Source organism: Pseudomonas sp. 30_B, from assembly GCF_017491605.1.
GTDB lineage: Bacteria > Pseudomonadota > Gammaproteobacteria > Pseudomonadales > Pseudomonadaceae > Pseudomonas.
This window is the reverse complement of the sequence record NZ_JAFGYY010000021.1, coordinates 1-46,236: the sequence shown is the minus strand read 5'-3', so window position 1 is coordinate 46,236 and position 46,236 is coordinate 1. Positions and strand designations below refer to the sequence as shown.

Annotated in this window: 42 protein-coding genes; 21 read left to right on the top strand and 21 right to left on the bottom strand. The window is 65.7% G+C overall.

The window, feature by feature from the left end; genetic code table 11:
* Nucleotides 1–3,849 (bottom strand): retention module-containing protein (locus tag J5M67_RS20885; protein ID WP_207887232.1); only part of this gene is annotated, 3,849 nt, incomplete at its 3' end.
* Between the two features lie 343 nt (nt 3,850–4,192).
* Between J5M67_RS20885 and J5M67_RS20880 the strand changes: the two genes are divergently transcribed.
* The 3 genes from J5M67_RS20880 to J5M67_RS20870 are packed head-to-tail and all read left to right on the top strand — an operon-like array spanning nt 4,193 to nt 9,111.
* Entirely contained in the window at nt 4,193–5,545 is a 1,353-nt protein-coding gene (locus J5M67_RS20880; RefSeq protein WP_207887231.1) for a TolC family outer membrane protein, read from the top strand.
* Between the two features lie 49 nt (nt 5,546–5,594).
* Entirely contained in the window at nt 5,595–7,751 is a 2,157-nt protein-coding gene (locus J5M67_RS20875) for a type I secretion system permease/ATPase (protein WP_207887230.1), read from the top strand.
* Nucleotides 7,741–9,111 (top strand): HlyD family type I secretion periplasmic adaptor subunit, encoded by a 1,371-nt coding sequence (locus J5M67_RS20870; RefSeq protein ID WP_368735944.1) that lies wholly within the window; start codon nt 7,741–7,743, stop codon nt 9,109–9,111. Before J5M67_RS20875 ends, J5M67_RS20870 begins: the two co-directional genes overlap by 11 nt.
* 1,003 nt (nt 9,112–10,114) lie before the next feature.
* Here the strand turns inward: J5M67_RS20870 and J5M67_RS20865 are convergent.
* The 6 genes from J5M67_RS20865 to J5M67_RS20840 all read right to left on the bottom strand — a co-directional run bounded on the left by J5M67_RS20865 (nt 10,115) and on the right by J5M67_RS20840 (nt 15,817).
* The gene (locus J5M67_RS20865) at nt 10,115–10,756 is read right to left on the bottom strand and encodes an NAD(P)-dependent oxidoreductase (RefSeq protein ID WP_207887229.1); all 642 of its coding nucleotides are present in this window, start codon (nt 10,754–10,756) and stop codon (nt 10,115–10,117) included.
* Nucleotides 10,757–10,872: 116 nt separating this feature from the next.
* Entirely contained in the window at nt 10,873–11,505 is a 633-nt protein-coding gene (locus J5M67_RS20860; RefSeq protein WP_207887228.1) for a potassium channel family protein, read from the bottom strand.
* A 71-nt stretch (nt 11,506–11,576) separates the two neighbouring features.
* Nucleotides 11,577–12,461, bottom strand: a complete 885-nt coding sequence (gene mmsB / locus J5M67_RS20855; RefSeq protein ID WP_207887227.1) for a 3-hydroxyisobutyrate dehydrogenase — start codon at nt 12,459–12,461, stop codon at nt 11,577–11,579.
* 117 nt (nt 12,462–12,578) lie between these two features.
* Nucleotides 12,579–13,682, bottom strand: a complete 1,104-nt coding sequence (locus J5M67_RS20850; protein ID WP_207887226.1) for an enoyl-CoA hydratase/isomerase family protein — start codon at nt 13,680–13,682, stop codon at nt 12,579–12,581.
* Nucleotides 13,683–13,692: 10 nt separating this feature from the next.
* Nucleotides 13,693–14,511, bottom strand: a complete 819-nt coding sequence (locus J5M67_RS20845; protein WP_207887225.1) for an enoyl-CoA hydratase — start codon at nt 14,509–14,511, stop codon at nt 13,693–13,695.
* 142 nt (nt 14,512–14,653) lie between these two features.
* Nucleotides 14,654–15,817: an isobutyryl-CoA dehydrogenase gene (locus J5M67_RS20840; protein WP_207887224.1), complete on the bottom strand. Its 1,164-nt coding sequence runs from the start codon at nt 15,815–15,817 to the stop codon at nt 14,654–14,656.
* Between the two features lie 148 nt (nt 15,818–15,965).
* Here J5M67_RS20840 and J5M67_RS20835 point away from each other — a divergent pair, with 148 nt between their 5' ends.
* Both J5M67_RS20835 and ung read left to right on the top strand, forming a co-directional pair.
* Nucleotides 15,966–16,844, top strand: a complete 879-nt coding sequence (locus J5M67_RS20835; RefSeq protein WP_207887223.1) for an AraC family transcriptional regulator — start codon at nt 15,966–15,968, stop codon at nt 16,842–16,844.
* Nucleotides 16,845–16,909: 65 nt separating this feature from the next.
* Nucleotides 16,910–17,602 carry a uracil-DNA glycosylase gene (gene ung, locus J5M67_RS20830; RefSeq protein ID WP_207887222.1) on the top strand — a complete coding sequence of 231 codons (693 nt, stop codon included), beginning with the start codon at nt 16,910–16,912 and terminating at the stop codon, nt 17,600–17,602.
* 75 nt (nt 17,603–17,677) lie between these two features.
* Here the strand turns inward: ung and J5M67_RS20825 are convergent, their stop codons facing one another.
* The 5 genes from J5M67_RS20825 to J5M67_RS20805 all read right to left on the bottom strand — a co-directional run bounded on the left by J5M67_RS20825 (nt 17,678) and on the right by J5M67_RS20805 (nt 23,174).
* Nucleotides 17,678–18,721 carry an AbrB family transcriptional regulator gene (locus J5M67_RS20825; RefSeq protein WP_207887221.1) on the bottom strand — a complete coding sequence of 348 codons (1,044 nt, stop codon included), beginning with the start codon at nt 18,719–18,721 and terminating at the stop codon, nt 17,678–17,680.
* Nucleotides 18,714–20,231 (bottom strand): tripartite tricarboxylate transporter permease, encoded by a 1,518-nt coding sequence (locus J5M67_RS20820; RefSeq protein WP_207887220.1) that lies wholly within the window; start codon nt 20,229–20,231, stop codon nt 18,714–18,716. The genes J5M67_RS20825 and J5M67_RS20820 overlap by 8 nt, the downstream gene beginning before the upstream one ends.
* A 10-nt stretch (nt 20,232–20,241) precedes the next feature.
* The gene (locus tag J5M67_RS20815) at nt 20,242–20,712 is read right to left on the bottom strand and encodes a tripartite tricarboxylate transporter TctB family protein (RefSeq protein WP_207887219.1); all 471 of its coding nucleotides are present in this window, start codon (nt 20,710–20,712) and stop codon (nt 20,242–20,244) included.
* 152 nt (nt 20,713–20,864) lie between these two features.
* A complete protein-coding gene (locus tag J5M67_RS20810) occupies nt 20,865–21,842 on the bottom strand; it encodes a tripartite tricarboxylate transporter substrate binding protein (RefSeq protein ID WP_207887218.1) in 978 nt (325 codons plus the stop codon).
* A gap of 30 nt (nt 21,843–21,872) precedes the next feature.
* Complete coding sequence (locus J5M67_RS20805; RefSeq protein WP_207887217.1) at nt 21,873–23,174, bottom strand: OprD family porin; 1,302 nt, start codon at nt 23,172–23,174, stop codon at nt 21,873–21,875.
* Nucleotides 23,175–23,389: 215 nt separating this feature from the next.
* Between J5M67_RS20805 and J5M67_RS20800 the strand changes: the two genes are divergently transcribed.
* A complete protein-coding gene (locus tag J5M67_RS20800) occupies nt 23,390–24,061 on the top strand; it encodes a response regulator (protein WP_207887216.1) in 672 nt (223 codons plus the stop codon).
* Nucleotides 24,054–25,463, top strand: coding sequence for a sensor histidine kinase (locus J5M67_RS20795; RefSeq protein ID WP_207887215.1), 1,410 nt, complete (start codon nt 24,054–24,056; stop codon nt 25,461–25,463). Before J5M67_RS20800 ends, J5M67_RS20795 begins: the two co-directional genes overlap by 8 nt.
* A 147-nt stretch (nt 25,464–25,610) precedes the next feature.
* On the opposite strand, the gene J5M67_RS20790 is transcribed toward J5M67_RS20795, so the two are convergent.
* Both J5M67_RS20790 and J5M67_RS20785 read right to left on the bottom strand, forming a co-directional pair.
* Nucleotides 25,611–26,447, bottom strand: a complete 837-nt coding sequence (locus tag J5M67_RS20790) for an HDOD domain-containing protein (RefSeq protein WP_207887214.1) — start codon at nt 26,445–26,447, stop codon at nt 25,611–25,613.
* 168 nt (nt 26,448–26,615) lie between these two features.
* The gene (locus tag J5M67_RS20785; protein ID WP_207887213.1) at nt 26,616–27,557 is read right to left on the bottom strand and encodes a folate-binding protein YgfZ; all 942 of its coding nucleotides are present in this window, start codon (nt 27,555–27,557) and stop codon (nt 26,616–26,618) included.
* A 170-nt stretch (nt 27,558–27,727) separates the two neighbouring features.
* On the opposite strand from J5M67_RS20785, the gene J5M67_RS20780 reads away from it, so the two are divergent.
* Both J5M67_RS20780 and J5M67_RS20775 read left to right on the top strand, forming a co-directional pair.
* Entirely contained in the window at nt 27,728–27,982 is a 255-nt protein-coding gene (locus tag J5M67_RS20780; protein ID WP_207887212.1) for a succinate dehydrogenase assembly factor 2, read from the top strand.
* Nucleotides 27,966–28,418 carry a protein YgfX gene (locus tag J5M67_RS20775; protein WP_207887211.1) on the top strand — a complete coding sequence of 151 codons (453 nt, stop codon included), beginning with the start codon at nt 27,966–27,968 and terminating at the stop codon, nt 28,416–28,418. The genes J5M67_RS20780 and J5M67_RS20775 overlap by 17 nt, the downstream gene beginning before the upstream one ends.
* On the opposite strand, the gene nadB is transcribed toward J5M67_RS20775, so the two are convergent.
* Nucleotides 28,387–30,003: an L-aspartate oxidase gene (nadB, locus tag J5M67_RS20770; protein WP_207887210.1), complete on the bottom strand. Its 1,617-nt coding sequence runs from the start codon at nt 30,001–30,003 to the stop codon at nt 28,387–28,389. The genes J5M67_RS20775 and nadB overlap by 32 nt on opposite strands.
* Before the next feature lie 460 nt (nt 30,004–30,463).
* On the opposite strand from nadB, the gene rpoE reads away from it, so the two are divergent.
* From rpoE to pdxJ, 12 genes are all read left to right on the top strand, one after another.
* Entirely contained in the window at nt 30,464–31,048 is a 585-nt protein-coding gene (gene rpoE, locus J5M67_RS20765; protein WP_015476086.1) for an RNA polymerase sigma factor RpoE, read from the top strand.
* Between the two features lie 31 nt (nt 31,049–31,079).
* A complete protein-coding gene (locus J5M67_RS20760; RefSeq protein WP_207887209.1) occupies nt 31,080–31,670 on the top strand; it encodes a sigma-E factor negative regulatory protein in 591 nt (196 codons plus the stop codon).
* 22 nt (nt 31,671–31,692) lie between these two features.
* Nucleotides 31,693–32,637, top strand: a complete 945-nt coding sequence (locus J5M67_RS20755; RefSeq protein ID WP_207887208.1) for a MucB/RseB C-terminal domain-containing protein — start codon at nt 31,693–31,695, stop codon at nt 32,635–32,637.
* Complete coding sequence (locus J5M67_RS20750; RefSeq protein WP_207887207.1) at nt 32,634–33,089, top strand: SoxR reducing system RseC family protein; 456 nt, start codon at nt 32,634–32,636, stop codon at nt 33,087–33,089. Before J5M67_RS20755 ends, J5M67_RS20750 begins: the two co-directional genes overlap by 4 nt.
* A 36-nt stretch (nt 33,090–33,125) precedes the next feature.
* Complete coding sequence (locus tag J5M67_RS20745; protein ID WP_207887206.1) at nt 33,126–34,556, top strand: DegQ family serine endoprotease; 1,431 nt, start codon at nt 33,126–33,128, stop codon at nt 34,554–34,556.
* Nucleotides 34,557–34,703: 147 nt separating this feature from the next.
* Nucleotides 34,704–36,503: a translation elongation factor 4 gene (gene lepA / locus J5M67_RS20740; RefSeq protein WP_207887205.1), complete on the top strand. Its 1,800-nt coding sequence runs from the start codon at nt 34,704–34,706 to the stop codon at nt 36,501–36,503.
* A gap of 5 nt (nt 36,504–36,508) precedes the next feature.
* The gene (gene lepB, locus J5M67_RS20735) at nt 36,509–37,363 is read left to right on the top strand and encodes a signal peptidase I (protein WP_207887204.1); all 855 of its coding nucleotides are present in this window, start codon (nt 36,509–36,511) and stop codon (nt 37,361–37,363) included.
* A 144-nt stretch (nt 37,364–37,507) separates the two neighbouring features.
* Complete coding sequence (locus tag J5M67_RS20730; protein WP_207887203.1) at nt 37,508–37,885, top strand: DUF4845 domain-containing protein; 378 nt, start codon at nt 37,508–37,510, stop codon at nt 37,883–37,885.
* A complete protein-coding gene (rnc, locus tag J5M67_RS20725; protein ID WP_207887202.1) occupies nt 37,882–38,571 on the top strand; it encodes a ribonuclease III in 690 nt (229 codons plus the stop codon). The genes J5M67_RS20730 and rnc overlap by 4 nt, the downstream gene beginning before the upstream one ends.
* Complete coding sequence (gene era, locus J5M67_RS20720) at nt 38,564–39,505, top strand: GTPase Era (RefSeq protein WP_138520659.1); 942 nt, start codon at nt 38,564–38,566, stop codon at nt 39,503–39,505. Before rnc ends, era begins: the two co-directional genes overlap by 8 nt.
* An 88-nt stretch (nt 39,506–39,593) precedes the next feature.
* The gene (gene recO / locus J5M67_RS20715; protein ID WP_207887201.1) at nt 39,594–40,298 is read left to right on the top strand and encodes a DNA repair protein RecO; all 705 of its coding nucleotides are present in this window, start codon (nt 39,594–39,596) and stop codon (nt 40,296–40,298) included.
* Nucleotides 40,291–41,034: a pyridoxine 5'-phosphate synthase gene (pdxJ, locus tag J5M67_RS20710; protein WP_207887200.1), complete on the top strand. Its 744-nt coding sequence runs from the start codon at nt 40,291–40,293 to the stop codon at nt 41,032–41,034. Before recO ends, pdxJ begins: the two co-directional genes overlap by 8 nt.
* A 243-nt stretch (nt 41,035–41,277) precedes the next feature.
* Here the strand turns inward: pdxJ and cmoB are convergent, their stop codons facing one another.
* The 6 genes from cmoB to J5M67_RS20680 all read right to left on the bottom strand — a co-directional run bounded on the left by cmoB (nt 41,278) and on the right by J5M67_RS20680 (nt 45,688).
* Nucleotides 41,278–42,246 carry a tRNA 5-methoxyuridine(34)/uridine 5-oxyacetic acid(34) synthase CmoB gene (gene cmoB / locus J5M67_RS20705; protein ID WP_207887199.1) on the bottom strand — a complete coding sequence of 323 codons (969 nt, stop codon included), beginning with the start codon at nt 42,244–42,246 and terminating at the stop codon, nt 41,278–41,280.
* Nucleotides 42,243–42,983 carry a carboxy-S-adenosyl-L-methionine synthase CmoA gene (gene cmoA / locus J5M67_RS20700; RefSeq protein WP_207887198.1) on the bottom strand — a complete coding sequence of 247 codons (741 nt, stop codon included), beginning with the start codon at nt 42,981–42,983 and terminating at the stop codon, nt 42,243–42,245. Before cmoA ends, cmoB begins: the two co-directional genes overlap by 4 nt.
* Before the next feature lie 113 nt (nt 42,984–43,096).
* Nucleotides 43,097–43,669, bottom strand: a complete 573-nt coding sequence (locus tag J5M67_RS20695) for a hypothetical protein (protein ID WP_207887197.1) — start codon at nt 43,667–43,669, stop codon at nt 43,097–43,099.
* Between the two features lie 86 nt (nt 43,670–43,755).
* Nucleotides 43,756–44,505, bottom strand: coding sequence for an ABC transporter substrate-binding protein (locus J5M67_RS20690; RefSeq protein ID WP_207887196.1), 750 nt, complete (start codon nt 44,503–44,505; stop codon nt 43,756–43,758).
* A gap of 1 nt (nt 44,506) precedes the next feature.
* On the bottom strand, nt 44,507–45,181 hold the full coding sequence (locus J5M67_RS20685) for a lysoplasmalogenase (protein WP_207887195.1): 675 nt from the start codon (nt 45,179–45,181) through the stop codon (nt 44,507–44,509).
* A 111-nt stretch (nt 45,182–45,292) separates the two neighbouring features.
* Nucleotides 45,293–45,688, bottom strand: coding sequence for a protease inhibitor I42 family protein (locus tag J5M67_RS20680; protein WP_207887194.1), 396 nt, complete (start codon nt 45,686–45,688; stop codon nt 45,293–45,295).
* Between the last annotated feature and the right edge of the window lie 548 nt (nt 45,689–46,236).

Below are 46,236 nucleotides of genomic sequence, written 5' to 3'. Positions count from 1 at the left end.
GTGCTTCGGTTCGGAACCGGATTTCAGGGTGAAGGTGAGGCTGTCCTGGTCGACGTCGGTGCCCACGATCTGGCCGTTGACCGCGGTGTCCTCGGTGGTGGTCTTGGACTGGTCTTCAGTGACCGGCACATCGTTCACCGGGGTGACGTTGATGCTGACGACCGACTCCACGGAACCGCCGTGGCCATCGCTGACCACGACGGTGAAGCTGTCGTTGCCGTTGTAATCCTTGGCCGGGGTATAGGTGTACTCGCCAGTGGCCGAGTCTAGCGTCAGGGTGCCGTGCTTCGGCTCGGAACCGGATTTCAGGGTGAAGGTGAGGCTGTCCTGATCCACGTCGGTGGCGACGATCTTGTCGCTGATCGCAGTGTCTTCGGCGGTGGTTTTGGACTGGTCGGCGGTAACCGGTGCGTCGTTGACCGGAGTGACGCTGATGTTCAGTGTCGAGCTGCTGCCGGTGTTGGTGGTATAGGTGATTTCCGGCACCGCGCCGTTGTAGTCCTGCGCCGGGGTGAAGGTGTAGGAACCATTGGCGTTGATCACCAGCGAACCGACACCTGCGATGGTTGCGGTGCTGCCGGCGGTGAAACTGCCCTGCACGCCAGTGATGCTGAAGCTGTCGACGCTGAGCGTGTTATCCACATCGCTGTCGTTGCTCAGCACATTGCCGGTGGCCGGGGTGTCCTCGGCGACGCTGTTGCTGTCTGCGACCAGCACCGATGCGTCGTCCACCGGGGTGACGTCGGCGAAGTTCAGTTGCGCGGTGTCGGTGGCGCTACCGTCGCTGACGGTGTAGGTCGCGCTCGGCACCGGGCCGTTGTAGTCCTTGGCCGGGGTGAAGGTGAAGCTGCCGTCGCTGTTGATGACGAGGCTGCCGATGCCCTGGAGGGTGGCGGTCTGGCCAGCGGCGTAGCTGCTTTCGCCGAAGGTGAAGCCAGTGACGGTCAGCTTGTCGCCATCGACGTCGTGGTCGTTGGTCAGCACATTGCCGGTGGCTGCGGTGTCTTCGGTAACGGCGAACGGGCCGTCGTTTGCAGCTACCGGCGCGTCGTTCACCGGGGTGACGTTGAGATTGACGACTGACTCGACCGAGCCGCCTTTGCCGTCGCTGACGACCACGGTGAAGGAGTCAGTACCGTTGTAATCCTTGCTCGGCGTGTAGGTGTATTCGCCAGTGGCCGGGTTCAGCTCCAAGGTGCCGTGTTTCGGCTCGGAGCCGGACTTCAGGGCGTAGCTGAGCGTGTCCTGGTCGACGTCGGTGGCAGCAATCTTGCCGCTGACCGGGGTGTCCTCGGCAGTGGTCTTGGACTGATCGGCGGTTTCCGGCGCGTCGTTGACCGGGGTGACGTTGATGCTGACCACCGACTCCACGGAGCCGCCCTGGCCGTCACTGACCACGACGGTGAAGCTGTCGTTGCCGTTGTAGTCCTTGGCTGGGGTGTAGGTGTACTCGCCAGTGGCGGAGTCCAGCGTCAGGGTGCCGTGCTTCGGTTCGTTGCCGGACTTCAGGGTGAAGGTGAGGCTGTCCTGGTCGGCGTCGGTGCCCACGATCTGACCGCTGACTGCAGTGTCTTCGGGAGTGGTCTTGGACTGATCGGCAGTTTCCGGCGCGTCGTTGACCGGGGTGACAGTGATGCTGACGACCGATTCGACTGAGCCACCGTTGCCGTCACTGACGACCACGGTGAAGCTATCGTTGCCGTTGTAATCCTTGGCCGGCGTATAGGTGTACTCGCCGGTGGTCGAGTCCAGCGTCAGGGTGCCGTGCTTAGGCTCGGAACCGGATTTCAGGGTGAAGGTGAGGCTGTCTTGATCGACGTCGGAGCCCACGATCTGACCGTTGACCGCAGTGTCTTCGGCAGTGGTCTTGGACTGGTCGGCGGTGACCGGTGCATCGTTGACCGGGGTGACGTTGAGGTTGACGACCGACTCGACCGAGCCGCCTTTGCCGTCACTCACCACCACGGTGAAGGAGTCAGTACCGTTGTAATCCTTGGCCGGGGTATAGGTGTATTCGCCGGTGGCAGGGTTCAACACCAGGGTGCCGTGGGTCGGCTCGGCGCCAGGCTTCAGGGTGAAGCTGAGGCTGTCCTGATCGACATCGGTGCCCGCGATCTTGCCGCTGACCGGGGTGTCTTCGGCGGTGGTCTTGGACTGGTCTTCGGTGACCGGCGCATCGTTCACCGGAGTGACATTGAGAGTCACCACCGACTCGACGGAGCCGCCATGACCGTCGCTGACGACCACGGTGAAGGAGTCAGTACCGTTGTAATCCTTGCTCGGTGTGTAGGTGTATTCGCCGGTGGCCGGGTTCAACACCAAGGTGCCGTGGGTCGGTTCGGCGCCAGGCTTCAGGGTGAAGCTGAGGCTGTCCTGATCGACATCGGTGGCAGCAATCTGGCCGCTGACCGCAGTGTCTTCGGCAGTGGTCTTGGACTGGTCCGCAGTCTCCGGTGCATCGTTAACCGGAGTGACGTTGAGATTGACGACCGACTCGACCGAGCCGCCTTTGCCGTCGCTCACCACCACGGTGAAGGAGTCAGTACCGTTGTAATCCTTGCCCGGGGTGTAGGTGTATTCGCCGGTGGTCGGGTTCAGCACCAGGGTGCCGTGAGTCGGCTCGGCGCCCGGTTTCAGGGTGAAGGTGAGGCTGTCCTGATCGACGTCGGTGCCCACGATCTTGCCGCTGACCGGGGTGTCTTCGGTGGTGGTCCGGGACTGGTCGGCACTGACCGGCGCATCGTTCGCCGGGCTGACGTTGCCGAAGTTCAGCTGCGCGGTATCGCTCAGCCGGCCGTCACTGACGGTATAGGTCGCGCCCGGCACCGGGCCGTTGTAGTTCGGCGCCGGGGTGAAGGTGAAGCTGCCATCCGCGTTGATCACCAGCGAGCCAACGCCACTGAGGGTGGCGGTCTGGCCGGCGGCATAGCTCTTGCCGTCGAAGGTGAAGCCGGTGACGGTCAGCGCATCGCCGTCCGCGTCGCGGTCGTTGGTCAGCACATTGCCGGTGGCCGGGGTGTCTTCGGTCACGGCGACCGGGCCGTCGTTTGCGGCAACCGGCGCATCGTTCACCGGGTTCACGCCTACGGTGACGGTGATGGTGTCGCGGCCGCCCTGGCCGTCATTGACCACCACGGTGAAGCTGTCGCTGCCGTTGAAGTTCTGCCCGGGGGTGTAGGTGTAGGTGCCGTCGGCGTTGACCACCACGGTGCCGTTGCGCGGGGCGTCGCCCAGGTCGAAGCGCAGCGGGTTGCCGTCCGGGTCGTTGGCGCGCAGGCGGCCGCTGACCGGGGTGTCTTCATCGGTGCGAATGCTGGCGTCCTGGCCACGCGGGTCGTGGTTCGGTCCGCGCTGGTTCTGCGCGTTGTTGCCTTGTTCCTGCTGTTGCCGGCCGACGGCCTGGCCATTGTTTGCCGTGCCGAAGCCGATGTTCGGGTCGACCCGGCCGCCCGTCTCGCCAAGCATCACGAAGCTGTGGCCGCCGCCCGCGGCGCCGGAGCCCCCGGTGGACGCCGCAGGACCGGCCGCGGTGGGCGCCAGGGCCTGGGTCGGGTCGAGGCCGGCGGCGATGGCTTTCTGCAGGTCCTCGGTGCTCGGTACGGAGAGTTGTGCTTGCGCATGTGCAGGTGTCGCGTGCGGCAGGCCGGCGCCGCTCCACTGGCTGTCGCGCCCCAGGTCGACCACGCGACCGTTGCCGGTGTCCAGGGTCACGGCACCGGCGGCGCCCGTGACCAGCTGCTCACCCTGGTAGATGCGGTCACCTTCGACCAGGACGCGCTGGGCGCCTTCGGGGGATACCGCAACCACTTGGCCGATGATGCTTTTGACGACGGCGACGACGTTGCTCATGCACTTCTCCTGATGAGGCTTACCTGGTGTGCCAGCTGGCCCGCCGTGTTCCATGTCGGCGCCAGGGGCATTCCCTTGTCATTCAGAGCGAAATAGTTGGCGTCAATAACTTGGCTTTATGGCAAATCGAAATTAGGCATATGCCAATGTATTGACCATTCGCGAGCCATCCTAAACAATTGGCAAATCGATGTCACTTTGATATCGAAGCGCCGCCAAAAATATTTTTCGCGAAACTGGTCACGTTTCTCGAACGATCCTTGCAGCGTATTCGCCGGTCTTTTGACGCTCTTTGCGGCAATCGAATCGCTGCCGCACATCTCATTGATAAGGATGTTTCTTCATGCGTCTGCGATTCGCTTCCGTTGTGCCCTTTGCCCTCTCGTTCGTGCTTCCCGCCCATGCCGACACGCTCAACCAGGCGATGCAGAAGGCCATCGATTACCACCCGGAAATTCAGGCCGGCGTGAACAGCCGACTGGCCGCCGACAAGCAGTTGCGCGCCGCCCAGGGCGGCTACCTGCCGTCGGTCGACCTGCTCGGTGGCTACGGTCGCGAAGGCACCGACTCGCCCTCCACCCGCGCCGACGGCGACAACCACTGGGACACCATGAACCGTGGCGAGTCCAGCCTGCGCCTGCAACAGATGGTGTTCGACGGCTTCGCAACCTCCAGCGAAGTGGGCCGTCAGCAGGCGACCGTGAACTCCCGCGCCTATGCGCTGCTCGGCACCTCCGAGCGCACCGCGCTGGAAGTGGCGCAGGTCTATACCGATGTGCTGCGTCGCCAGGAAATGGTCCGTCTGGCCGAGGCGAACCTGAAGCGCCACCAGCAGGTGTATGACCAGATCAGCCTGCGCAGCGCGCGTGGCGTCGGCCGCCTGGCCGACCAGGACCAGGCCGAGGCGCGTCTGGCCCAGGCGCAGAACAACCTGTTCACCGAAAAGACCAACCTGGCCGATGCCCGCACCAATTACTTCAGCGTGGTGGGCAGCGAGCCGGCGGACCTCGCCGAGCCCACCGGCCTGAACGGCCAACTGCCGGCGGACCTGCAGGCGGCGCGTCGCCAACTGCTGGAAAACAGCCCGATCCTGCGCTCGGCGGAGTCCGACGTGGCGGCGGCCGAGAAGCAGTACGAAGCGGCGAAGTCGACCTTCTATCCGCGATTCGATGCAGAACTTTCCACGGGTGCCGATAACAACATCGACGGCGATCCGGGCCACAACAACGAATGGCAGGCCATGCTGCGCATGCGCTACAACCTGTTCGCCGGCGGCAGCAACAAGGCCGAGCTGGAAGCCAAGTCGTACCAGGCCACCCAGGCTCTGGATATCCGCAACAACGCCCTGCGCCAGTTGAACGAGGAGCTCGGATTGTCCTGGAACGCCCTGGAAAACGCCCGTGAGCAGCTGCCGATCGCCCGCCAGTACGTGGACTACAGCACCCGCGTGCGCGAGGCCTACCAGCAGCAGTTCACCATCGGCGAGCGCACCCTGCTCGACCTGCTGGACAGCGAGAACGAACTGTTCAACGCTTCGCGCCGCGCGGTCGACCTGAAGTACACCGAGCTGTTCACCCAGTACCGCATCAAGGCGACCCTGGGCGAGCTGCTCAAGAGCCAGGGCGTAGTGGCTCCGATGGCGACCGTGGTGAGCAACGACGTCAAACCGCAGGTGCAGCTGCCCGGCCTGAACTGAGCCGGACTTCTGCCTCAACCCAGATCGTCCCAACCAAGAGTGTCCGCGCGTGGATCAAGAAGTCAGTCGAGTTTCCTCACGTCACGATCCACGCGGTCTGCTCGATGACCCGCTGCTGGACAGCCTGCTGACGCTCTGCCAGCTGCACCAGAAGCCGGCCAGCCGCGCCATGCTCACCAGCGGCCTGCCGCTGCCCGAGCAGCGCCTGACCGCCGAGCTGCTGCCGCGCGCAGCAGCTCGCGCGGGCTTGCAGGGGCGGCTGTTGCAGCGGCGCCTGGAGCAGATTCCGGCGCTCGCGCTGCCGGCCGTGCTGCTGCTGCGCGAGGGCCGCTGCGCGGTGCTGCTGGGTTGGGAAGACGATGGCCAAGCGCGCCTGCTGCTCAGCGAAAGCGACGGCGGTGAGGTGCGCGTGTCCCGCGAGCTGCTGCTCGAGGACTACAGCGGCCAGGCGTTCTTCGCCCAGCCGCAGCACAAGTTCGATCTGCAGCATGGCGAACTCATCCCGCGCGCCAAAAGCTGGTTCCGCGACACGCTCAAGCGCTCGCGCTGGCTGTACGTCGACGCGGTGGCCGCGAGCCTGGTGATCAACCTGATCGCCCTGGCCGCGCCGCTGTTCGTGATGAACGTCTACGACCGCGTGGTGCCCAACCAGGCCGCCGCCACCCTCTGGGTGCTGGCCGTCGGCATCAGCGGCGCCTACCTGTTCGACCTGCTGCTCAAGACCATGCGTGGCCTGTGCCTGGACCTGGCCGGCAAGAAGACCGACCTGATCATCTCGGCGACGCTGTTCGAGCGCATCGTCGGCATGAGCATGAAGTACCGCCCGGCGCGGGTCGGCTCGTTCGCGCAGAACATCCATGAGTTCCAGACGCTGCGCGACTTCTTGAACTCACTGACGCTGACCACCCTGATCGACCTGCCGTTCACCCTGCTGATCCTGCTGGTGATCGGCATCATCGGTGGGCCGCTGGTGTTCGTCCCGCTGGTAGCCTTCCCGCTGGCCGCGGGCCTGGGCTGGATGCTGCAGAAGCCGCTGGTGGAAACCATGAACCGCACCATGGCGCTGTCCGCCGAGCGCCAGTCGAGCCTGATCGAAACCCTGGCCAGCCTCGACGCGGTGAAGGTGAACAACGCCGAAAGCGAGCGCCAGTACCTCTGGGAACAGACCATTGGCACCCTCAGCCGCCTGGAGCTGCGGGTGAAGCTGCTGTCGTCCCTGGCGATGAACATCACCGTGCTGATCCAGGCGCTGGCCGGGGTGGCGATGATCATCGGCGGGGTCTACCTGATCATTGCCGGCGACCTCTCCATGGGCGGCCTGATCGCCTGCTACATGCTCAACGGCCGCGCCCTCGGCCCGCTGACCCAGCTCTCCGGGCTGATCCAGCGCTACCAGCAGGCGCGCCTGTCGATGGCCACCACCAACCAGATGATGGAACTGCCGCAGGAGCGCAGCGCGGAGGAGCGTCCGCTGACCCGTTCGCAACTGCGCGGCGGCATCGAGATGCGCGAGCTGGACTTCGTCTACCCGAACCAGCAGGTGGCGGCGCTGCACGGCATCAACCTGCAGTTCCGCCCTGGCGAGAAGGTCGGCATCGTCGGCCGCAGCGGCTCGGGCAAGAGCTCCCTGGCCAAGCTGATCGTCGGCCTCTACCAGCCGAACAAGGGCAACCTGCTGGTGGATGGCGCCGACGTGCGCCAGCTGGACATCAGCGAGCTGCGCCACAACATCGGCTACGTGCCGCAGGACATCAGCCTGTTCAGCGGCACCCTGCGCGACAACCTGGTCTCCGGAGCGCGCTACGTCGACGACGAGCGCGTGCTGGAGGTAGCCGAACTGACCGGGGTGAACGAGTTCGTCCGCCTGCACCCGCAGGGCTATGAGCTGCAGGTCGGCGAGCGTGGCCAGAACCTTTCCGGCGGGCAGCGGCAGAACGTCGCCCTGGCCCGCGCGTTGCTGCTCGACCCGCCGATCCTGCTGCTGGACGAACCCACCAGCGCCATGGACAACGCCGGCGAAGAACGGCTGAAACAGCGCCTGCATTCGATCATCGGCGACAAGACGCTGCTGCTGGTCACCCACCGCGCCTCCATGCTCAGCCTGGTGGATCGCCTGGTGATCATCGACAAGGGCCGCATCCTCGCCGACGGTCCGAAGGACGTGGTGATGGACGCATTGAAGAAGGGGCAGATCAGTGTCGCTTGATCCCAAAGGCAGCATCCGCCACGGCATCGGCGGCTATTTCAAGGGCGGCGACAACCTCTCCGGCCAGCCGCTTCCCGAAGTCAGCAAGGCGCTGGTGGAAGACGCGCCGCGCGTGGTGCGCCTGACCATCTGGGTGCTGATCGGCTTCGTCCTGTTCCTCGGCCTGTGGGCGCACTTCGCCAAGATCGACGAAGTCACCCGCGGCGAAGGCAAGGCCATTCCCTCGTCCAAGGTGCAGAAGATCCAGAACCTGGAAGGCGGCATCGTCTCGCAGATCTTCGTCCATGAGGGCGAGGTGGTGCAGGCCGGCCAGTCGCTGATGCGCCTGGACCCGACCCGCTTCCAGTCCAACGTCGGCGAGACCGAGGCCGACCGCCTGGCGATGTTCCTGCGCGTGGAGCGGCTCTCCGCCGAAGTGGAAGACCGCCCGCTGAACATCCCCGACGACGTGCGCGCCAAGGTGCCCGGCCAGGCCAGCAGCGAAGAGGCGCTGTTCCACAGCCGCCAGCAGCAGCTCAACGACGAGGTTGCCGGCCTTGAGCAGCAACTGGTGCAGAAGCAGCAGGAACTGCGTGAATTCGTTTCCAAGCAGGCGCAATACCGCAACAGCCTGGAACTGCTGCGCCAGGAAATCTCCATGTCCTCGCCGCTGGTGGCGCAGGGCGCCATGTCCCAGGTGGAACTGCTGCGTCTGAAGCGCTCGGAAGTGGAAAACCGTGGCCAGCTGGACGCCACCACCCTGGCGATTCCCCGCGCCGAGGCGGCGGTGAAGGAAGTCGAGCGCAAGGTCGCCGAGACCCGTTCGCGCTTCCGCAGCGAGGCACTGAAGGAACTCAACGAGGCACGCACCGAACTGAGCAAGGCCGAGGCCACCGGCAAGGCCCTGGAAGACCGGGTCAGCCGCACCCTGGTCACCTCGCCGGTGCGCGGCATCGTCAAGCAGCTGTTGGTCAACACCATCGGCGGCGTGATCCAGCCGGGCAGCGACCTGGTGGAAATCGTCCCGCTGGACGACACCCTGCTGGTGGAAGCGCGCATCCGTCCCCAGGACATCGCCTTCCTGCGGCCGGGACAGCATGCGATGGTCAAGTTCACTGCCTATGACTACACCATCTACGGCGGGCTGGAGGCGGACCTGGAGCAGATCGGCGCGGACACCGTCACCGACGACGACGGCAACAGCTTCTACCTGATCAAGCTGCGCACCCGCAAAAGCCACCTGGGCAGCGATGACAAGCCGCTGCTGATCATTCCCGGCATGGTCGCCACGGTGGACATCATCACCGGCAAGAAGAGCATCCTGAGCTACCTGCTCAAGCCGATTCTGCGGGCCAAGGCGGAGGCGTTGCGGGAGCGGTGATTGGTGAGGGCTATCTGGTGGGATGGCCCGGGTTACCCTTGTAGGAGCGGACCTTGTCCGCGAAATCCCTCGCGGATGGCCCGGTATCCCGGGTGAACATCGGTATCGTGCGCCCGCGTAGGAGCGGACTCCGTCCGCGATGCTTTTTATCTCGGTGTTCTGCGCCGCTTCGGCGTGCGCTGGGACAGCTTGTTTCGCCCCCTCGGGCGACCTTCTTTGGCAAACGACCCAAAGAAGGCAAAGGTCTTGCCCCTGTCATCCGGTTTTTCGCTTAGGCGAAAAATACCCTCGTTGAATCGAAGTTTCAGGGGCACGCCACGAAGGGCCGTCCCTGGCCCATCGTGGCTCTCGCGGCATCCATGCCGCTCAACCCCTGAAACTCCGATTCCACTCGGCCTCCTGAAGGGGCACTCCGGAGTGCGCGGATGTTTCTCTGGAAATCTTTTTCGAGCCAGAGCCAGAGCCAGAGCCAGAGCCACAGCCACAGCCACAGCCAAAGCCGGAGCGGAGGGCGCGCTTCCGTAGGAGGGACGGGGCGCCTAGCCCTTGTCCGCGAAGACTGCACCCACGTAACAGGATGAACACCCGTAGGGCGAATAACGCGCAGCGTTATCCGCCGTGATGGGTATCGCTTCGCTCCACGCCATCCTACGAAGAGCAATCCAGCATGAAGCAGCCAAAGTCCCAGGCGCGCGCAGAGTCCCGTCAGAAGGCCGAGTGGAGGTATTGCGCAGAGGGGCGAGCGGCATGGATGCCGCGAGAGGCGTAAAGGGCCAGGGACGGCCCTTGTACGCCGACCCTCGGAGCGATACCGGAGCGAGGGGAGTCCGGCGAAGCCGGACCCGGATGCCGGGACGAGCCCTTTTGGTTCCTTTTGGGGCTCCAAAAGGGACTCGCCCGAGGGGGCGAAACAAGAAGTCTCAGCACACGCCGAAGCGGCGCATGAACATTGAACAAGACGCGCAATTGGTGGTGACTCAGCCCATCAAAAAGCGCTAGGCCATCAATACGCCACGGTAAACCGCTGCTGATGATGGTTGGCCTGCTCGGCCTCGTCGATCATCGCCACCGCCAGGTCCGGCAGGGAAATGCGGCTTTCGCCCTTGGCGTCGAACAGCACCTGGTCTCCGCCAATGCGGAAGCTGCCGGTACGGGTTTCGCCATCGAGCAGCATCGCCGGGCTGAGGAAGGCCCAGTCCAGTTCCTTCTCCGCCCGCAACTGGTCCAGGGCATCGGCCGCGCCCAGCGCGCCTTGCTTCCACTGCTCGGGAAATTCCGGGCTGTCCACCAGACGCTGGCCGGGGGCGATCTCCAGGCTGCCGGCGCCGCCAAGCACCAGCAGGCGCTTCACGCCGGAGGCCTTCACCCCGTCGAGAATGGCGCGGCTGCCCCTGGCATGGGCGCCACGGATGTCCGGATTGCTCCAGCCTGAGTTGAAAGCGCTGATCACCGCATCCTGACCGGCGACGGCACGGGCGACCTGGGACGGATCGTAGACGTCGGCCTGGACCACCTTCAGGTTCTCCCGTGCCGGCAGTTTCGCCGGGTCGCGGACCAGTGCGGTCACCTGGTGGCCGCGACGCAGGGCTTCTTCGAGGAAGTAATGGCCGACGTGGCCGGTGGCGCCGATCAGGGCAATGTTCATGAAATCACCTCTTGTGGGAGAGGCCGCGAAGTCGCGGCGGGTGACTCATGTTCGGCGCATGGGCGCTCGCGATAAAGCCAGGCTGTAGGCATGCACTCGTTAGCCTGGCTTAACAATCAATCCTTGATGTCTTCGTTCATCAGGCTCAGTCCCCGTGCCACGGCCAGGGCGATGAACAGCGCGCCCATGATCGCTTCGCTGCCAGCCAGCAGGCGCGCCAGCGGGTGCACCGGCACGATGTCGCCGTAACCGATGGTGGTCAGGGTGATCATGCTGAAGTAGACGAAGCTGGCCATGTCCAGCGGGCCGTTGGCGGTCTGGAAACTGTTCGGATGAAGGTGTTCGATCAGGTTGTAGGCAAGCGCGAAGGACAGCACGAAGTTCAGGTACAGCGCGCAAAGCCCGTAGAGCAATTCGCGGGTGACCGGGCGCTGCTGGGTGACCCGGTGAAAGATGCTGACCGCCAGCAGCAGAATGAAGGCGATCTGCGGGATGCCCCGTTTGAGGAAGGGATATACATGCCAGCTGTCGGGTACGAACGACATGCACAGGCTGAGAATGCCCATGCCGCAGATCAGCTCGAACCACTTGCTGTGGCTGCGCACGGTATTGATCCCGGCCAGGACCATCAGCAGCAGGCTGCCCAGTTCCAGCAGCAGGGGCGGGGAGGGGATCGACAGCACCAGCAGCAGGAGCAGGACGCTGTTGAGCAGCAGGCGGAAACGATAGTGCGACAGGAACTGCTTCAAGTCGGTAGCCAGATGTGTAACTGAGGGCTGGCCAGTCTGGTCCAGCCCCTTGTCGGACTGCCACGCCCGGACTAGGAATCGAAGAGCTTCTGTATGACAGAAAAGTCCTGTTCTCCATGTCCCTGTTTCACCAGCAGTCGGTACAACGCCAGGGCCAGGCTGCCCATCGGTGTGCTGTTGCCGCTGACCTGCGCGGTTTCCTGGGCCAGGCCCAGGTCCTTGGTCATCAACGCGGCCATGAAACCGCCCGTGTAGCCGCGCGAGGCGGGGGCGTTCTCCATCACGCCGGGCCAGGGGTTGTAGACCTCCAGCGCCCAGTTGCCGCCGGAGCTGCGGCGCATGATCTCCGACAGGACCACCGGGTCGAGCCCATTGGCAGCGCCCAGGGCCAGGGACTCGGCGGTACCGATCATCAGCACGGCGAGCAGCTGGTTGTTGCACACCTTGGCCACCTGGCCTGCGCCGTCGCCGCCGGCGTGGAAGATGTTGCGGCCCATGGCGGAGAACACCGGCCGGGCGCGTTCGAGCACCTCGGCATCGCCGCCGACCATGAAGGTCAGGGTGCCGGCGATGGCGCCGCCGGTTCCGCCGGAGACGGGGGCGTCGAGCATGGGAATCTTCCGCTCGGCGGCGGCTTGATGCACCTTGCGCGCCGAGGCCGGGGCAATGGTGGAGCATTCCAGCACCAGGGTGCCGGGGGCGATGTGCGTCAGCAGGCCGTCGGCGCCCAGGTAGAGTCCTTCGACGTGCTGGCTGGCCGGCAGCATGGTGATCACCAGATCGGCGCCGTCGACCGCGTCATGGGCGCTGCGCGCCGCGCTGGCGCCCTGGGCGACCAGGCCGTCGATGGCGCTCTGCACCAGGTCGAACACGCGCAGCAGGTAGCCGGCCTTGATCAGGTTGGCGGCCATGGGGGCGCCCATGTGGCCGAGGCCGATGAAGGCGATGGTTTGCATGCTGGTTTCCTCCTGTTCAACGACAGAGGCACTCCAGCGCAGGTGCTCCCTGTAGGAGCGCCCCATGGGCGCGATCGCGGGCATGGCCCGCTCCTACAGGGAAAGCAGGGGAGGGACCTATAGATCCGCCAGCGGATGCTCGCCCTCCCAGGTCGCGTCGAAGTGCGCATTCACCACAGCATCAGGTATGGCAGCGATATCCGGCCAGTGCCAGTGCGGGGTGTTGTCCTTGTCGATCAACCGGGCCCGCACGCCTTCCGGGAATTCCGGGTGGCGGCAGCAGTTCAGGCTCATCGCGTACTCCATGCGGAACACCTCGGCCGTCGACAGATGGCGGGCGCGGCGGATCTGTTCCCAGACCAGGCGGGCGGTCAACGGGCTGCCGGAAACCAGGGTCCTGGCACCTTTGGCGATCAGCGCATCGCTGTCCTCGGTGAGCGGGGCCAGCGCGTGCCAGGCCTCCACCACGTTGGCGCAATCCAGCAGGGCGTCGATGCGCTCGCGCCGTGGCAGCAGCTGGGCTTGCGGCAGTTCCCCGCGTACCTCGTGCTCCAGCGCGCGCAGCAGGCTGTGCAGTTGCACCTCGGCCTGTTCGCGCCAGTTCAGTTGCACCAGGCCTTCGATCAGGTCGTCCTGCTGGGTATCGAGCAGGAAGCGGTCGGCCAGGTCCAGGTCCAGTGCGTCGCGGGCGTTCATCTGCGTGGCGGTGAGGCCGAGGAACAGTCCGAGGCGGCCGGGCAGGCGGGCGAGGAACCAGCTGGCGCCGACGTCCGGGTACAGGCCGATGCTGATTTCCGGCATGGCCAGGCGGGTGGACGGGGTGACGATGCGCACCCCGGCGCCCTGCATCAGGCCCATGCCGCCGCCCATCACGTAGCCGTGGGCCCAGCAGATCAGCGGTTTGCCGTAGCTGTGGATGAGATAGTCCAGGCGGTATTCGTCGGCGAAGAAGCGGCGGGCGAGGGTAGGGACTTCACCGGGCTGCTCGCGGCAGGCGTCCACCAGCTTGCGCACGTCGCCGCCGGCGCAGAAGGCCTTGCCGCCGTTGCCGCGCAATACCACGCAGGCGATCTGCGGGTCGTTCTTCCAGACGCCCAACTGGTGGTTGAGCGCCTCGATCATTGGCAGGCTCAGGGCGTTCAGGCTCTTCTCGGCGTCGAGTGTGGCGATGCCGATACGGAAACCGTGCAGGCCGGGGCGTTCTTCGAACATCACGTTCATGGTCGGTCCCTTACTGGTTGCGCCAATGCGGCTCGCGTTTCTCCAGGAAGGCGTTGACGCCTTCGCGGGTGTCATCGGCGTCGAACAGGTCGACGAAGCGCTCGCGCTCTTCCGGCAGCCAGGTGCTCGGGCCGCGCTCGCGGGCGCCCTGGATCAGCGGCTTGATGGTGCGCACCGCCACCGGGCTCTGGCGGGCGACCTTGGCCGCCAGCAGCAGGGCGGTGCCACGGGCTTCGCCGGTGTCCACGACCTGCTCGACCAGGCCGATGCGCAGCGCGGTGTCGGCGTCGACGCGCTCGCCGCAGAGGATCATGCGCTTGGCCCAGCCTTCGCCCACCAGCCACGGCAGTGCCTGGGTGCCGCCGGCGCAGGGCAGCAGGCCCACGGCGGCTTCCGGCAGGGCCATCTGCGCCTGGCGCTCGGCGATGCGGATGTCGCAGGCCAGGGCACATTCCAGGCCGCCGCCCATGGCGTAGCCGTTGATCGCGGCGATAGACACGCCACGGAAGTCGCGCAGCGCCTCGAAGGCTTCGCCGAAGCGGCGGGCCATCTCGCGGGCGCGGGCCTTGTCGCCGTCGGCGAACATGTTCAGGTCGGCGCCGGCGGAGAAGAATTTCGGGCCCTGGCCGGTCACCACCAGGGCGTAGATGTCGTCGTCGCGGTTGAGATGCGTGATCAGCTGACGCAGGCCGATCAGGGAGTCGCGGTCCCAGGTGTTGGCCGGCGGATGGTTGATGGTGATCAGCGCGGTGTGCCCGTGCTTCTCCACGGTCAGCTTGTGGGTCAGGTCGAAGACTCCGGGCTTGTAGGGCTCGAGGGCGTTGCTCATGGGCATCTCCTTGTCGGTGCCGCCGGCGGGCGGACGTATGGACATGGACTCTAGGCGCGCGCGGCGCGGTGCGTCCATGTCCGATCTGTTCGATTGCACCCGCATGGGCGGGCGGTTTTTCCAGTGATTCGTCGTGGGCGCGTCAGAGCAGGCGATCCAACATCCCACCCTGTTCCAGCAGGCGGCGGGCGACGATCACCCGCATGATCTCGTTGGTGCCCTCCAGGATCTGGTGCACGCGGCTGTCGCGCACCCAGCGTTCCAGCGGGTAGTCGTTCAGGTAGCCATAGCCGCCGTGCAGCTGCAGCGCCTCGTTGCACAGGGAGAAGCAGCGGTCGGTGGCGAAACGCTTGGCCATGGCGCAATACAGGGTCGCCTCGCCGTCCTTGTGGTCCAGCTTGTGGGCGGCCAGGCGCACCATCTGGCGGCTGGCGGTGAGGTCGGTGAGCATGTCGGCGAGCTTGAACTGCAGCGCCTGGAACTCGGCCAGCGCCTTGCCGAACTGCTTGCGCTCCTCGACGTAACGCAGCGATTGCTCCAGCGCCGCCTGGGCCGCGCCCAGGGAGCAGCTGGCGATGTTCAGGCGGCCGCCGTCCAGGCCCTTCATCGCATAGACGAAGCCCTGGCCTTCCGGACCGATGCGGTTGCCCGCCGGGATGCGCACGCCCTCGAAGGTGATGGTGCGGGTCGGTTGCGCCTTCCAGCCCATCTTGTCCTCGTTGCGGCCGTAGCGGATGCCCTCGGCGTTGGCCGGCACCAGGAAGCAGGAGATGCCCTTGGCGCCGTCCACGCCGGTGCGCGCCATGACGATCAGCACGTCAGTGGAGCCCGCGCCGGAGATGAAGGTCTTGGCGCCGTCCAGCACGTACTCGTCGCCCTCGAGGCGGGCGCGGGTGCGCAGGTGGGCGGCGTCGGAGCCGGCGTCCGGTTCGGTGAGGCAGTAGGAGGCCAGCAGCTCGCCGCCGATCATCCCCGGCAGCCATTGCTCCTTGAGCGCCGCGTCGCCAAAGCTGGCGAGCATCCAGGTGGCCATGTTGTGGATGGTGATGTAGGCGGTGGTGGCGACGCAGCCGGCGGCCAGTTGCTCGAAGATCAGCGAGGCGGACAGCCGCGACAGGCCCAGGCCGCCGTCTTCCTCGGCGATGTACAGGCCCAGGTAGCCCTGTTCGGCGGCCATGCGGATCACTTCCACCGGGAAGTGGTGCTGGCGGTCCCAGTCGGCGGCGTGGGGCGCCAGTTCGCGGCTGGCGAAGGCGCGGGCGCTGTCCACCAGCAGGCGTTGTTCTTCGGTCAGATCGAAATGCATGCAGCTACCTCGGATTGTTCTTGTCGGCCACATCGTCGCGCGGTGCGCGGATTTCCATCGGTTATAGCGGTTGTGCGGGCGGCTGTGGATTGACGATCTTGCTCGTGGGATGGACGATCTTGGTATTCAGGAGATCGGAACTCTCGCCATGTCCCGTCCACTCACCTCGTCCTGGCCACTGCCGCAGCAGGGCGTCCGCTTCATCACCCCGCCGCGACTGCGCCGGGCCCTGGAGCGTCATCCGCTGGGCCAGGCCTGCTATCCACTGGCGCTGGGCTACTACCCGGCGGCGGTGGGGCACCGCATGGAGCGGGAGCATCCGGACGATCATCTGCTGATCTACTGCAGCGCCGGCCACGGCTGGCTGGAAACGGCGGATGGACGATTCGAGGTTGCCGGCGGCGATCTGCTGGTACTGCCCAAGGGCCGCGCCCATGCCTACGGCGCTGATGCACAGCGGCCCTGGTCGATCTTCTGGGTGCATCTGGAAGGGCGGCTGGCCGAGGACTTCCTGCGCCCGCTGGGCAAGTCGCCACGATTGCGCGTCGGCGTGCAACCGCGCCTGCTGGGCGAGTTCGATGCGCTCCTGGCGCTGCGCCGGCAGGGCCTGAGCCTGCCGCACTTCATCCACGCCGCGCACCTGCTGCAGAGCCTGCTGACCTCGCTGGCGCTGCGTCCGGCGCGGGCGCGGCTGAAGTCCGGGCGCGTGCTGGACGTGGAAGCGGTGCAGGCCATGATGCGCGAGCACCTGCACGACGCCCTGAATCTCGACGAGCTGGCCGCGCAGTTCCGCCTGTCCCGCTTTCACTTCGCCAAGACCTACCGCGCGCTGACCGGGCAGGCGCCGATCCAGGATTTCATCCGCCTGAAGATGACCCACGCCTGCCGCCTTCTCGACCAGGGCAACCTGGAAGTGCGCCAGGTGGCCGAGCAACTGGGCTACGCCGACGCCTATTACTTCTCGCGGCTGTTCAAGCGCGTGGTGGGCATGGCGCCCAGTCATTACCGGGCATTGCACACCGGTTGAGGTCGCCTTGACTTGGCCGGGGCGCTTGCTTAGCGTGCCGGTTCGTTTTACCAGGCAGACGCACCATGACGAATGAAGATCGGATCAAGCTGGAGCCCAGCTGGAAGGAAGCCCTCCACGAGGAGTTCGAAAAGCCCTACATGAAGCAGCTGGGCGAGTTCCTGCGCGCGGAGAAGGCCGCCGGCAAGGTGATCTTCCCGCCCGGTCCGCTGATCTTCAATGCGCTGAACACCACGCCGCTGGACCGCATCAAGGTGGTGATCATCGGCCAGGACCCCTACCACGGCCCCGGCCAGGCCCACGGTCTGTGCTTCTCGGTACAGCCGGGCGTGCCGACGCCGCCGTCGCTGCAGAACATCTATAAGGAGCTGCAGCGCGACCTGAACATCCCGATCCCCAATCATGGCTACCTGCAGCACTGGGCCGAGCAGGGCGTGCTGCTGCTCAACACCTCGCTCACCGTCGAGCAGGCTCGCGCCGGTTCCCACGCCCAGGCGGGCTGGGGCCCCTTCACCGACAAGGTGATCGAAGTGGTCAGCCAGCGCTGCGAGAACCTGGTGTTCCTGCTCTGGGGCTCCCACGCGCAGAGCAAGCAGAAGCTGATCGACGCGCAGAAGCACCTGGTGCTCAAGTCCGCGCACCCGTCGCCGCTGTCGGCTTATCGCGGCTTCCTCGGCAACGGCCACTTCAGCCGCACCAACAAGTTCCTCGAACAGCACGGCCTGACACCCATCGACTGGTCGTTGCCGCCGCTCTGACGCGCGCACAAAAAAAGGCCCGCACGAGGCGGGCCTGGAGAAATCGCCGGAGGTTCAACCCGGCGAGCGTGGCACTTACTCCGCCGCCTCGGCGCGACGCTGCCAGAGGCGGAAGCAGGGTTCGGCAAGGAACAGCACCAGCAGCAGGCGCAACACCTGCAGCGCCGTCACCAGTGGTACCGAGAGCTGCAGCGCTTCGGCGGTGAGGCTCACTTCGGCGATGCCGCCGGGCATCATGCCGAGCATCAGCGACTGGTGATCCAGCGGCCCGAGCCAGCCGATCAATTCCGCCACCAGCGCCGCCGCCAGCATCATCCACAGGGTGCAGACCAGGCTGCGGCCGACGAAGGCCGGGGCATCGCGGAAGAAGCTGCGGTTGAAATGACAGCCCAGCGCGCTGCCGATCAGCCACTGGCCGAGCGAGCTGCTGCCGGCCGGCAGGCCGATCTGCAGGTCGGCGGCGATGGCGGCGACGGCGCTGACCATCAGCGGACCGAGCAGCCAGGGATTGGGTTGGCGCAGCGCCTGCAGGACCAGCGCGACGGCCGCGCCGGCCGGCAGCAGCAGGGCCAGCCAGGCCCAGCTCACTGTCGTCGCGTGTACGCTCGGCTGCTGCACGTCCAGCAGCCAGGTGAAGGCCGCCGGTACCAGCAGTACCACCAGCAGCAGGCGCAGGCTCTGTGCCGCCGCCACGCGGCTGGCCTGCGCACCGTGGCGCAGGCCGAGGTTGACCATCTCGCTGGCGCCGCCGGGCATGCTGGAGAAGAACGCGGTGGCGCGGTCCTCGCCGGCACGCCGCAGCAGGACGATGGCGGCCAGGCTCGACAGCGTGGTGGCCAGTGCGCCGAGCAGCACGATGGCACCGTGCTCCAGCACCTGCTCGACCACTGCCGGGGTGAAGTGCAGGCCGATCCCGGTGCCCACCACCCATTGCCCGGCCTTGCGCGCGCCGGGGACTTCCGCCAGCGGCCAGTTCAGCAGGCAGCGGCTGAGTATCACCGCCAGCAGTGAGCCGATCATCCAGGGCAGCGGCCAGCCGACCAGAGCGGCCAGCCAGCCGCCAAGGGCGCCGATCAGGGGCGTTGCCCAGAACAGGCGCCAGTTCGCCAGTTTATGCATCGGCCAGCTCGACCGCTGCGCGACGGCTGCGCTTGCGCCAGGCGCGGTACAGCGGCAGGCCGAGCATGAGCAGTACCAGCGCCCAGGTGCCGAGGGTGATCGGGCTGGACCAGAGGATGCCCAGCTCGCCGTTGGAGATCGACAGTGCGCGGCGCAGGTTCTGCTCCATCAGCCCGCCGAGGATGAAGCCCAGCAGCAGCGGCGAGAGCGGGAAGTCCAGCTTGCGCAGGATGTAGCCGAGGATGCCGATGGCGACCATCAGGAACAGGTCGAAGGTGGTGGCATGCACGGCATAGACGCCGATCGCGGTGATGATCGCGATGCCCGGCACCAGGGCCCAGTTCGGCACCGAGAGGATGCGGGTGAAGACCCGGACCATCGGCACGTTGAGGATGATCAGCATGACGTTGGCGACGAACAGCGAGGCGATCAGGCCCCAGACGATGTTCGGCTGCTCCTGGAACAGCAGCGGGCCGGGGGTGATGTTGTACAGGCTCAGCGCGCCGATCATCACCGCGGTGGTGCCCGAGCCGGGTACGCCGAGGGTCAGCATCGGCACCAGGGCGCCGCACGCCGCGCCGCCGATGGCGGTTTCCGGCGCCGCCAGGCCGCGCATGTCGCCCTTGCCGAACTTGCCGGTTTCGCCGGCCAGCTTCTTCTCGGTCATGTAGGCCACGGCACTGGCGAGGGTCGCGCCGGCGCCGGGCAGTACGCCCATGATGAAGCCGAGCAGGCCGCAACGCAGGTTGACCACGAACACCGAGGCGGCTTCCTTGACGTTGAACAGCATGCGTCCGCTGGCTTCGACCATCTTGTGGCCGTGGTGGGTCTTCTCCAGCAGCAGGAGGATTTCGCTCACCGAGAACAGGCCCAGCACCAGCACCACGAACTGGATGCCGTCGGAGACGTGGATGCTGTCGAAGGTGAAGCGGTACACGCCGCTGTTGGCGTCGATCCCGACGCTGGAGAGGAACAGGCCGAGCAGGGCGGCCAGCAGGGTCTTCAGCGGCCGGTCGCCGGCCAGCCCGCCGAGGGCGACGATGGCGAACACCATCAGCACGAAGTATTCCGCCGGGCCGAAGGCGATCGCCCATTTCGCCAGCAGCGGAGCGAACAGCACCATGCCGCAGGTGGCGATGAAGGCGCCGATGAACGAACTCCAGGCCGACAGCGACAGCGCTACGCCGGCCAGGCCGTTGCGGGCCATGGGGTAGCCGTCGAGGGTGGTCATCACGGTGGAGGCTTCACCGGGGATGTTCAGCAGGATCGAGGAAATCCGCCCGCCGTATTCGCAGCCCAGGTACACGGCGGCCAGCAGGATCAGCGCCGACTCCGGCGGCAGGCCGAGGGCGAAGGCCACCGGGATCAGCAGGGCCACGCCGTTGATCGGGCCCAGGCCCGGCAGCAGGCCGACGACGGTGCCGATCAGGGTGCCGATCAGTGCGGTGATCAGGTTGTAAGGGGTCAGGGCGACGCCGAAGCCCTGTCCCAGATAGCTCAAGGTATCCATCGTCTTTTCCTCAGAGCAGGGGTTCGAGAATGCCCAGCGGCAGCGGGACATCCAGGGTGCGGTCGAACAGCAGGTACAGGCCGATGGCGAGCAGGGTGGCGGTGACCACGCTGGCCACCGGACGACCGCCATAGATCAGCGCGATGAAAGTGCCGATCAGGGCGCTGGCGGGAATGAAGCCCAGCGGCTCGAACAGCCCGGCATAGATCACCAGCAGGGCGACGCAGAGCACCACCTTGGCCAGCAGGGCGCCTTCCAGCGCGGGCTCGTCCTCGTCACGCTTGATCGGCGTGGGGCGGGCGATCAGCCAGGCCAGGCCGGCGGCCATCAGACCCAGGCAGAGCAGCGGGTAGGCGCGCGGGCCGACCGGTTCGTAGGAAAAGGGCGCCTGGTAGTTCCAGGCGATCAGGGCGAAGGCGACGCAGGCGAGCAGCCAGACGCCGGCGAACAGCCGCTGGAAGAGGCTATTGGAAGAGCTCATGAAAGCTTCCTCGTGTCAGGAATAGCGCTTGCTAACGATTGAGCGAGCTAGAGCCAGACAAGGCGAAAGCGGGCGAAGACGCGGAGTTTACGATTGTAAATGAGCAGTCTGAGCCCGCTTTCAACGCCGGCTGGCCGACGCGCAGCCGATCGTTACTGGATGAGGCCGAACTCGCGGGCGAGCTGCTTATACTGGGTCACCTGCTTTTTCACGTAGGCGTCCAGCTCAGGCCCGGTCATGGCGAAGGGGAACAGCTCGCGCTGGTCGCGCAGCTTGGCGAAGTCCTCCGAAGCCAGCAGCTTGTCGAAGGAGGCCTTCCAGAACTGGTAGTCCTCGTCGCTCACCTTCGGTCCGACGTAGAAACCGCGCACCACCGGCCAGACGATGTCGTAGCCCTGCTCCTTGGCGGTGGGGATGTCGGTCATGCCTTCATCCTTCAGGCGCTCTTCGGCGAATACCGCCAGCAGCCGCATCTTGCCGGCACGGATGTGCGGCATGGAGTCGGAGATATCGGTGCTGCCGACCTGGATGTGACCGCCCAGCAGTGCCGTGGCGATCTCGCCGCCGCCTTCCAGGGCGACATAGCGCAGCTGCTTGGGATCGATGCCGGCGGCCTTGGCGATCAGTGCGGTCTGCATCCAGTCCTGGCTGCCGACGGTGCCGCCGGAACCGATCACCACCTTGCTCGGGTCGGCCTTGAGCGCGGTGACCAGATCGCCGAGGTTCTTGAACGGCGAGTCCGCCGGCACCGCGATGGCGCCGTAGCTGGTGCCGATCGCCGCCAGCCATTTCACCGCGTTCTCGTCGAAGCGGCCGAACTTGCCCTGGGCCAGGTTCAACAGGGAACCGCTGGAGAAGGCAGTGATGGTGTTGCCGTCGGCCGGCCGCTGGGCGACCACCGCGTTGTAGGCCACGGCGCCGACGCCGCCGGGCATGTAGGTGACGCGCATCGGCTTGGACAACAGCTTCGAGTCCATCAGGGCACTTTGCGCCAGCTTGCAGGTGAGGTCGAAGCCACCGCCGGGGGAGGCCGGGGCGATGCATTCCGGGCGCTTGGGCTCGGCCATCAGGCTGCCGGCGAACAGCAGGGTGGCGCCGGCCAGGGTCAGGTTGCGCAGGACGTTGGACATGGTGCGATTCCTCTCTTGTTGTTATTTCGGTTACCAGATCGCCAGGGAGTAACTCAGGTAGATACGCGTCTCGTCGGCGTCCCGCGCGAAGCTGGAACGGTAGGTGGCGTTGCGCACGCGCACGGCGACGTCCTTGAGCGGGCCGCTCTGGATCACGTACTTGATGTCGGTGTTGCGCTCCCATTCCTTGCCGTGGCCGTCCATGCCATTGATTCTGGCATCGTCGCCGCTGACATAGCGATTCATCAGGGTCAGGCCGGGAATCCCGAGGCCGGCGAAGTCGAAATCGTGGCGCAGCTGCCAGGAGCGTTCCTCGGCGTCGGCGAAGTCGCCGACCTGCACGAAGTTCACCAGATACGGGTTGCTGCCATCGATGTAGGGGAAGGCGGTGTCGCCGTTCATCTGCTGCCAGCCGAGGCTGAACTTGTTGGCGCCCAGGGCGTAGCCGAGCATGCCGTTGAAGGCGCGGTTGTCGATCTTGCCGCCACGGGCGGCGCCCTGGTCGTCGCTGAGCGTCAGGCGCAGGTCGGCGCTGAACTTTCCGGGGCCGAACGGGTAGCTGGCGAGCAGGCCGACGAAGTGCTGGCGGTAGACGTCGTCCAGCTCGGCATAGTGGTAGCGGCCGGTGAGGTGGTCGGTGAGCTTGTAGTCGCCGCCGGCCAGGTCGTAGTGATCACCCTCGGCGCTGCCGCCGGAGAAGCGCTTGTTCTTGTTGTTCAGCGCCAGGTCCTGCCAGTCGGTGGAGTCGCGGTCCTTGACCTTCTCCAGGCGGCCGCCGGTGAAGTTCAGGCCGGGCAGGTCGGTGGAGTTGAGCAGGCCGCCTTCGAAGGTCTGCGGGAACAGGCGGCTGTCGTTGGGCTGCAGGGTCGGCAGGTCGGGAATCAGGCTGCTGATCTTCAGCTCGCTCTTCGACACCTTGAACTTGGCGGTCAGGCCGAGCTTGCTGTACTCGTCGGCGGCGCGGCCGTCGTCATGGGTGGGCAGCAGGCCGGTGCCGGTGCGGTCAGGGCTGGAGTCGAGCTTCAGGCCGAGCATGCCCATGGCGTCGAGGCCGACGCCGACGGTGCCGGGGGTGTAACCGGACTGGAAGTCGAGGATGAAGCCTTGCGCCCATTCCTCGCGCTTGGACTGGCCGCTGCCGTCGCGAAAATCACGGTTGAAGTAGATGTTCTGGGTGCTGAGGGTGGCGCTGCTGTCTTCGATGAAACCTGCCGCATCGCACAATGGGGCGAAGCCGGCGACGGCCAGCAGGGCGCTCGCGCGGGCAGGGGACAGGCGGGGGGAAAAGGGCTTGCGGGCAGCCAGTGCAGCCTGGGGCTGGGCAATGGGCATCTGTGGTCTCCGGTTCTTGTTGTTGTCACGAAAGGGCACCACGCCGCCTTTCGCTCTGAGCAGTCTTCGCCGCTTGGGGGCGATGCTAACGGGCTAAGCTTTCACCAGGCTTTCAGTCAGCTTTCGCAGTGTTTTCAGCGAATTTCCCCCATTCACAGCGGCGCGTGGATGGGTACACTGCCGGCCCGAACCTGTCGTCGTAGGGGTAAATCCACGTGCGAATCCTCCTGGTCGAAGACCATCCCCAATTGGGCGAAAGCGTCGCCCAGGCGCTCAAGGGCGCCGGCTGGACCGTGGACCTGCTGCAGGACGGTGTGGCCGCGGACCTGGCCCTGGCCAGCGAGGACTACGCCCTGGCGATCCTCGATGTCGGCCTGCCGCGCCTGGACGGCTTCCAGGTGCTGGCGCGCCTGCGCGAGCGCGGCAAGACCCTGCCGGTGCTGATGCTGACCGCGCGCGGCGAGGTGCGCGACCGCGTGCACGGACTGAACCTGGGCGCCGACGACTACCTGGCCAAGCCCTTCGAGCTGACCGAACTGGAAGCGCGGGTGAAGGCCCTGCTGCGGCGCAGCGTGTTGGGCGGGGAACAGCAGCAGCGCTGTGGCGAACTGGTCTATGACCTCGGCGCGCGGCGCTTCACCCTGGCCGACCAGGCGATGAACCTGACCTCTCGCGAGCAGGCGGTACTGGAAGCGCTGATCGCCCGTCCGGGGCGGGTGATGAGCAAGGAGCAACTGGCCTCCCAGGTGTTCGGCCTGGATCAGGACGCCAGTGCCGATGCCATCGAAATCTACGTGCACCGCCTGCGCAAGAAGCTCGAAGGCAGCTCGGTGCGCATCGTCACCTTCCGCGGCCTGGGTTACCTGCTCGAGGCGCAGGATGGCTGAGCCGCGCCGCTGGCGCGTCCCCGGCGCCGGCAGCCTGCGTGGCCGGTTGCTGTGGCGGCTGGGCGGCATGTTGCTGGTGCTGCTGCTGATCGGCAGCGCGGTGACCTACTCGCGTGCCCGTCACGCCGCCGACATCGCCTATGACCGCACCCTGCTGGCCTCCGCGCGGGACATCGCCGACGGCCTCTACGCCAGCGACGGCACCCTGCGCGCCAACGTGCCCTATATGGCGCTGGACAGCTTCGAGTACGACAGCGCCGGACGCATTTTCTACCAGGTGATCGATCCGCACGGACGGATGATCTCCGGCTATGAGAGTTTGCCCGCGCCGCCGCCGGGCACGCCGCGCACCGATGATTACCCGGCGCTGGCCAAGTTCTACGACGCCCAGTACCAGGGGCAGGGCGTGCGGGTGGTCAGCCTGCTGCAGCCCGTCAGCCAGCCGACGGTCAACGGCATGGCGGAAATCCGCGTGGCGGAAACCCTGGGCGCCCGCGAGCGGCTGGCGCGCAACCTGCTCGGCGACACCCTGTTGAACCTGGCGCTGTCGGCCATCGCCGCGCTGCTGCTGGTCTGGTACGCGGTGAGTGCCGGCCTGCGCCCGCTGGACCGCCTGCGCGCGGCGGTGGAGGAGCGGCAGCCGGACGACCTGCGGCCGCTGCCGGTGGTGCGGGTGCAGCGCGAGCTGCGTCCGCTGGTGGCGGCGCTCAACCACTTCACCGTGCGCCTGCGCGGGCTGTTCGACCGGCAGTCGCAGTTCATCGCCGAGGCCTCCCACGAATTGCGCACGCCGCTGGCGGCGCTCAAGGCGCGGCTGGAGCTGGGCCTGCGCGAGCAGGACCCGCAGCAGTGGCGCGCCACCCTGGTGGAGGCCGTGCAGAACACCGACCGGGTGACCGGGCTGGCGAACCAGTTGCTGTCGCTGGCGCGCGTCGAGAGCGGCGCGCGGGCCATCGCCGAAGGGGCGGGGGAGGACATCGATCTCAGCCAGCTGGCGCGGGAGCTGGGCCTGGCGCTGGCACCGCTGGCCTATGCGCGCGGCGTCGCCCTGGCGCTGGAGGCGGACGATCCGGTGTGGGTGAAGGGGGATCCGACACTGCTCAACGAGTTGCTCAGCAATCTGGTGGACAACGCCATCGCCCACGCGCCGGCGGACGGCAACGTGATCATCCGCGTGCTGTCGCCGGCCGGCCTGGAGGTCGAGGACGACGGCCCGGGGATTCCACCGGAGGAGCGCGACAAGGTGTTCCGTCGTTTCTACCGCCGTCGTCAGCAGGGCACCGGCCTGGGGTTGGCCATCGTCGGCGAGATATGCAGCGCGCACCGGGCGCGCATCGAGTTGGCGCACGGCGAGTTGGGCGGGTTGCTGGTGCGGGTGAGTTTCCCGGTGGAAAACGCCTGAGGCAGAAACGCGAAGCCCGCCGGTGAGGGCGGGTTTCAAAGTGGGGCGAAGCCATCGCGGACGGAGTCCGCTCCTACCCGGAGATCGACCCCAGTGTAGGAGCGGACTCTGTCCGCGATCGATCACCGGCGGTGCGCTCTTCCGCCCTTACTGCAGCATGCTCATCGCCGCTTCCATTGCGGCCGAGAGGTCCTCGTCTTCCTTGAGGTTGGCCTTCGGGTCCAGGCCCAGCTTGGCGAAGGCCGGAATGTTGCTCCAGTCCAGTTCGGTATAGGGGTGCTGGCTGCCCAGGTAGCTCTGCAGGGTGGCGACCTGGACGATGTCCACGTAGTCGACCTTGACCGAGTCGCGCTCGAAGTCCAGGTGCTGGCCCGGTACGGCGGCAATCGGCGCCGGGAAGTCCCAGGCCTTGAGGATGCGATCACCGATGACCGGGTGGATGCGCTCGATCACATGGTTGAGGCTGATGGAGTCGGCCAGCAGCTCACTGTGTTCCTCGGCGTAGGTGAGGATCGGCAGCGCGCCGATCTGGTGCACCAGGCCGGCGAGGGTGGCCTGGTCCGGCGCCAGGCGGGTGTAGTGTCTGCACAGGGCGTGGCAGATGCCGGCGATCTCGGTGCTCTTGTTCCAGACTTCGCGCATCTTGCGGTCGACCACGTCGGAGGTGGCCTGGAACATCTGCTCCATGGCAAGACCGGTGGCCAGGTTGCAGGTGTAGTTCATGCCCAGGCGGCCGATCGCCATCTGCAGGTCGGTGATTTCCTTGTTGGTGCGCAGCAGCGGGCTGTTCACGACCTTGATGATGCGCGCCGTCAGTGCGGCATCGTTGCCGATCACCTTGGCGAGGTCCTGAACGCTGCTGTTGGGGTCTTCCGCCGCCTCGCGCACGCGCAGGGCGACTTCCGGCAGCGTCGGCAGCACCAGTTCATCGTTCTCGATGGCCCGCAGCAGATCCTGTTGTACTTTGTCGGCAAGCTTGCTCATGGCACTTCCTGATTGGGTCTGATGTTGCTTCTTGATGAGTCGTGTTGCCGTGCAACCCGTCGGGACGGGCTGCATTGTGCGCGTTGCTGAATGACTCGTCGGTTAGGTGGATCACCAAATCGTGTTTCTCACACCTTGCCTTGGGCCGGGCTCCCCACCCGGCCGAGTTCAGCGCTGGATCTCTCGGTCGCTGTCCAGGGTGTAGGGCAGGTCCAGCAGGCGCAGCGGCTGGCCTTCGGCCTCGCCCAGGCGCACGCGACCATCGGCGACGGCGTCGTCCTGCAGCACCGCCAGCAGCTCCACGCCTTCCGCGGCATGGGCGGCCAGCACCACTTCGCCGACGCTGGTGGAGTGCACCGGCGAGAACAGCTCGCGGCCCGGCTCCGGCAGTTCATTGCCGTCCAGCGCCAGGCGATGCAGGCGGCGCTTGAGGCGGCCGAGGTACTGCATGCGCGCGACGATTTCCTGGCCGGTGTAGCAGCCCTTCTTGAAGCTCACGCCGCCGACGGCCTGCAGGTTGATCATCTGCGGGATGAACAGCTCGCGGGTGCTGCCGAAGACTTGGCCGACACCGGCGCGGACCTGGCCGAGCAGCCAGTCGTTGAGGTTGCCGTGCGCCAGTTGCGCAGTCAGGCGCTCGCGCAGCTCGGCGGCGCGCGATGCCGGCACCCAGAGTTCGACGCGGCCATGGCCGAGACCGATGGCGATCAGGCCGTCATGGCGCGCCACCTGGTCGGCCTGGCCGCTGAGCGCAAGGCCCAGCTCGGCGAGCAGGGCGTCGGCGCCGCTCAGGCCGAAGCGCGTCCACAGGGCGCTGTCGTCCGACAGGCTGGCCTTGGAGAACACGGCGTACTTCTTGAGGTCGGTGAGCTGGGCGTCGAGCAGGTCGCTGGCCATCGCCAGCAGGTAGCCGTCGCCCTCGGCGACGATGCGGAAGCTGGAGGTCATGCGCCCCTTGGGGGTGCAGCGCGCGCCAAGGCTTGCGGTTTCGTCGTTCAGGTAGCTGAGGTTGCAGGTCAGCTGGCCCTGGAGGAATTTGGCGGCGTCCACGCCGCGCACGGCGAGAATCCCTTCGTGATTGAGTTCGGTGAAGAAGACGGAGGCGGTCATCACGATTCGCTGGAAGAAAGTTAGGGGCCTCATGATAGAGCCCGGACCGAGGCTTGTCAGCGGGTGCCGGGAGCGGGGCCGCATGCGTATAATGCCGCTCGGCTCGCGCCGGCCGTCGCCCCCGCGAGCGATCCGATGTATCCGCCCGCCGTTATTCGAGGTACCTGCAGATGACCGATGAAATCGAACTCAAGCGCCTGTTCTGGCACAGCCGCCGTGGCATGCTGGAACTGGACGTGCTGCTGGTGCCCTTCGTCCAGGAGGTCTACCCGGGCCTTGGCGCCGAGGACCAGGCGCGCTTCCGCAAGCTGCTGGAGTGCGAGGACCAGGATATGTTCGGCTGGTTCATGCAGCGCGGCGAGCCGGACGATGCCGACCTGCGCCACATCGTTCGCATGATCCTGGACCGTGTCCAGCCGAAGTGACTCCTTCGAATGCCACTGGCGACCGTCCATCGGGTTGCTGGTGGCCTATCTCGGCGCGCAGTCGTTCGCCGTCCTGGCGTTGCTGCTCGCAGACATTCCCTTCCACTGGATTTCACTCGGCCTGAGCCTTTGCCTGCTGCACGCCTGCTGGGTAGTGCCAGGGCGGATCCTGTTGCGCGGCCCGGCTGCGGTGCGCGCGCTGCGTCATGACGCCGGGGGTTGGCAGTTGTGGAGTGAGCGGGAAGGATTCCAGCCGGTGCAGCTGATGCCGGACAGCCTGGCGCTGCCGGCGTTGATCGTGCTGCGTTTCCGTCGTCCCGGCCAGTGGCTGGTGGGCAGCGTCTGCGTGCCGGCCGATGCCCTGGCACCGGAGCTGCACCGGCGCCTGCGGGTAAGGCTGCGCTTCAGCCGCAATAGGTGGGCGGCGCCAGGATAGTGTCGCGCGCCTCGGGCAGCAGGTCCGGATAGTCCAGGGTGTAGTGCAGGCCGCGACTTTCGTGGCGCTGCATGGCGGAGTTGATGATCAGCTCGGCCACCTGGGCCAGGTTGCGCAACTCGATCAGGTCGCGGCTGACCTTGTAGTTCGAGTAGAACTCGTCGATCTCGTCCAGCAGCAGGCGCACGCGGTGCTGCGCGCGGGCCAGGCGCTTGTTGGTGCGTACGATGCCGACGTAGTCCCACATGAAGCGCCGCAGCTCGTCCCAGTTGTGCGCGATGATCACGTCTTCGTCCGAGTCGGTCACCTGGCTGGCGTCCCAGCCGGGCAGGGGGGCTGGAGCGGGCGCGCGGGCAAGTTTGCCGACGATGTCGGCGGCGGCGGAACGGGCGTAGACGAAGCACTCCAGCAGGGAATTGCTGGCCATGCGGTTGGCGCCGTGCAGGCCGGTGAAGGTGGTTTCGCCGATGGCGTAGAGGTTCGGTACGTCGGTGTGGCCGTGCTGGTCCACCAGTACGCCCCCGCAGGTGTAGTGCGCCGCGGGTACTACCGGGATCGGCTCGCGGGTGATGTCGATGCCGAAGTCCAGGCAGCGCTCGTAGACGGTGGGGAAGTGCTCGCGGATGAACGCGTCCGGCTTGTGGCTGATGTCCAGGTAGACATAGTCGATGCCCAGGCGCTTCATCTCGTGGTCGATGGCGCGGGCCACCACGTCGCGCGGCGCGAGTTCGGCCAGGGCATGGAAGCGCTGCATGAAGCGCTCGCCGTTGGGCAGGCGCAGCAGGCCGCCTTCGCCACGTATGGCCTCGGTGATCAGGAAACTCTTGGCCTGCGGGTGGTACAGGCAGGTCGGGTGGAACTGGTTGAACTCCAGGTTGCCGACCCGGCAGCCGGCGCGCCAGGCCATGGCGATGCCGTCGCCGGAGTTGCCGTCCGGGTTGCTGGTATAGAGGTAGACCTTGCTGGCGCCGCCGGAGGCGAGCACGGTGAAGCGCGCGCCGAAGGTGTCGACTTCGCCGGTGCTGCGGTCCAGCACATAGGCGCCCAGGCAGCGCTGGCCCTTCATGCCGAGCTTGCGCTCGGTGATCAGGTCGACCGCGACCCGCTGCGCCAGCAGTTCGATGTTCGGCCGCTGGCGCGCCTGCTCCAGCAGGGTATTGAAGATGGCTGCGCCGGTGGCGTCGGCGGCGTGAATGATGCGGCGGTGGCTGTGGCCGCCTTCACGGGTCAGGTGGAACTCGAAGCCGCCGTCCTCGCGCCCCGGTTCATGGTCACGGGTAAAGGGTACGCCCTGTTCGATCAGCCACTGGATGGCTTCGCGGCTGTGCTCGACGGTGAACTTCACTGCGTCTTCGCGGCACAGGCCGGCGCCGGCGACCAGGGTGTCCTCGACGTGGGACTCGACGGTGTCGGTATCATCCAGCACGGCGGCGACTCCGCCCTGGGCCCAGAAGGTCGAGCCCTGGGACAGTTCGCCCTTGCTCAGGACGGCAATGCGCAGGTGCGCGGGCAGCGTCAGGGCGAGCGTCAGGCCTGCGGCCCCGCTGCCGATCACCAATACATCATGCTGGAAGTGCTGACCCATGTCCGGCTCCACCAAAAAGGCGCCCTAGTATATAGAAGGGTGTCACGGCACAATACTGGCGAACCGATGACACCGAAGCCGCCTGCGGCGGACGGCAGCCGCAGGGCGGACTCTCCGGACTCCCGCTCATGCCGCGAAAGCAGGCGTGTTGGTGTTGCATCGGAGGTGACGGATCGTGGCAAATCGCCGGAACTTTTTTAGTCGTTCCGGTTCCAACCCGAAATACCTTAAGTCGTTTTCGCGCAGGCTCGGACTGCGCGGAGGGGAGCGCGGGTGTTTCGCCCGATACAGTTGAATTCAACGGGCTTCGGACGCATGTCTGGGTCCGGTTGCCGCGAACGTGAAAAAACTGTGCGGCGCATGCTTGGAGGGGAGAACTTTTGCAGAAGTCCCGAGTCTATCTTGGCAGGACGATTCACCAGGGTGCTCGAAGCTCCTCCAGGTTCGTAGAGGAGCATTCATGCTAACCCAGGAACAGGATCAGCAACTGGTTGAACGGGTACAGCGCGGAGACAAGCGGGCATTCGATCTGCTGGTGCTGAAGTACCAGCACAAGATTCTCGGGCTGATCGTGCGGTTCGTGCACGACGCCCAGGAAGCCCAGGATGTCGCACAGGAAGCATTCATCAAGGCGTATCGCGCCTTGGGTAACTTCCGAGGCGATAGTGCCTTTTATACCTGGCTGTACCGTATCGCCATCAATACCGCGAAGAACCACCTGGTGGCGCGCGGTCGGCGCCCGCCTGACAGCGATGTCACTGCGGAAGACGCGGAGTTCTTCGAGGGCGACCATGCCCTGAAGGACATCGAGTCGCCGGAACGAGCCATGCTGCGGGATGAGATCGAGGAAACAGTTCATCGCACCATCCAGCAGCTGCCGGAGGACCTGCGCACGGCACTGACCCTGCGCGAGTTCGAAGGCTTGAGTTACGAAGATATCGCCACCGTGATGCAGTGTCCGGTGGGGACGGTCCGCTCACGGATATTCCGTGCGCGGGAAGCGATCGACAAAGCTTTGCAGCCTTTGTTGCATGAAGAAGTCTGATACAGCGGCAACAGCCAAGAGAGGTACCGCTATGAGTCGTGAAGCCCTGCAGGAGTCGCTGTCCGCTGTAATGGATAACGAAGCGGATGAGCTTGAGCTGCGGCGAGTGCTTGCAGCCTGCGGCGAGGACGCCGAATTGCGGGCCACCTGGTCCCGTTATCAACTGGCCCGTGCGGTGATGCACAAGGAGCCGGCGATGCCAAAGCTGGATATCGCCGCCGCCGTGTCCGTCGCTCTGGCCAATGAAGCCGCGCCGGCGCCGAGCAAGCCCAATCCGTGGCGCAACATTGGCCGCCTGGCGGTCGCCGCGTCGGTGACCCTGGCCGTGCTGGCGGGTGTTCGCCTGTACCATCAGGACAGCGGCGTCGCCAACAGCGGCCTGGCCCAGCAGTCGACTGCCACGCAGCAGATCGCTCTGCCGCAAGTTCAGGGTCCGGCGGTTCTGGCAGGCTACACTCAGGACGAGGCGCCGCAGGTGATCACCAATGCCCAGGGCGGGCAGACCACCTGGCATGAGCAGCGTCTTCCGGGTTATCTGCGCCAACATGCGCAACAGTCCGCCGTAAACGGTACTGACAGCGCCCTGCCTTACGCGCGCGCCGCGAGCCTGGAAAGCCGCTGATTTTGCGACCTTAAGGAGCGACATGCGCGCGACTACAGCACTGCTGTTCATCCTTGGCGGTCTGCTGGCTTTGCCAGTCCAGGCCGCCGATGCGTTGGACTGGATCAAACGTCTCTCCGAGGCGGATCAGCAACAGAATTTCCAGGGTACTTTCGTCTACGAGCGCAGCGGCACCTTCTCGACCCACGACGTGTGGCATCGGGTCGATGCCGATGGTTCTGTGCGCGAGCGCCTGGTGCAGGCCGATGGCCCGCGCCAGGAAGTGCTGCGGGTCGATGGCGCCACCCAGTGCGTGGGCGGCGGCATGGCCGGGCAGGTTGCGGTGGGTCAGCTCTGGCCCACGCACAAGCTGAATCCGCAGGACCTGACCTCCTGGTACGACATCCGCGTGGCGGGCGAGTCGCGCATCGCCGATCGCCCGGCCGTGGTGCTTGCCGTGCTGCCGCGCGACCAGCACCGCTACGGTTTCGAGCTCCATCTGGACAAGGAAACCGGTCTGCCGCTCAAGTCCCTGCTGCTCAACGACAAAGGACAGGTCATCGAGCGCCTGCAATTCACCCGCATCGACCTGACGGCCCCTGACGATGCCGAGCTGCAGCCGACCTCGGCCTGTCAGCCGGTCAAGGAGCTCAAGAGCGCGGCCGTGAAAACCGGCTGGCATTCGGAGTGGGTGCCCCCGGGGTTCACCCTCAACAGCACCTTGCAACAGCGCAGCCCGGTGTCGGACGACCAGGTGCTCTGCCTGGCATACGGCGATGGCCTGGCGCGCTTCTCGGTGTTCCTCGAGCCGCTGCATGGCGCCAAGGTCGACGATGCGCGTACCCAGTTGGGCCCGACGACCGTGGTATCCCGGCGATACGCCAGTGAAGATGGCGGCACCATGGTGACCGTCGTGGGCGAGATACCCAGTGGTACGGCTGAGCGGGTTGCGCTGTCCATGCGGCCAGCGGGAGCCCAGCCCGAGTGATCGAGGAGCGGGGGAGGGTGGTGGCGGTCGAATCCGGAGCGGTCTGGGTCGAAACGCTGCGCCAATCCACCTGCTCGGGATGTTCAGTGAATGCCGGCTGCGGACAGGGTATCCTGGGCCGGTTGGGTGTCGGTAACAGGCGTGGCCGCGTGCGCGCCTTGTCTTCGCTGAAGCTGGCGCCTGGCGACGAAGTCGTGTTGGGCGTAGGCGAGGACCTTCTCCTGAAGAGTGCCCTGCTCTTCTATCTTTCCCCGTTACTTGGACTTTTCGCGCTGGCACTACTGGCGGCGCGCCTCGGTTTCGGGGAACCTCTGGTCATGGCGGCCGGGCTTGCGGGATTCCTGCTGGCCTGGTTGCTCGTGCGTCGCCTGGCGCGACGCCATTCGGATGATCTGGCGATGCAACCGGTTGTGCTGCGTGCGCTGGTCGGTGGGCCGCTCGGCCCGGTTTAGTCTCTTTCCCAATCAACATCACGGGAGCTGTAGTCAATGCAAACCCTGAAACGCAGCATGGCTGCGCTGGTTGCCCTGCTGGCCTTGAGCCTGTCGGTCACTGCGCGTGCCGAATTACCGGACTTCACGCCGCTGGTGGAGAAGGCGTCGCCGGCGGTGGTCAACATCAGTACCACGCAGAAGCTCCCGGATCGCTCGAATGCCCAGATGGGCGTTCCGGACCTGGACGGCCTGCCGCCGGGCCTGCGCGAGTTCTTCGAACGCAGCATTCCCCGTGGCCAGGGCGGTCAGGGGCAGGCGCCCCGTGGCCAGCAGCGCGAAGCGCAGTCCCTGGGTTCGGGCTTCATCATTTCCGATGATGGCTACATCCTGACCAACAACCATGTGGTGGCCGACGCCGACGAGATTCTGGTGCGCCTGTCCGACCGCAGCGAGCACAAGGCCAAGCTGGTGGGGGCCGATCCGCGCAGCGACGTGGCCGTGCTGAAGATCGAGGCCAAGAACCTGCCGACCCTCAAGCTGGGCGACTCCGACAAGCTGAAGGTGGGTGAGTGGGTGCTGGCCATCGGCTCGCCCTTCGGTTTCGACCATTCGGTGACCGCCGGTATCGTCAGCGCCAAGGGCCGCAGCCTGCCGAACGAGAACTACGTGCCGTTCATCCAGACCGACGTGGCGATCAACCCGGGCAATTCCGGTGGTCCGCTGCTGAACCTGCAGGGTGAAGTCGTGGGTATCAACTCGCAGATCTTCACTCGTTCCGGCGGCTTCATGGGCCTTTCCTTCGCGATCCCGATCGATGTGGCACTGAACGTCGCCGATCAGCTGAAGAAAGGCGGCAAGGTCAGCCGTGGCTGGCTGGGCGTGGTGATCCAGGAAGTGAACAAGGACCTGGCCGAGTCCTTCGGGCTCGACAAGCCGTCCGGCGCCCTGGTGGCGCAGCTGGTCGAAGACGGCCCGGCGGCCAAGGGCGGCCTGCAGGTAGGCGACGTGATCCTCAGCCTGAATGGCCAGACCATCAATGAATCGGCCGATCTGCCGCACCTGGTGGGCAACATGAAGCCGGGCGACAAGGCGGCCCTGGAAGTCATCCGCGATGGCAGCCGCAAGACGCTGAACATGACCATCGGCAACCTGCCGGACGAGGACGAGGAAGTCGCCGCCGTCGAAGGCAAGGGCGCCGAGCGCAGCAGCAACCGCATGGGCGTGACCGTGGCGGAGCTGACTGCCGAGCAGCGCAAGTCGCTGGACATCAAGGGCGGCGTGGTGATCAAGGAAGTCCAGGGTGGCCCGGCAGCGATGATCGGCCTGCGTCCGGGCGATGTGATCACCCACCTGAACAACCGTGCGGTGGATTCGTCCAAGACCTTCTCCGAGATTGCCAAGTCTCTGCCGAAGGATCGCTCCATCTCCATGCGCGTACTGCGCCAGGGGCGTGCGAGTTTCATCACCTTCAAGCTCGCCGAGTAAGCTCGGCATCGAAAAAGGGCGGTCTTCACCGCCCTTTTTCATGCCTGTCCGTCCGGCGCAGACATAGCGGACGGTGCGGTATTCAAGTAAACTCCCCGGCTATTTTTCGGCGGATTGCCGCCTTCAGCCTTTCGAGTGTGTTCAGCCGTGAGTGACCTGAGTCATATCCGCAATTTCTCCATCATCGCCCACATCGACCATGGCAAGTCGACGCTGGCGGACCGCTTCATCCAGATGTGCGGCGGCCTGTCCGACCGCGAGATGGAGGCCCAGGTACTGGACTCCATGGACCTGGAGCGCGAGCGCGGCATCACCATCAAGGCGCACAGCGTCACCCTTCACTACAAGGCGAAGGACGGCAAGACCTACCAGCTGAACTTCATCGATACCCCCGGTCACGTCGACTTCACCTACGAAGTCAGCCGCTCGCTGGCCGCCTGCGAGGGCGCGCTGCTGGTGGTGGACGCCGGCCAGGGCGTGGAAGCGCAGTCGGTCGCCAACTGCTACACCGCCATCGAGCAGGGCCTGGAAGTCATGCCCGTGCTGAACAAGATGGACCTGCCGCAGGCCGACCCCGACCGCGTGAAGGACGAAATCGAGAGCATCATCGGCATCGACGCCACCGACGCCGTGGCCTGCTCGGCCAAGAGCGGCATGGGTGTGGAAGATGTGCTCGAGCGTCTGGTCAGCGCCATTCCGGCGCCCGAAGGCGAGATCGACGCTCCGCTGCAGGCGCTGATCATCGACTCCTGGTTCGACAACTACCTGGGCGTGGTCTCGCTGGTACGTGTGAAGCACGGCCGCGTCAAGAAAGGCGACAAGATCCTGGTGAAGTCCACCGGCAAGGTCCACCAGGTGGACAGCGTCGGCGTCTTCACCCCGAAGCACACCGAGACTCCGGACCTCAAGGCCGGTGAAGTGGGCTTCATCATCGCCGGCATCAAGGACATCCTCGGTGCGCCGGTGGGCGATACCCTGACCCTCAACAGCACCCCCGACGTGGACGTGCTGCCGGGCTTCAAGCGCATCAAGCCGCAGGTCTACGCCGGCCTGTTCCCGGTCAGTTCCGATGACTTCGAGGACTTCCGCGAAGCCCTGCAGAAGCTGACCCTGAACGACGCCGCGCTGCAGTACGAGCCGGAAAGCTCCGAGGCCCTGGGCTTCGGCTTCCGCATCGGCTTCCTCGGCATGCTGCACATGGAGATCATCCAGGAGCGCCTGGAGCGCGAGTACGACCTGGACCTGATCACCACCGCACCGACCGTGATCTTCGAGATCGTGCAGAAGAACGGCGACATCCTCTATGTCGACAACCCGTCCAAGCTGCCGGACCTCTCGTCCATCGACGAGATGCGTGAGCCCATTTGCCGCGCCACCATCCTTGTGCCTCAGGAGCACCTGGGCAACGTCATTACCCTGTGCATCGAGAAGCGTGGCGTACAGCGCGACATGCACTTCCTCAGCGGCCAGGTCCAGGTGATCTACGATCTGCCGATGAACGAAGTGGTGCTGGACTTCTTCGACCGCCTGAAGTCCACCAGCCGTGGCTATGCTTCGCTGGACTACAGCTTCGATCGCTTCGAGCCGGCCAACCTGGTCCGTCTCGATGTATTGATCAACGGCGAGAAGGTCGACGCCCTCGCCCTGATCGTCCACCGCGACAACGCCCCCTACAAGGGCCGTCAGCTGGTGGAGAAGATGAAAGAACTGATTCCGCGGCAGATGTTCGACGTCGCGATTCAAGCGGCCATCGGTGGGCAGATCATCGCCCGTTCGACGGTCAAGGCGCTCAGGAAGAACGTGCTGGCTAAGTGCTATGGTGGTGACGTGAGCCGTAAGCGCAAGCTGCTGGAAAAGCAGAAGGCCGGTAAGAAAAGGATGAAGCAGGTCGGTAGCGTGGAGATTCCGCAGGAAGCCTTCCTCGCTGTGCTCAAAGTGGACAGTTGAACCCTATGACGCTGAATTTCCCGCTGTTGCTGGTGATTGCCGTTGCTGTGTGCGGCGTTCTCGCCCTGGTGGACCTGGTGCTGTTCGCACCGCGCCGCCGGGCGGCCATTTCCGCCTATGAAGGCACGGTTGGCGAGCCTGATCCGGAAGTGCTGGAAAAACTGAACAAGGAGCCGGTACTGATCGAGTACGGCAAGTCGTTCTTCCCGGTACTGTTCATCGTGCTGGTGCTGCGCTCCTTCCTGGTCGAGCCGTTCCAGATTCCGTCCGGCTCGATGAAGCCGACCCTGGAAGTGGGCGATTTCATCCTGGTCAACAAGTTCGCCTACGGCATCCGCCTGCCCGTGCTGGATACCAAGGTGATCCCGGTGGGCGATCCGCAGCGTGGCGATGTCATGGTGTTCCGCTACCCCAGCGATCCGAACATCAACTACATCAAGCGCGTGATCGGCGTCCCTGGCGACACCATCCGCTACACCAGCGACAAGCGCCTCTACGTCAACGACCAGCTGGTCGCCGAGAAACTGATCGGCGAGGAGCCGGGCAGCCTGGGCAGTGTGACGCTGTACAAGGAAAAGCTGGGCGACGTGGAGCACCTGATCCGCAAGGAAATGACCCGTTACCGCATCGAGCCGGGCAAGCAGTGGAAGGTCCCGGCCGAGCACTACTTCATGATGGGTGACAACCGCGACAACTCCAACGACAGCCGCTACTGGAACGACCCGAAGATCCCGAAGGACCTGCTGGGCATGGTTCCGGACCGCAATATCGTCGGCAAGGCGTTCGCGGTGTGGATGAGCTGGCCGGAGCCCAAGCAGCGCAACCTGCCGAATTTCTCGCGAGTGGGCGTGATCCACTAAAGTTGTGAGATGTTCGAAGCCTTCGGGCGGCGAACAGTGCTAGAAACCCGGGCGGGGCTGCACGCGGGGAGCGAGGCAGCCCCGCTTGTACGTGGGCCCGCCGCGGTTGGCGGACAATAAGAACGATACCGACATGAGGTCGATATGAAGTACGCACGTTCGCAGAAGGGCATGTCGTTGCTGAGCTGGCTGGTGATCCTGGCCGTTGTGGCGTTCCTGGCCAGCGCGGCGTTCAAGGTCTTCCCGCACTACATGGATTACTACGCCATCGAGAAGGCCATCACCTCGGTGGAAACCGACAAGGCCGCCGAAGTGCGTACTGTCCCGGAGTTCTACTCTTACGTGGACAAGGCGCTGATGCTCAATAACATCCGCGATCTCAAGCTGGATGACGCCCTGGACGTGAAGCTCGAGAACAATGAGTTCCGCGCCCACCTGAAGTACGAAAAACGTGAGCCACTGGTCCAGAACATCGACCTGGTGGTCAAATTTGACAAAGAATTCCGTGTACGAATGCCGTGAGTAACAGTCTGGATCGACTCGAGCGAAAGCTTGGCTATACCTTTCGCGACCAGGACCTGATGGTCCTGGCGCTGACCCACCGCAGTTTCGCCGGGCGCAATAACGAGCGCCTGGAGTTCCTGGGCGACGCCATCCTCAACTTCGTCATCGGCGAAGCCCTTTTCACCCATTTCCCTCAAGCCCGCGAAGGTCAGCTATCGCGCCTGCGCGCGCGCCTGGTGAAGGGCGAGACTCTGGCCCTGCTGGCGCGCGGTTTCGAAATCGGTGATTACCTGCGGCTGGGCTCGGGCGAGTTGAAGAGCGGCGGTTTCCGCCGTGAGTCGATCCTGGCCGATGCCATGGAGGCGCTGATCGGCGCGATCTACCTGGATACCGGCATGGACTCCGCCCGCGAGCGGATCATGGCCTGGCTCGGCCCGCAGCTGCGCGAGCTGACCCCGGTGGATACCAACAAGGACCCCAAGACCCGCCTGCAGGAGTTCCTGCAATCGCGCGGGTGTGAGTTGCCGCGTTACGACGTGGTGGATATCCAGGGCGAACCGCATTGCCGCACCTTTTTCGTCGAGTGCGAGGTTGCCCTGCTGAATGACAAGACCCATGGCCACGGCGGCAGCCGCCGCATCGCCGAGCAGGTGGCCGCCGCTGCCGCGCTGGCAGCCCTGGGCGTGGAGAATGGCCATGAGTGAGCACGAGCAAGACCAGCACGACCCATCCGAGCACGATGAAGCAGGAGCCGTTCGTTGCGGTTACGTCGCCATCGTCGGCCGCCCCAACGTAGGCAAGTCGACCCTGCTCAACCACATCCTCGGGCAGAAGCTGGCGATCACCTCGCGCAAGCCGCAGACCACCCGTCATACCCTGCTGGGTATCAAGACCGAGGGTGACGTGCAGGCGGTGTACGTCGACACCCCCGGCCTGCACAAGGACAACGACAAGGCGCTCAACCGCTACATGAACCGTTCGGCCAGCGCCGCGCTGAAGGATGTCGACGTGGTGATCTTCGTCGTCGACCGCAACCGCTGGACCGACGAGGACCAGATGGTCTACGACAAGGTCAAGTACGTGAGCTGCCCGGTCCTGCTGGCGGTGAACAAGGTCGACCGCATGGAAGACAAGGGCGAGCTGCTGCCGCACCTGCAGTGGCTGGCCGAACAGTTGCCCAACGCCGAAGTCGTGCCGATTTCCGCCCAGCACGGGCAGAACCTCGACGTGCTGGAAGGCCTGGTCGCCGAGCGCCTGCCGGAGAGCGAGCACTTCTTCCCGGAAGACCAGATCACCGACCGCAGCAGCCGTTTCCTCGCCGCCGAACTGGTGCGCGAGAAGATCATGCGCCAGCTGGGCGCCGAGCTGCCGTACCAGGTCACCGTGGAGATCGAAGAGTTCAAGCAGGACGGTCCGATCCTGCACATCCATGCACTGATCCTGGTGGAACGCGACGGCCAGAAGAAGATCATCATCGGCGAGAAGGGCGAGCGCATCAAAAGCATCGGCCAGAACGCGCGCAAGGACATGGAAGTGCTATTCGACTCCAAGGTCATGCTCAACCTCTGGGTGAAAGTGAAGGGCGGCTGGTCCGACGACGAGCGCGCGCTGCGTTCGCTGGGCTACGGCGACCTCTGAGCCGCAACGCCCCGCGAGCTTTCGCGGGGCGCACCCTTCGGGCGCCTGAGCGCGCCCGTCTCCCGATTCCCACTCCAGGCGCAGCGCCATGAGCCTCGCTTCTCCCGCCCAACCCGCTTTCGTCCTGCACAGCCGTGCCTACAAGGAAACCAGCGCACTGGTGGACTTCCTCACGCCGCAAGGCCGGCTGCGGGCCGTACTGCGCGGCGCACGGGGCAAGGCCGGTGCACTGGCTCGGCCCTTCGTGCCGCTGGAAGCCGAATTCCGCGGGCGCAGCGACCTGAAGAACGTCGTGCGCCTTGAGGCCAACGGTATTCCCAACCTGCTGAGCGGCGAAGCGCTGTTCAGCGGCCTGTACCTGAACGAGCTGATGATTCGCCTGTTGCCGGCGGAAGACCCGCATCCGGCGCTGTTCGACCACTATCAGGCCACCTTGCCACTGCTGGCCGCCGGACGGCCGCTGGAGCCGCTGTTGCGCGCCTTCGAATGGCGGCTGCTGGACGAGCTGGGGTATGGTTTCTCCCTGGACAGCGATATCGTCGGTCAACCGGTGGCCCCCGATGGCCTTTACCGCCTGCTGCCGGACTCGGGCCTCGAGCCGGTCGGCAGCCTGCAGCCGGGGCTGTTCCACGGTGCCGATCTGCTGGCGATGGCCGAGGCCGACTGGAGCGCTCCGGGCGCTCTGGCGGCGGCCAAGCGCCTGATGCGCCAGGCCCTGGCGCCCCATCTTGGCGGCCGACCGCTGGTCAGCCGCGAGTTATTCATGAATCGCAAGGACAACTCCCGTGACTGAAGCCAACCGTATCCTGCTCGGCGTGAACATCGACCACGTTGCTACCCTGCGCCAGGCCCGCGGCACCCGCTATCCCGACCCGGTGAAAGCCGCGCTGGACGCCGAGGAAGCCGGCGCCGACGGCATCACCGTGCACCTGCGCGAGGACCGCCGGCACATCCAGGACCGCGACGTGCGCGTGCTCGCCGAAGTGCTGCAGACCCGCATGAACTTCGAGATGGGCGTCACCGAGGAGATGATGAAGTTTGCCGAAATCATCCGCCCGGCCCACGTCTGCCTGGTTCCGGAAACCCGCCAGGAACTGACCACCGAAGGTGGCCTGGACGTCGCCGGCCAGGAAGCGCGTATTCGCGAAGCGGTGCAGCGCCTTGCTGCCGCGGGCTGCGAGGTGTCGCTGTTCATCGATCCGGACCAGCGTCAGATTGAAGCCTCGGCACGTGTCGGCGCCCCGGCTGTAGAGCTGCACACCGGCCGCTACGCCGACGCCCACAACCCCGCCGAAGCCGCTCATGAACTGGCGCGCATCCGTGATGGCGTGGAGTTCGGCCTGTCCCACGGGCTGATCGTCAATGCCGGTCATGGCCTGCACTACCATAACGCCGAGCCGGTGGCGGCGATTGCCGGGATCAACGAGCTGAACATCGGCCACGCCATCGTTGCTCACGCGCTGTTCGTGGGCTTCAAGCAGGCGGTGGCGGAGATGAAGGCGCTGATCGTGGCGGCGGCGAATCGCTGATCGCGGTCTGATTCGACATCGTAGGGCGCATAACCCGGAACGGGTTATCCGCCGCCATGGCGGAAACGCCTTGGGCGTTATGCGCCCTACGCCTCGCCGGCAGTCGTTTCTGGATGATCCCCCTTCGGGCCAGCGCAAGCGCTGTTCGCGATGGGGCCGCGTCCCGCGTTCGCGGGAGCGACGTATCAGGCTCGTCGGCCTCGATCGTCATCCCCGCGAACGCGGGGATCCAGTAACCACCCGTCAGGGCTTGCGCGCTACCAGCGTGGCGCGCAGCGGCGCCGGCAGGCCTTCGACGGTACGGCTGTGGTCGTGCGGATCGAGGAAGTCCGGCAGCGACTGATAGCGCATCCACTCGGTGGCGCGTTGTTCTTCCACCGAGGTGCGGCTGATGTCCACGCTGCGCACATCGGTGAAGCCCGCGCGGCGAAGCCACAGCTCCAGCGCCGGCACCGACGGCAGGAACCACACGTTGCGCATCTGCGCATAGCGGTCCTCGGGCACCAGCACGGTATTCACGTCGCCTTCCACCACCAGGGTTTCCAGCACCAGCTCGCCGCCACGGCGCAGGCAGTCCTTGAGCGCCAGCAGGTGGTCGATGGGCGAGCGGCGGTGGTAGAGCACGCCCATGGAGAACACCGTGTCGAAGCCTTCCAGCTTCTCGGGCAGGTCTTCCAGGGCGAAGGGCAGGTGCCAGGCCGGCAGGTCAGGCAGGTAGCGCTTCATGGCCAGGAACTGGCAGAAGAACAGCCAGTTCGGGTCCACGCCCACCACGCTGCGCGCGCCGGCGCCGAGCATGCGCCACTGGTAGTAGCCGTTGCCGCAGCCGACATCGAGTATGCGCTTGCCCGCCAGGTCGATGTGCGGCGAGACGCGCTCCCATTTCCAGTCCGAGCGCCATTCGGTGTCAATGTGCACGCCGAACAGATTGAACGGGCCCTTGCGCCACGGAATCAGCCCTTGCAGAGCCAGTTTGAGCTGCGCACGGGTGTCCTCGTCGCAGGCGCCTTCGAGGTTGAAGCGCTCACGCAGTTCGACGGCCGCGGCGTGCAGCTCCGGCAGGCGATCCACCGCCGCCAGCCAGCGTTCCAGGTCGCCGTGACCATCCTCGACCTTCGCGCCCAGTTGTGCGGGCAGGGAAGCGGCCCAGGATTCCAGTGGCGTGCCGGCCAGTTCAAGGCTCAGGCGGTCGAGGTCGAAGCGTTCGATCATGGCAGGGCAATCAGGGAAGCGAAGTTGAGGCACTGGAACCAGGGCACGACCTTGGAGAAGCCGGCAGCCAGCAGGCGCTCGCGGTGGGTCTCCAGGGTGTCGGGGCGCATGACGTTCTCGATGGCGGTGCGTTTCTGGGCGATTTCCAGTTCGCTGTAGCCATTGGCGCGCTTGAAGTCGATGTGCAGGTCGGTGAGCAGTTCGTGCTCCTGCTCGTCGGCGAAGCGCAGTTTTTCCGAGAGGATCAGCGAGCCGCCGGGCAGCAGGGCGCTGTGTAGGCGGGTGAGCAACGCCAGGCGTTGTTCGGGGGCGATGAACTGCAGGGTGAAGTTCAGCGCGATCAGCGAGCAGGGCTTGAGGTCCAGGTTGAGGATGTCCGCCTCGATCAGCTCGACCGGCAGCAGTTCCTGGTGCATGGCGTCCTGGGCGCGCAGGTATTCGCCGCAGCGTTCGATCATCGGTGCGGAGTTGTCGACGCCGATGACGCGGCAGCCTTCGGTCTTCACGTGGCGGCGCAGCGCCTGGGTCACGGCGCCCAGCGAACAGCCGAGGTCATACAGGATGCTGTTCGGGGCGGCAAAGCGCGCGCCGAGCACACCGATGTTCTCGACGATGGTGGGGTAGCCCGGCACCGATCGCTTGATCATGTCCGGGAAGACGCGCACCACGTCCTCGTTGAAGGTGAAGTCGGGAACCTGGGCTTGCGGCTGGGCGAAGATGCGGTCGGATTCGCTCACGCTGGATGGGGCCTCGTTACGCTGAACAGGCAACAGGGCGCGGCGCGCCCGGTCTGCCGGGGCGCGCATTGTAGCCGAGGCGCCGGGTGCGCCCAAGCTTCAGCCGATAAGGGTCACTTGAGCTGGTCGGAGAAGTATTCGCCGGCGCCCTGCAGCGGGCCGAGCGGATTCTTCTTGTCTTCCCGGCGGCGGATGTTCGGCTCGCCGTTGCTGGTCTTGTGCACCACCACGTCGTCGATCAGCACGAACACCGGGCGGAACGACCACCCCTGGACTTCCCGGCGCTTGCGGAAGTTGAAGATGTCCGCCCAGAAACTGCCCACCCGCTGGCTGTCGGTCTTGCTGAAGTCGAAGGCGTAGCCGACGCAGCGATCCTTGGCCTGCAGGCAGGTGATCAGGCCGTCAGGCAGGTAGTCGATGGGAATGTTGGGTTGTACGAACATCAGCCGCACGTCGATGAACGAGAGCATCTTGGCGTTGCCCTGGGACAGCGGGTCGAATCCCAGTGCGTAGAGCTGCGACTTGGTGGTCTTGCCCGTCTCGACCTGGTTGAAGCGGCTCTGTGCATCCTGGTAGTCCAGGAAAGGTGACTGCACTTCCGCACGTTCGCTGGGCAGCAGGCTGCCACACGCCGAGAGCATCATGTACGCCCCCAGCAACATCATCGAGCGAACTACTGCACGCATGGAGCTCCCCTTAATCGCAGTCTCTTGTAATTGATCTATAGCCGATGCCCAAGCGCTGTGCCGGACTTTTCTCACGCCTCGGAAGGCTATTCCGCAGCCACTCCATATCCTTGCATCAGCGGTTTCCACTGATCGCCGCGGCGGAACTCACGCAGACCGTCGTCAAGCTCGTCCAGACGCTCCCTGACCGACTCCAGGCGCGGGTTGAGTGCGACGTACATGGGACGTTTATCGGCAAGCTGTCCGGCGGCACGAATCTGCCCGGACAGGCGGTGACGCTGAAGATAGTGCTCGACGATCTGGCTGTCTTCGAGCAATACGCTGATGCGCCCGAGCAACAGCTTCTGGATGTTGCGCTCCAGTACCCGCTCACCGCTGAGTACCTGCACCTGTTCATGATCGTCCAGGTGGCTGTCGCGCCAGGCGTCCAGCTCAGCGCCGTAGGAATAGCCCTGAGCGAGGCCGATGGACTGGTCGTCCAGCGATGCCGGACCCTGGTAGTGCCACGGACTGTCGGCGCGGGTATAGAAGCGCATGGTCACCCAGCCGATGGGCTCCCGGCCGATCACCAGATCATCCGATTCTTCCGGGTAGGCGCCGACCACGCCGTCCACCAGGCCCTCGCGGGCCATCTGCAGGGCGCGGGGCCAGGGCAGGGGCTCGAAGGCCGGAGCCTGGCTGAGAATGCGGGACAGGGCCTCGAGCAGGTAGCCGGGTTTGTCCGGGTTGTCCGGGCAGATGTAGGGGCACCAGTCGTCGCCGGCCAGGCGCAGTGGCTCGGCACTGGCGATCAGTGCGGTGCACAGGAGCAGAGCCGGCACAGCGAAACGCAGCATGTCAGACTCGGGAAGTGGGCTGTCCCGGGGAGTATGGCAGAGCCTGATGACGACTTGTGACGGATGCCGCGATGCCGAACTGGCCCAGCCAGTAAGTGAGCATGATGGCGTAGGAGGAGCCGTCGAAGGCGCTGACGAAGCGGCTGATGCCGATCATCGCGTCGGAACTGACGAACAACAGGGCGCCGACCGCGGCGAGGTTGCGGCTGGCGGCCGGCAGATCGGCGCAGCCGAGGCGGGCGAGGGCTCGCCAGAGCATGCAGCTGATGGTCAGGCTATAGAGCGCGATCGGCAGCAGCAGCGGCCCGAGCCCCCGGCTATGGAGCAGGACGAACAGGCCGCCACCGAGCAGGGCGGCGAACAGCAGGCCCGCCGGGGCCAGGCGGCGGGTATCGCCGAGGTAGGCAAGCAGATAGGCCAGGTGCGCCAGCAGGAAGGCGGCGAGCCCCGGGACGAAGGCGTTGACCGGCCATTCCAGGAGGATGTCGCCCAGCATCGACAGCACCAGGCCCGCTGCGATCCAGCGCCGGTAGGCGTCGGCCGGCGCGCTCAGCACCCAGAGCAGCAGGGCGAGCACCGGCAGCGGCTTGCACAGCATGCGCGGGGGCGGCAGGTCGAAGGTGACGGCAAGCAGGTAGGCGATGCCGCCGATGAGTGCCAGCAGTATCCAGCGCATGGGTTCCCTCCCGTGGAAATGTGCGCCCACTCTGCCGCAGCGCGCCGTGCCGCCACAGGCCGAGGGCGTCAGTGCGAGTGGCTTATGGCGCCGGATCTCTGCTGCGTCGGCTCAGCGCACGGCAATGGGGCAGACGAAGGTCTGCGCGGGCGCGACTTCCGCCTCCCAGGGGCGGCGGTAGGCCAGTTCCAGTTTGTCCTCGCCGGTGCCGGTGACGCGGAAGCGCCAGGTGGATTCGCCGGCACTGCCGACCAGGCCCGCGTCTTCCGGATTGCTGTAGACCTCGGGGCCGAGGCTTTGCAGCAGGCCATTGGCGGCATTGCGCATTTCCCAGCGGAACCCGGTGGTGGGGTTGCTCGGCAGGATCAACACCAACTCCTGGCCCTCGTGGAGCTTCAGGGGTTTGCAGTCACTGGCGTCTTCCAGGGTGACCACGGGTTTGGACTGCCCGGCGCAGCCGGCGAGCAGGGCCAGGGAGAAGGGGAGCAACAGGCGGTACGACGGCATGACGACTCCTGGGGTGGGGACCAGACTGGCCGCAGGATATCGCAATCGTACGAAGAGGGAAGACCGTGTGGTGTGGCACGGCGTGGGAGTGGACTTTGTTCGCGATGTTTTGGCTTTTCGTAGGGCGAATAATGCCTAAGGTGTTATCCGCCGCGGTGGGTATCGCTTCGCTCCACACCATCCTACGAAGAGCAATCCAGCATGAAGCGGCCAAGGTCCCAGGCGCGCGCAGAGTCCCGTCAGGAGGCCGAGTGGAGGTATTGCGCAGAGGGGCGAGCGGCATGGATGCCGCGAGAGGCTTGAAGGGCCATGGACGGCCCTTGCGAGCCGACCCTCGGAGCGATACCGGAGGGAGGGGACCCCGGCGAAGCCGGGGCCGGATGTCGGGACGAGCCTTCTTGGTTACTTCTTCGGCGTTTGGTGTATAGACCGGAGACATGATGGACACATGTACGGGGACATGGTTGACACATTATGGTCCGTAGTCGGGGCTGTTCAGGTCGATAGTTCGCAAAAGTTGATGGCAGAAGTACACGTCATACAGCACC

Excerpts from the sequence above, each read along its gene's own strand:
- recO (WP_207887201.1), top strand. The coding sequence starts at position 39,594 with ATGAGCCTCGCTTCTCCCGCCCAACCCGCTTTCGTCCTGCACAGCCGT.
- J5M67_RS20805 (WP_207887217.1), bottom strand. The coding sequence starts at position 23,174 with ATGCCCATTGCCCAGCCCCAGGCTGCACTGGCTGCCCGCAAGCCCTTT.
- rpoE (WP_015476086.1), top strand. The coding sequence starts at position 30,464 with ATGCTAACCCAGGAACAGGATCAGCAACTGGTTGAACGGGTACAGCGC.
- J5M67_RS20850 (WP_207887226.1), bottom strand. The coding sequence starts at position 13,682 with ATGAACGTGATGTTCGAAGAACGCCCCGGCCTGCACGGTTTCCGTATC.
- J5M67_RS20785 (WP_207887213.1), bottom strand. The coding sequence starts at position 27,557 with ATGACCGCCTCCGTCTTCTTCACCGAACTCAATCACGAAGGGATTCTC.
- mmsB (WP_207887227.1), bottom strand. The coding sequence starts at position 12,461 with ATGCAAACCATCGCCTTCATCGGCCTCGGCCACATGGGCGCCCCCATG.
- J5M67_RS20790 (WP_207887214.1), bottom strand. The coding sequence starts at position 26,447 with ATGAGCAAGCTTGCCGACAAAGTACAACAGGATCTGCTGCGGGCCATC.
- J5M67_RS20690 (WP_207887196.1), bottom strand. The coding sequence starts at position 44,505 with ATGCTGCGTTTCGCTGTGCCGGCTCTGCTCCTGTGCACCGCACTGATC.
- J5M67_RS20745 (WP_207887206.1), top strand. The coding sequence starts at position 33,126 with ATGCAAACCCTGAAACGCAGCATGGCTGCGCTGGTTGCCCTGCTGGCC.
- ung (WP_207887222.1), top strand. The coding sequence starts at position 16,910 with ATGACGAATGAAGATCGGATCAAGCTGGAGCCCAGCTGGAAGGAAGCC.
- nadB (WP_207887210.1), bottom strand. The coding sequence starts at position 30,003 with ATGGGTCAGCACTTCCAGCATGATGTATTGGTGATCGGCAGCGGGGCC.
- era (WP_138520659.1), top strand. The coding sequence starts at position 38,564 with ATGAGTGAGCACGAGCAAGACCAGCACGACCCATCCGAGCACGATGAA.
- J5M67_RS20845 (WP_207887225.1), bottom strand. The coding sequence starts at position 14,511 with ATGAGCAACGCCCTCGAGCCCTACAAGCCCGGAGTCTTCGACCTGACC.
- J5M67_RS20820 (WP_207887220.1), bottom strand. The coding sequence starts at position 20,231 with ATGGATACCTTGAGCTATCTGGGACAGGGCTTCGGCGTCGCCCTGACC.
- J5M67_RS20755 (WP_207887208.1), top strand. The coding sequence starts at position 31,693 with ATGCGCGCGACTACAGCACTGCTGTTCATCCTTGGCGGTCTGCTGGCT.
- J5M67_RS20685 (WP_207887195.1), bottom strand. The coding sequence starts at position 45,181 with ATGCGCTGGATACTGCTGGCACTCATCGGCGGCATCGCCTACCTGCTT.
- J5M67_RS20880 (WP_207887231.1), top strand. The coding sequence starts at position 4,193 with ATGCGTCTGCGATTCGCTTCCGTTGTGCCCTTTGCCCTCTCGTTCGTG.
- J5M67_RS20815 (WP_207887219.1), bottom strand. The coding sequence starts at position 20,712 with ATGAGCTCTTCCAATAGCCTCTTCCAGCGGCTGTTCGCCGGCGTCTGG.
- J5M67_RS20730 (WP_207887203.1), top strand. The coding sequence starts at position 37,508 with ATGAAGTACGCACGTTCGCAGAAGGGCATGTCGTTGCTGAGCTGGCTG.
- J5M67_RS20760 (WP_207887209.1), top strand. The coding sequence starts at position 31,080 with ATGAGTCGTGAAGCCCTGCAGGAGTCGCTGTCCGCTGTAATGGATAAC.
- cmoB (WP_207887199.1), bottom strand. The coding sequence starts at position 42,246 with ATGATCGAACGCTTCGACCTCGACCGCCTGAGCCTTGAACTGGCCGGC.
- J5M67_RS20780 (WP_207887212.1), top strand. The coding sequence starts at position 27,728 with ATGACCGATGAAATCGAACTCAAGCGCCTGTTCTGGCACAGCCGCCGT.
- J5M67_RS20695 (WP_207887197.1), bottom strand. The coding sequence starts at position 43,669 with ATGCGTGCAGTAGTTCGCTCGATGATGTTGCTGGGGGCGTACATGATG.
- lepB (WP_207887204.1), top strand. The coding sequence starts at position 36,509 with ATGACGCTGAATTTCCCGCTGTTGCTGGTGATTGCCGTTGCTGTGTGC.
- J5M67_RS20840 (WP_207887224.1), bottom strand. The coding sequence starts at position 15,817 with ATGCATTTCGATCTGACCGAAGAACAACGCCTGCTGGTGGACAGCGCC.
- J5M67_RS20795 (WP_207887215.1), top strand. The coding sequence starts at position 24,054 with ATGGCTGAGCCGCGCCGCTGGCGCGTCCCCGGCGCCGGCAGCCTGCGT.
- J5M67_RS20810 (WP_207887218.1), bottom strand. The coding sequence starts at position 21,842 with ATGTCCAACGTCCTGCGCAACCTGACCCTGGCCGGCGCCACCCTGCTG.
- J5M67_RS20865 (WP_207887229.1), bottom strand. The coding sequence starts at position 10,756 with ATGAACATTGCCCTGATCGGCGCCACCGGCCACGTCGGCCATTACTTC.
- J5M67_RS20825 (WP_207887221.1), bottom strand. The coding sequence starts at position 18,721 with ATGCATAAACTGGCGAACTGGCGCCTGTTCTGGGCAACGCCCCTGATC.
- J5M67_RS20680 (WP_207887194.1), bottom strand. The coding sequence starts at position 45,688 with ATGCCGTCGTACCGCCTGTTGCTCCCCTTCTCCCTGGCCCTGCTCGCC.
- J5M67_RS20835 (WP_207887223.1), top strand. The coding sequence starts at position 15,966 with ATGTCCCGTCCACTCACCTCGTCCTGGCCACTGCCGCAGCAGGGCGTC.